General features: G+C 71.1%; 51 protein-coding genes (1 of these 51 running past the window's edge). 27 read left to right on the top strand and 24 right to left on the bottom strand.

Annotated features, from left to right (window positions below; translation table 11 throughout):
* The 4 genes in view from GPA04_RS15120 to GPA04_RS15105 are tightly spaced (at most 22 nt apart) and all read right to left on the bottom strand, a layout consistent with a single transcriptional unit that may run on beyond the window.
* Positions 1-359 carry the start of an alpha/beta fold hydrolase gene (locus GPA04_RS15120; protein WP_156225036.1) on the bottom strand. Its footprint begins 397 nt before the window's first position, so only the first 359 of its 756 coding nucleotides appear in the window; its start codon is at positions 357-359; its stop codon lies beyond the left edge, outside the window.
* Positions 360-381: 22 nt separating this feature from the next.
* Positions 382-1,170 (bottom strand): alpha/beta fold hydrolase, encoded by a 789-nt coding sequence (locus GPA04_RS15115; RefSeq protein ID WP_156225035.1) that lies wholly within the window; start codon positions 1,168-1,170, stop codon positions 382-384.
* Positions 1,167-1,790 carry a dihydrofolate reductase family protein gene (locus GPA04_RS15110; RefSeq protein WP_156225034.1) on the bottom strand — a complete coding sequence of 208 codons (624 nt, stop codon included), beginning with the start codon at positions 1,788-1,790 and terminating at the stop codon, positions 1,167-1,169. Before GPA04_RS15110 ends, GPA04_RS15115 begins: the two co-directional genes overlap by 4 nt.
* A gap of 17 nt (positions 1,791-1,807) precedes the next feature.
* A complete protein-coding gene (locus GPA04_RS15105; RefSeq protein WP_156225033.1) occupies positions 1,808-2,365 on the bottom strand; it encodes a dihydrofolate reductase family protein in 558 nt (185 codons plus the stop codon).
* A gap of 76 nt (positions 2,366-2,441) precedes the next feature.
* Here GPA04_RS15105 and GPA04_RS15100 point away from each other — a divergent pair, with 76 nt between their 5' ends.
* On the top strand, positions 2,442-2,939 hold the full coding sequence (locus GPA04_RS15100) for a winged helix-turn-helix transcriptional regulator (RefSeq protein WP_156225032.1): 498 nt from the start codon (positions 2,442-2,444) through the stop codon (positions 2,937-2,939).
* 132 nt (positions 2,940-3,071) lie between these two features.
* Entirely contained in the window at positions 3,072-3,431 is a 360-nt protein-coding gene (locus GPA04_RS15095; RefSeq protein ID WP_156225031.1) for a VOC family protein, read from the top strand.
* A 7-nt stretch (positions 3,432-3,438) separates the two neighbouring features.
* Here the strand turns inward: GPA04_RS15095 and GPA04_RS15090 are convergent, their stop codons facing one another.
* Together GPA04_RS15090 and GPA04_RS15085 are read right to left on the bottom strand one after the other, a co-directional pair.
* Entirely contained in the window at positions 3,439-4,941 is a 1,503-nt protein-coding gene (locus GPA04_RS15090) for a CoA-acylating methylmalonate-semialdehyde dehydrogenase (protein WP_156225030.1), read from the bottom strand.
* Between the two features lies 1 nt (position 4,942).
* On the bottom strand, positions 4,943-6,277 hold the full coding sequence (locus GPA04_RS15085) for an aspartate aminotransferase family protein (RefSeq protein ID WP_206674242.1): 1,335 nt from the start codon (positions 6,275-6,277) through the stop codon (positions 4,943-4,945).
* A 105-nt stretch (positions 6,278-6,382) separates the two neighbouring features.
* Here GPA04_RS15085 and GPA04_RS15080 point away from each other — a divergent pair, with 105 nt between their 5' ends.
* From GPA04_RS15080 to GPA04_RS15070, 3 genes are all read left to right on the top strand, one after another.
* The gene (locus GPA04_RS15080; protein ID WP_241680832.1) at positions 6,383-7,264 is read left to right on the top strand and encodes an RNA polymerase sigma-70 factor; all 882 of its coding nucleotides are present in this window, start codon (positions 6,383-6,385) and stop codon (positions 7,262-7,264) included.
* Positions 7,245-7,610: a hypothetical protein gene (locus GPA04_RS15075; RefSeq protein WP_156225029.1), complete on the top strand. Its 366-nt coding sequence runs from the start codon at positions 7,245-7,247 to the stop codon at positions 7,608-7,610. The genes GPA04_RS15080 and GPA04_RS15075 overlap by 20 nt, the downstream gene beginning before the upstream one ends.
* 91 nt (positions 7,611-7,701) lie before the next feature.
* The gene (locus GPA04_RS15070; protein ID WP_156225028.1) at positions 7,702-8,457 is read left to right on the top strand and encodes an SDR family oxidoreductase; all 756 of its coding nucleotides are present in this window, start codon (positions 7,702-7,704) and stop codon (positions 8,455-8,457) included.
* Positions 8,458-8,472: 15 nt separating this feature from the next.
* Here GPA04_RS15070 and GPA04_RS15065 read toward each other — a convergent pair whose 3' ends face one another.
* The 14 genes from GPA04_RS15065 to GPA04_RS15000 all read right to left on the bottom strand — a co-directional run bounded on the left by GPA04_RS15065 (position 8,473) and on the right by GPA04_RS15000 (position 22,866).
* Positions 8,473-9,636, bottom strand: a complete 1,164-nt coding sequence (locus GPA04_RS15065; RefSeq protein WP_156225027.1) for an ABC transporter substrate-binding protein — start codon at positions 9,634-9,636, stop codon at positions 8,473-8,475.
* Positions 9,637-9,684: 48 nt separating this feature from the next.
* Entirely contained in the window at positions 9,685-10,491 is an 807-nt protein-coding gene (locus GPA04_RS15060; RefSeq protein ID WP_156225026.1) for an ABC transporter permease, read from the bottom strand.
* Entirely contained in the window at positions 10,491-11,309 is an 819-nt protein-coding gene (locus GPA04_RS15055) for an ABC transporter ATP-binding protein (RefSeq protein WP_156225025.1), read from the bottom strand. Before GPA04_RS15055 ends, GPA04_RS15060 begins: the two co-directional genes overlap by 1 nt.
* Positions 11,306-12,226: an ABC transporter permease gene (locus tag GPA04_RS15050; protein ID WP_241680831.1), complete on the bottom strand. Its 921-nt coding sequence runs from the start codon at positions 12,224-12,226 to the stop codon at positions 11,306-11,308. The genes GPA04_RS15055 and GPA04_RS15050 overlap by 4 nt, the downstream gene beginning before the upstream one ends.
* A gap of 19 nt (positions 12,227-12,245) precedes the next feature.
* On the bottom strand, positions 12,246-13,286 hold the full coding sequence (locus tag GPA04_RS15045) for a TIGR03842 family LLM class F420-dependent oxidoreductase (RefSeq protein WP_156225024.1): 1,041 nt from the start codon (positions 13,284-13,286) through the stop codon (positions 12,246-12,248).
* Positions 13,287-13,367: 81 nt separating this feature from the next.
* The gene (gene hydA / locus GPA04_RS15040) at positions 13,368-14,804 is read right to left on the bottom strand and encodes a dihydropyrimidinase (RefSeq protein WP_156225023.1); all 1,437 of its coding nucleotides are present in this window, start codon (positions 14,802-14,804) and stop codon (positions 13,368-13,370) included.
* A 20-nt stretch (positions 14,805-14,824) separates the two neighbouring features.
* On the bottom strand, positions 14,825-15,673 hold the full coding sequence (locus GPA04_RS15035; RefSeq protein ID WP_156225022.1) for a nitrilase-related carbon-nitrogen hydrolase: 849 nt from the start codon (positions 15,671-15,673) through the stop codon (positions 14,825-14,827).
* A 137-nt stretch (positions 15,674-15,810) separates the two neighbouring features.
* Positions 15,811-16,827: a LacI family DNA-binding transcriptional regulator gene (locus tag GPA04_RS15030; RefSeq protein WP_156225021.1), complete on the bottom strand. Its 1,017-nt coding sequence runs from the start codon at positions 16,825-16,827 to the stop codon at positions 15,811-15,813.
* 9 nt (positions 16,828-16,836) lie between these two features.
* Positions 16,837-18,066, bottom strand: a complete 1,230-nt coding sequence (locus tag GPA04_RS15025) for a glycoside hydrolase family 32 protein (protein WP_162458632.1) — start codon at positions 18,064-18,066, stop codon at positions 16,837-16,839.
* A gap of 11 nt (positions 18,067-18,077) precedes the next feature.
* Complete coding sequence (locus tag GPA04_RS15020; protein ID WP_156225019.1) at positions 18,078-18,944, bottom strand: carbohydrate ABC transporter permease; 867 nt, start codon at positions 18,942-18,944, stop codon at positions 18,078-18,080.
* Between the two features lie 13 nt (positions 18,945-18,957).
* Positions 18,958-19,908, bottom strand: coding sequence for a carbohydrate ABC transporter permease (locus GPA04_RS15015; protein WP_241680830.1), 951 nt, complete (start codon positions 19,906-19,908; stop codon positions 18,958-18,960).
* The gene (locus GPA04_RS15010; protein WP_156225018.1) at positions 19,905-21,287 is read right to left on the bottom strand and encodes an extracellular solute-binding protein; all 1,383 of its coding nucleotides are present in this window, start codon (positions 21,285-21,287) and stop codon (positions 19,905-19,907) included. The genes GPA04_RS15015 and GPA04_RS15010 overlap by 4 nt, the downstream gene beginning before the upstream one ends.
* 253 nt (positions 21,288-21,540) lie before the next feature.
* Positions 21,541-21,936: a nitroreductase family deazaflavin-dependent oxidoreductase gene (locus tag GPA04_RS15005; protein WP_156225017.1), complete on the bottom strand. Its 396-nt coding sequence runs from the start codon at positions 21,934-21,936 to the stop codon at positions 21,541-21,543.
* A gap of 24 nt (positions 21,937-21,960) precedes the next feature.
* Positions 21,961-22,866: an ion transporter gene (locus GPA04_RS15000; RefSeq protein ID WP_156225016.1), complete on the bottom strand. Its 906-nt coding sequence runs from the start codon at positions 22,864-22,866 to the stop codon at positions 21,961-21,963.
* A 258-nt stretch (positions 22,867-23,124) separates the two neighbouring features.
* Between GPA04_RS15000 and GPA04_RS14995 the strand changes: the two genes are divergently transcribed.
* Both GPA04_RS14995 and GPA04_RS14990 read left to right on the top strand, forming a co-directional pair.
* Positions 23,125-23,424: a DUF1540 domain-containing protein gene (locus GPA04_RS14995; protein WP_194238964.1), complete on the top strand. Its 300-nt coding sequence runs from the start codon at positions 23,125-23,127 to the stop codon at positions 23,422-23,424.
* Between the two features lie 75 nt (positions 23,425-23,499).
* Positions 23,500-24,111 carry a hypothetical protein gene (locus GPA04_RS14990; protein WP_156225015.1) on the top strand — a complete coding sequence of 204 codons (612 nt, stop codon included), beginning with the start codon at positions 23,500-23,502 and terminating at the stop codon, positions 24,109-24,111.
* Positions 24,112-24,141: 30 nt separating this feature from the next.
* Here GPA04_RS14990 and GPA04_RS14985 read toward each other — a convergent pair whose 3' ends face one another.
* Positions 24,142-24,507, bottom strand: coding sequence for a DUF952 domain-containing protein (locus tag GPA04_RS14985; protein WP_241680829.1), 366 nt, complete (start codon positions 24,505-24,507; stop codon positions 24,142-24,144).
* A gap of 58 nt (positions 24,508-24,565) precedes the next feature.
* Between GPA04_RS14985 and GPA04_RS14980 the strand changes: the two genes are divergently transcribed.
* The 16 genes from GPA04_RS14980 (at position 24,566) to GPA04_RS14905 (ending at position 44,764) form a co-directional block, all read left to right on the top strand.
* Positions 24,566-25,213 carry a GNAT family N-acetyltransferase gene (locus GPA04_RS14980; protein WP_156225013.1) on the top strand — a complete coding sequence of 216 codons (648 nt, stop codon included), beginning with the start codon at positions 24,566-24,568 and terminating at the stop codon, positions 25,211-25,213.
* Positions 25,214-25,356: 143 nt separating this feature from the next.
* Positions 25,357-26,403 (top strand): LacI family DNA-binding transcriptional regulator, encoded by a 1,047-nt coding sequence (locus tag GPA04_RS14975; protein ID WP_156225012.1) that lies wholly within the window; start codon positions 25,357-25,359, stop codon positions 26,401-26,403.
* Positions 26,400-27,320, top strand: a complete 921-nt coding sequence (locus GPA04_RS14970; protein WP_156225011.1) for a carbohydrate ABC transporter permease — start codon at positions 26,400-26,402, stop codon at positions 27,318-27,320. The genes GPA04_RS14975 and GPA04_RS14970 overlap by 4 nt, the downstream gene beginning before the upstream one ends.
* Positions 27,317-28,153, top strand: a complete 837-nt coding sequence (locus GPA04_RS14965; protein WP_156225010.1) for a carbohydrate ABC transporter permease — start codon at positions 27,317-27,319, stop codon at positions 28,151-28,153. Before GPA04_RS14970 ends, GPA04_RS14965 begins: the two co-directional genes overlap by 4 nt.
* Before the next feature lie 42 nt (positions 28,154-28,195).
* The gene (locus GPA04_RS14960) at positions 28,196-29,509 is read left to right on the top strand and encodes an ABC transporter substrate-binding protein (protein WP_156225009.1); all 1,314 of its coding nucleotides are present in this window, start codon (positions 28,196-28,198) and stop codon (positions 29,507-29,509) included.
* Positions 29,510-29,623: 114 nt separating this feature from the next.
* A complete protein-coding gene (locus GPA04_RS14955) occupies positions 29,624-30,781 on the top strand; it encodes an ADP-ribosylglycohydrolase family protein (protein ID WP_156225231.1) in 1,158 nt (385 codons plus the stop codon).
* Entirely contained in the window at positions 30,778-32,139 is a 1,362-nt protein-coding gene (locus GPA04_RS14950) for an ADP-ribosylglycohydrolase family protein (RefSeq protein WP_156225008.1), read from the top strand. The genes GPA04_RS14955 and GPA04_RS14950 overlap by 4 nt, the downstream gene beginning before the upstream one ends.
* Positions 32,136-33,053 carry a ribokinase gene (locus tag GPA04_RS14945; RefSeq protein ID WP_156225007.1) on the top strand — a complete coding sequence of 306 codons (918 nt, stop codon included), beginning with the start codon at positions 32,136-32,138 and terminating at the stop codon, positions 33,051-33,053. Before GPA04_RS14950 ends, GPA04_RS14945 begins: the two co-directional genes overlap by 4 nt.
* Positions 33,050-34,975: an SUMF1/EgtB/PvdO family nonheme iron enzyme gene (locus GPA04_RS14940; protein WP_156225006.1), complete on the top strand. Its 1,926-nt coding sequence runs from the start codon at positions 33,050-33,052 to the stop codon at positions 34,973-34,975. Before GPA04_RS14945 ends, GPA04_RS14940 begins: the two co-directional genes overlap by 4 nt.
* A gap of 1 nt (position 34,976) precedes the next feature.
* A complete protein-coding gene (locus GPA04_RS14935) occupies positions 34,977-36,185 on the top strand; it encodes a CaiB/BaiF CoA transferase family protein (protein ID WP_156225005.1) in 1,209 nt (402 codons plus the stop codon).
* Between the two features lie 97 nt (positions 36,186-36,282).
* Positions 36,283-37,125: an HpcH/HpaI aldolase/citrate lyase family protein gene (locus tag GPA04_RS14930; protein ID WP_156225004.1), complete on the top strand. Its 843-nt coding sequence runs from the start codon at positions 36,283-36,285 to the stop codon at positions 37,123-37,125.
* Positions 37,126-37,336: 211 nt separating this feature from the next.
* The gene (gene kdpA / locus GPA04_RS14925; RefSeq protein WP_156225003.1) at positions 37,337-38,995 is read left to right on the top strand and encodes a potassium-transporting ATPase subunit KdpA; all 1,659 of its coding nucleotides are present in this window, start codon (positions 37,337-37,339) and stop codon (positions 38,993-38,995) included.
* Positions 38,992-41,007, top strand: coding sequence for a potassium-transporting ATPase subunit KdpB (kdpB, locus tag GPA04_RS14920; RefSeq protein ID WP_156225002.1), 2,016 nt, complete (start codon positions 38,992-38,994; stop codon positions 41,005-41,007). The genes kdpA and kdpB overlap by 4 nt, the downstream gene beginning before the upstream one ends.
* 1 nt (position 41,008) lies before the next feature.
* The gene (kdpC, locus tag GPA04_RS14915; RefSeq protein ID WP_156225001.1) at positions 41,009-41,599 is read left to right on the top strand and encodes a potassium-transporting ATPase subunit KdpC; all 591 of its coding nucleotides are present in this window, start codon (positions 41,009-41,011) and stop codon (positions 41,597-41,599) included.
* 4 nt (positions 41,600-41,603) lie between these two features.
* The gene (locus tag GPA04_RS14910; RefSeq protein ID WP_156225000.1) at positions 41,604-44,093 is read left to right on the top strand and encodes an ATP-binding protein; all 2,490 of its coding nucleotides are present in this window, start codon (positions 41,604-41,606) and stop codon (positions 44,091-44,093) included.
* Positions 44,090-44,764: a response regulator transcription factor gene (locus tag GPA04_RS14905; protein ID WP_156224999.1), complete on the top strand. Its 675-nt coding sequence runs from the start codon at positions 44,090-44,092 to the stop codon at positions 44,762-44,764. Before GPA04_RS14910 ends, GPA04_RS14905 begins: the two co-directional genes overlap by 4 nt.
* A gap of 9 nt (positions 44,765-44,773) precedes the next feature.
* On the opposite strand, the gene GPA04_RS14900 is transcribed toward GPA04_RS14905, so the two are convergent.
* Positions 44,774-49,360 (bottom strand): hypothetical protein, encoded by a 4,587-nt coding sequence (locus tag GPA04_RS14900; protein WP_156224998.1) that lies wholly within the window; start codon positions 49,358-49,360, stop codon positions 44,774-44,776.
* 64 nt (positions 49,361-49,424) lie between these two features.
* A complete protein-coding gene (locus tag GPA04_RS14895) occupies positions 49,425-52,943 on the bottom strand; it encodes a hypothetical protein (RefSeq protein WP_156224997.1) in 3,519 nt (1,172 codons plus the stop codon).
* 206 nt (positions 52,944-53,149) lie between these two features.
* Here GPA04_RS14895 and GPA04_RS14890 point away from each other — a divergent pair, with 206 nt between their 5' ends.
* On the top strand, positions 53,150-53,752 hold the full coding sequence (locus GPA04_RS14890; protein ID WP_156224996.1) for a helix-turn-helix transcriptional regulator: 603 nt from the start codon (positions 53,150-53,152) through the stop codon (positions 53,750-53,752).
* Here GPA04_RS14890 and GPA04_RS14885 read toward each other — a convergent pair whose 3' ends face one another.
* Positions 53,753-54,130, bottom strand: a complete 378-nt coding sequence (locus GPA04_RS14885) for a DUF4190 domain-containing protein (protein ID WP_241680828.1) — start codon at positions 54,128-54,130, stop codon at positions 53,753-53,755.
* A 187-nt stretch (positions 54,131-54,317) separates the two neighbouring features.
* On the opposite strand from GPA04_RS14885, the gene GPA04_RS14880 reads away from it, so the two are divergent.
* From GPA04_RS14880 to GPA04_RS14870, 3 genes are all read left to right on the top strand, one after another.
* Positions 54,318-55,631: an ABC transporter substrate-binding protein gene (locus tag GPA04_RS14880; RefSeq protein WP_162458631.1), complete on the top strand. Its 1,314-nt coding sequence runs from the start codon at positions 54,318-54,320 to the stop codon at positions 55,629-55,631.
* Positions 55,628-56,926 (top strand): sulfatase family protein, encoded by a 1,299-nt coding sequence (locus GPA04_RS14875; RefSeq protein ID WP_156224993.1) that lies wholly within the window; start codon positions 55,628-55,630, stop codon positions 56,924-56,926. Before GPA04_RS14880 ends, GPA04_RS14875 begins: the two co-directional genes overlap by 4 nt.
* Positions 56,923-57,671: carbohydrate ABC transporter permease (locus GPA04_RS14870; protein WP_156224992.1), on the top strand; the 749-nt coding region annotated here is incomplete at its 3' end. The genes GPA04_RS14875 and GPA04_RS14870, both read left to right, overlap by 4 nt.

Genomic DNA, 57,671 nt, shown 5'->3' with positions numbered 1-57,671 from the left:
TCGCGGTGGAAGGGTGCGGCGACCATCGCGAACCGCTCGACGAGGTCGGGCCGCTGGGCGGCGACCCGCAGCCCGACGATCCCGCCGTCGCTGTACCCGAGCAGCCGCACCGGGCCGCCCACGACCTCCTCGAGGAAGGCGATCGTGTCGGCGGCGTCGGTCTCGAAGGACAGCGGCCGAGCGTCGTCGGCGACGTGGCCGTGCCCGCGGCGCTCGGGCAGCAGCAGCCGGAGGTGCGCGCCCAGCGCCTCCAGGTTGGGCGCGAACGCCCGTGCATCGACGCCGCCGGGATGCAGCAGCACCAGTGGGGGAGCCGCGGCGTCGCCCAGATCGGCGTACCAGAGGTCGTACCCGCCCACGCGGACCTGGGTGCCCTCGATCTCAGGTCTCCGGCTGCGTCGCTGCGGTGTGCCACAGCGCGAGCGCGGCACCGACCGCCTCGGGGCGCTCGTGCGGGAGGGCGTGCCCGGCGTCGGCGACGACCACCGAGGTGGCCCGGGGGTAGGCGGCGAGCAGGCCGACGTGCTGCCGGTACCCGACCCAGGCGTCCTGCCGCCCGGTCATCACCAGCACCGGGTGCGCGTACTCGGCCGCGAGATCGAGGGTGTCGTCGGTCATCAGGCGCTCCACCGCCTGGTCGTCCCAGTGCCCGAGCACCGGTGCCACGGCCTCGTGGAACCGCGCGAGCGTAGCCGCCGTCTGGACGACGAAGTAACCGGTGTAGGCCTCGGCGAGCTCGGGCGGCAGCGAGGCGGCGGCGCCGTCGTCGGCGACCACCATGGCCGGTTCCATGTGCTGGTCGGAGGAGACCATCGGGCACAGCAGCGCGAGGCCACGGACCTGGCCGGGTCGTCGGGCGGCCAGGCCCCTGGCCAGGTGCGCTCCGAAGGAGTGGCCGACCAGCGTGAACGGCTCGTCGCCGAAGGCGGCCGCCACGAGCTCGTCGAGAGCGTCGACGGCGTCCTTGGCCGAGGAGATCCCGGTCGCGGTCGAGGAGCCCATGCCCGGCAGGTCGGGGTACACCCGGCGGCAGTGCGCCAGCACGGGATCGAGGAACGCGCGGATCTCCTGGTGCGCCGAGTAGGCACCGTGGAGCGCGAGCACCGGCGGACCGGACCCCACGTCGACGTAGGCCAGCGTGGCTCCGGAGCTCGTCTGGATCGTGGTCACCGGCCCGCCTGCCGCTCGGAGAGGTCCGGATAGCGCACCCGGTACCGCGCGTGCGTCGTCAGTGACGTCCCGCGCACGGCGATCGCCTCGAGGTCGAGGCGACCGACGCCGTCGAGCAGGCGGATCCCCTCACCGAGCACGACGGGGGAGATCTGCAGCGCGAGCTCGTCGACGAGGCCAGCGGCGAGGTAGGCGTTGGTGGTGGTCGGGCCACCGGCGATGTGGATGTCGCGGTCGCCGGCGGCGTCGCGGGCCCGCTCGAGCGCGGCGTGGATGCCGTCGGTGACGAAGTGGAAGGTGGTGCCGCCCTCCATCGCGATCGGCTCGTGCGGGTAGTGGGTGAGCACGAACACCGGCGAGTGGTACGGCGGGTTCGGTCCCCACCAGCCCCGCCAGTCGCGGTCCCACTCGCCGCGGACCGGGCCGAACATGTTGCGGCCCATGACGTAGGCGCCGGCGCCGAGGATGGCGTCGATCTCGGGCTTGTTCTCCTCGGGGGCGTCGAACATCCAGCGGTGCAACGCACCTTCAGGGACGTCCCCGAACGGTCGCTCCTCGGTCTGGTGGTGACCCGTCCCGACGTTGTCGAGCGAGATGGACATGGTGGCGACGACGGTCATGCTGAGCTCCTCGGTGGTCAGTGGCGAACGCGGTAGTGCATGCCGACCGCGCCGCTGCCGAAGCGGTGCTGGTCGATCAGCTCGAGGTCGAGCCGGGTGCCGGCGGCGAACATCGGGGCGCCGCCGCCGATCACGGTGGGGACGAGGAAGGTCCACACCTCGTCGACGAGGCCGGCGCGGAAGGCGACGCCGCCGAGCTCGGCCCCGCCGATCACGATGTCGCTGTCGCTGCTGGCCTTGAGGGCGGCGACGGCATCGGGGTCGAACTCGCGCTCGAGGCGCGTGCGCGGGTGCACGACGCGCTCGAGGGTGCGGGAGTAGACGATCTTGTCGGCGTCCCGCCACTGCCGGGCGAACGCGGCCTGGGCCTCGGGGACCTCGCCGCTCTCGAGATCCATGGTGTCCCAGACGTCCATCAGCTCATAGCTGCGGCGGCCGGAGATGATCGTGCCGGCGCGGCGGAACACCTCGTTGACGAACAGGTGCAGCTCCTCGTCGGGATGGGCGAAGTCGAAGCTGCGGTCCGCCTCGGCGACGTAGCCGTCCAGCGATCCGGTCGCGGAGTAGAAGAGCACGCGATCCTCCTCGAAACTGGTTGCCCTCTGCAACTGGTCACGACGCTAGCAGCACCGGTTGTATGATGCAACCGGTATGACAGAGAAACGCTCCGGGTGCCCGATCAACCTCTCGCTCGAGGTGATCGGTGACAAGTGGTCCCTGCTCGTGATCAGGGACATGACGTTCGGCAACCGGCGCTACTTCCGTGAGCTGCTCACCGGCTCCGAGGAGGGCATCGCCTCGAACATCCTCGCCGACCGGCTGCAGCGCCTGACCGAGGCCGGCATCATCAGCCGCGCACCCGATCCCAGCCACAAGCAGAAGGTCATCTACAGCCTCGCGGAGCCGGGGATCCAGCTGGTGCCGGTGATGGCCGCGCTCGGCAGCTGGGGCAGGCGCCACCTGCCGGTCTCGCGCGAGCTGTCGATCCGCGCCGAGCTCCTCGAGCGCGGCGGACCCGCGATGTGGGAGCGGTTCATGGACGAGCTCCGTGAGCTCCACCTCGGCCAACCACGGCCCGACGGCGCAGGTTCGGTTCTCGCCGAGCTCACCGAGGCCTACCTCGCCGAGATCGCGCGCGCCGAACGGTAGCGGCACCGCACGCGTGCCCCGATGGCCGCGGGCCGGCTCTCACGGGCCAGATCGGGCATCTGGACACGCGTGCGTGTCACCGCGGCGCTCGACAGGCTGCACCAGCACGCCGGCCCGTGGTGAGGTGAGCACATGGACGACAGCACCGCCGTCGAGCTCACGATCGTGCTCGACTCGACCGACCCGTCCCCGCTCGCCGACTTCTGGGCGGCGGCCCTGCACTACCGGCGCGCCGGCGCCGCCGGAGCCTTCGAGGTACTGATGCCCCAGCAGGGCGCCACCGGACCGACGATGCTCCTGCAGCGCGTCACGGAGCCCCAGCAGGGCAAGAACCGGATGCACCTCGACCTGCACGTCGCGAACCTGGACGCCGAGGTCGACCGGCTCGTCGCCCTGGGAGCGAGGAGGCTCGGCGAAGAGACGCTCGGTGAGCTGCGCTGGGTGCGGATGGCCGACCCCGAGGGCAACGAGCTCGACGTCGTGCAGGGGTGATGCACTCCTAGTCGTTCTGCGGGAAGCCGAGGTTGAGCCCGCCGTGGCTGGGGTCGAGCCAGCGGCTGGTGATCGTCTTGTCGCGCGTGAAGAACTCGACGCCGTGCGGTCCGTAGGCCTTGGCGTCACCGAACATCGACGCCTTCCAGCCGCCGAACGAGTGATACGCCACCGGCACCGGGATCGGCACGTTGACACCCACCATCCCGACCTCGACGTCGCGCTGGAACCGGCGGGCGGCGCCGCCGTCGTTGGTGAAGATCGCGGTGCCGTTTCCGTACGGGACCGAGTTGATCAGCTCGACGCCCTCGGCGTAGGAGCCCACGCGCACCACCGAGAGCACCGGGCCGAAGATCTCGTCGGTGTACACGGTCGAGGAGGTGGGCACGTGGTCGACCAGCGAGGGGCCGAGCCAGAACCCGTCGGCTGCACCATCGGCCTCGACCCCGCGGCCGTCGACCACGACGCTGGCGCCATCGCGGCCCGCCACGTCCAGGTAGCCGGCGACCTTGTCACGGTGCTCGCGCGTGATCAGCGGACCCATGTCGGCATCGCCCCGGCCGTCGCCCGTGCGCAGCGTCGCCATCCGCTCGGTGATCTTGCTGACCAGCTCGTCGCCGACCGGGTCGACAGCGACCAGCGCCGAGATCGCCATGCACCGCTCGCCCGCGGACCCGAAGCCGGCGTTGACGGCGGCGTCGGCGGCCAGGTCCAGGTCGGCGTCGGGCAGCACGAGCATGTGGTTCTTCGCGCCGCCGAGCGCCTGCACACGCTTGCCGGCCCTGGTGGCGGTCTCGTACACGTGCCGCGCGATCGGCGTCGAGCCCACGAACGAGATCGCCGAGACATCGGGGTGCACCAGCAGCGCGTCGACCGCCTCCTTGTCGCCGTGCACCACGTTGAGCACGCCGTCGGGAAGTCCGGCCTCCTTCAGCAGCGCCGCCAACCAGCTGGCCGAGGTCGGGTCCTTCTCGCTCGGCTTCAGCACCACGGTGTTGCCCGCCGCGATCGCGATCGGGAAGAACCACAGCGGCACCATCGCCGGGAAGTTGAAGGGACTGATGATGCCGACGACGCCCAGCGGCTCCTTGACCGTGTAGACGTCGACGTCGGTGCTCGCGTTCAGCGAGTACGTCCCCTTGGTCAGGTGCGGCATGCCGCACGCGAACTCGACGACCTCGAGCCCACGCGCGATCTCGCCCGCGGCGTCGGAGAGGACCTTGCCGTGCTCCGCCGTCAGGATCTCGGCGAGCTCGTCGCGCCGGGCGTTGAGCAGCTCCCGGAACGCGAACAGCACCTGCTGCCGCTTCGCGATCGAGGCGCGGCCCCAGCTGGAGAACGCCTCCCGAGCGGCCTGCACCGCCCGGTCCACGTCCGCTGCGGTGCCGAAGCGCACCTGCTTGGCGACGATGCCCTTGGCCGGGTCGTAGACGGGTCCGGTGCGCTCGCCCGAGCCCGCAGCGGGTGCCCCGCCGATCCAGTGGTCGAGAACGTCGGTGGTCTCGGTCATGTCAGAGCCTTCCGTCCAGCAGGGTCAGGACCTCGTCGTAGGCGTCGACCGCCTGCGCGACCTCGTCCGCGGTGACCACGCACGGCGGCACCACGTGGATGCGGTTCTCGGAGGTGAAGGGCATCAGGCCCCGCTCGAGCAGCGCCGACTTGGCGAACCCGACCTCCGAGGACGGCAGCGGTTCCCGGGTGTCGCGGTCGGCCACCAGCTCCAACGCCCAGAACACGCCGAGCCCTCGCGCCTCGCCGATCACCGGGTGCTTGTCGGCCAGGTCGGCCAGCGCCGGGCCCAGCACGTCGGCGCCGATCTGCTTGGCGTTGGCGACGATGCCCTCGTGCTCCATCGCGTCGAGCGCCGCGACGATCGAGGCGGCGGCGAGCGGGTGCCCGGAGTAGGTCAGCCCGCCGGGGAAGACGCGGTCGTCGAACGTCGCCGCGATCTCCTCGGAGATGATGACGCCACCCACCGGCACGTACCCGGAGTTGACGCCCTTCGCGAACGTGATGAGGTCGGGGCGGACGTCGTAGTTGTCGAGCGCGAACCACTCCCCGGTGCGACCGAACCCCGCCATCACCTCGTCGAGGATCAGCACGATGCCGTACTCGTCGGCGAGCGCGCGCACACCCTCGAGATACCCGGGCGGCGGCGGCATGATGCCTGCGGTGCCCGGGATGGTCTCGAGCAGGATCGCGGCCACGTCGTCCGGCCCCTCGACCTGGACCACGCGGCGCAGGTGGTGCAGCGCCCGCTCCGCCTCCTCCTCCGGCGTGGTGGCCCAGAACTCCGTGCGGTACAGGTACGGGCCGAACGCGTGCACGTGCCCGACCGCGTACTCGTTCGGCAGCCGCCGCCAGTCGCCGGTCGCGACCACCGCGCCGCCGGTATTGCCGTGATAGCTGCGGTAGCGCGAGATCACCTTGCGCCGCCCGGTGTGCAGGCGCGCCATCCGCATCGCGTTCTCGACGGCGTCGGCGCCACCGTTGGTGAAGAACACCTTGCTCATGCCCGACGGCGCGTGGGCCAGGATCCTCTTGGCCGCCTCACCGCGGGTGAGGTTCGCGGTCGAGGGACCGATCGTCGCGAGGGTGGCGGCCTGCTCCTGGATGGCGGCCACCACGGCGGGGTGCGCGTAGCCGATGTTGACGTTGACCAGCTGGCTGGAGAAGTCGAGATAACGCCGGCCCGCGTGGTCCCAGACCGTGCTGCCGCGACCACCCGCGATCGAGACCGGGCTGAGCGATGCCTGCGCGGACCAGGAGTGGAACACGTGGGTGCGGTCGAGCTCGAGCGCGCGGGCGTCGAGATCGTCCATCTCGCCCTGCGGAACGTCAGTCATGCCGTCGACTCCTCTTCTCCCCGGTGCGGTTGGCTGGTGCCAGGTCCAGGATGCCTCACCTGCGCGAGGATGTGTCATGGTCACAGATCCCTCGGTCACCCGGTCATGACCGGTATGGACGAGATCGACGGGGCCACCCGGGCGTTCGAGCACGCCCGCCCACGGCTGTTCGGCATCGCGTACCGGATGCTCGGGAGCGTGGCCGACGCCGAGGACATCGTGCAGGACGCCTGGATCCGCTGGCAGACCACCGCGCACGAGGAGGTCCGCGAGCCGACGGCCTTCCTGACCACGGTGACCACGCGGCTGGCGATCAATGCGCTGCAGTCGGCGCGCGTGCGGCGGGAGACGTACATCGGCCCGTGGCTGCCGGAGCCCATCAGTACCGAGGGTGATCCTGCGCTCGGGGCGGAGAGCGCCGCGGCGCTGCAGTACGCGCTGCTGATCCTCCTGGAGCGCCTGACCCCTGCCGAACGTGCGGCGTACGTGCTGCGTGAGGCCTTCGACTACCCCTACGACCTGATCGCCGAGATCCTCGAGAGCACCCCGGTCGCCGCGCGGCAGCTGGTGAGCAGGGCGCGCAAGCATGTGGCGGAGGGCCGTCGTGCGCCTGTGGGTGTGACGGCGCAGCGACGGTTGCTGGAGGCCTTCCTGAGCGCTGCGCAGCGTGGCGACACCGGAGCCCTCGAGCAGCTGTTCGCCGCCGAGGTCGTGAGCCGCACCGATGGCAACGGGGTCAAGCTCGCCGCGCGCACCCCGGTCGTCGGACGCTCGCGCGTCGCGACGTTCATCGCCGCCTTCTCGAGTCACTTCTGGACCGGCAAGCACATCGACTGGGTGGTCATCAACGGTCAGCCCGCGGCCGCCCTTCGCCAGGACGGCGTCGTCACGACGCTCCTCACGCTCACCGCCTCCGAAGCCGGGATCGACCAGCTGTTCTGGGTGATGAGTCCCGACAAGCTCCGCCATGTGGCGCCAGCGCGCTGATGCGGCGATCGCCGAGCGGCTACGGGATGCGTGCGCGCGGCACGACCCGGAGGCGATCGCACGCACGCTCCACAGCGCTGTCGAGGTGACGGTCGACGACGGAGCGAGCGCCGGACCCCCCCGTCACCCCGTGCAGGGTGCCGGCCGCGCAGCCGCTGCCATCGCGCGCATGCTCCAGCCCGGGGCCGAGGTCGCCGTGGCGAGCGTCAACGGCAACCCGGGCCTGACCGTGCGCGTCGATGACCGTGTGGTCGGCGTGCTCACGTTCACGATCCGGCGGCGAGCGATCGAACGGTTGTGGTTCGTCGTCGACCCCAGCAAGCTCGCGACCTTCAACCGGAGCTGAGCGGAGCTCCCTGTCACAGATCGGTTGGCCGCTCGGTCAGATGGATGAGGTCCTCGAACGGGGCCACGAGACCGAGACAAGGGACACAGACATGAAGATCGTCATCATCGGCGGAACCGGGCTGATCGGCTCGAAGGTCGTCGCCCAGCTGCGCGAGCAGGGCCAGGATGCGGTCGCCGCTGCGCCGAACACGGGAGTCGACTCCATCACGGGGGAGGGCCTGGCCGAGGCGCTCGAGGGAGCTGCGGTCGTCGTGGACGTCGCGAACTCGCCGTCGTTCGAACCTGCGGCCGTGCTCGACTTCTTCACCACCTCCACGACGAACCTGCTGGAGGCCGAGCGTGCCGCCGGTGTCGAGCACCACGTCGCCCTGACGATCGTCGGGACCAACCGACCCCAGGACATCCCGTACTTCGCGGGCAAGGTCGCCCAGGAGAAGCTGATCCGAGAGGCGGGCGTGAGCTTCACCCTGGTGCACGCCACCCAGTTCTTCGAGTTCCTCGGGAGCATCGCCGACATCTCGACCGAGGGCACCACCGTGAGGTTGCCGGGTGCGCTCATGCAGCCGATGGCTGCCGAGGACGTCGCGACAGCGGTCGCTCGTGCTGCCGCCGGCTCGCCGCGTGGCGACATCGAGATCGCGGGTCCGGAGCAGCTGGGTCTCGATGAGTTCGTGCGACGCACGTTGGCCTTTCGTGAGGATGCGCGCACGGTCGAGCGCGACGACACCGCGACCTACTACGGCGCGCACGTGGCGGAGCGGACCCTCGTGCCGGTCGAGGGCGCCGAGATCTTCCCGACCACCCTCCAGGAGTGGCTCCCGCTCAACCCGCCGCCTGCGCGCTGACCTGCGGCGGCAGGGCTAGTTGCCGCCCTCCACGAGGGTCACCGTGATGGGCTCGTAGGTGTCGCCGAGGGTGTCGACGTCGGAGCCGAGGTCGCTGATCGCCTGCTCGATGTAGTCGTTCGACCAGGCGGTCTCCGGCGGCTCGGCGGTGATCAGGTGCTGGCCCTGCTCGTTGACCGCCGCGAGCGCGCCGGCCACGGTCTGCTGCCATGCGGCCGTGTCGATGACACCGATGCCGTTGGCGGCGGGCCAGATCAGCTTGTTCGTCTCGTTCGCCATCCACAGCTCGTGGCTGGGACCCCAGTCCGAACCGGCGGCGATCGTGATCTCGGCGGCCGCCTCGACGTTGTCCCGCGCGTACACCCAGCCCCTGATGACCGCCTTGAGGAGGGCGACGGCGGTCGCCTCGTAGTCGGGGTCGTCGGCGAGCCGGCCGGCGTCGGCCCAGATCGAGTCCTGCAGCATCGCGCCGGAGGTGTCCTGGTAGGCGATGACGTTGAACTCCTCGGGCGTGTAGAGAGCACCGGTGTCCGGGTTGGTCGCCTCCAGCACCTGCGCCCACTCGTTGTAGGTCATCGCCTGCGCGGCGTCGATGTCGCCCTGCAGGAAGGCGTTCATGTTGAAGTCCTGCGTGACGATCGAGACCGAGGTGGAGTCCAGACCCTCGGCAGCCATCGCGGCGAAGATCTCCCACTCGTTGCCGAAGCCCCAGGACCCGATGCGCTTGCCCTCGAAGTCGGCCACCGACGTGATGCCTGAGTCCGCGAAGGCCACCTGCAGCGTCCCCGAACGCTGGAAGATCTGCGCGATGTTGGTGAGGTTGGCACCCTGCTCGATCGAGCCGAGCACCTTGGGCACCCAGGCGATGCAGAAGTCGGCGCTTCCGCTGGCCAGCGCGTCCTGGGGCACGATGTCACCACCGGAGGGGATGATCTCGACCTCGAGGCCCTCCTCGGCGAAGTACCCCTGGTCGGCCGCCGCGAAGTACCCCGCGAACTGGGCCTGCGGCAGCCACTGGAGCTGCAGCTTGACCGGGGTGAGGTCGCCGTCGCCGGTACCGCCGCCACCACCGCCGCCACCACCACTGTTCCCGCCGTTGCTGTCGCCGCAGGCAGCGAGGAACGCGGCGAGGGTCATGCCGCCGGCACCCGCGGTGAACGCGCGTCGTGTCATCTTCATGATGGTGATTCCTTTCGGGGGTGGGGTCTCACACGGGTGGGAACGGAGCTAGCGAGCACCGCCGGACAGCAGTCGGCCGATGAGGCGCTCGGCCGCCACGGTGACCAGGTACAGGGCGAGGCCGAGCAGGATCGCGGCGCCCACGTAGGCCCACGCCCGCGCGTACGCGCTGGTGGCGGCCGAGGTCGAGATGAAGGCCCCCAGACCGCCGCGCGGACCACCGAAGTACTCGGCCACCAGCGCCGAGATGACGGCGAGCGAGCTCGCCACCCGGAACCCGGTCAGCACGTATGGTGCCGCGGACGGCAGCGTGAGCACCCGGAAGGTCTGCGACCCGGAGGCGGCGTAGGAGCGCATCAGATCGCGCTGCAGCGGCGTGGTCTGCCGCAGCCCGCGGAGGCTGTTGACGAACACCGGCACGAACGAGGCGATCGCGGCGATCGCACGGCGGCCGAACTCGCTGTCTGCGCCGAACATCGAGTTCAGCACCGGCGCCAGCGCCACGATCGGGACCACAGCGAGCGCGGCGACCACCGGTGCCAGCATCAGGTCGAACCACCGCAGCCGTGAGGCCAGCGCGGCCAGCAGCACACCGACCGCTCCGCCGACCACCAGCCCCAGCACGGCGTTGGAGCCGGTGATCCAGGTGCCGTCGGCGATCGGGCCGACGTTCGCCGACCACTCCGAGGCGATCTCGGCCGGGCTCGGCAGCAGGTAGGCGGACACCCCGACCACCCCGACCAGCAGCTGCCAGAGTGCCAGCCCCGCCAGCCCGACGACGATCGGCGCCACGATCCGGACCAGCCGGTCGTGACCGGGCCGGGCACCGCCGTCGAGCACGGATCGAGCGCTCATCAGCGGCCCTCCCGGGCCGATGAGCCGACGGGCGCACCGTGGAGCGCCTCGCGGACCTCGGTGACCTTCTCGAAGAACCCGGTGGTCTCGCGGAGCTGCTCGTCGCGGACCACGCCCGGCCCGATCCCGGTGCTGATCAGGGTGGTGATCCGGCCGGGGCGCGGCGACATCACGACCACGCGGTCGGACAGGAACACGGCCTCGGGGATCGAGTGCGTCACGAACACCACGGCTGCGCCGGTCTCGGCCACGATCCTCGACAGCTCGGTCTGCATCCGCTCCCGGGTCATCTCGTCCAGGGCGCCGAACGGCTCGTCCATGAGCAGCAGCCGTGGCTGCTCGGCGAGGGAGCGTGCGATCGCGACGCGCTGCTGCATGCCGCCGGAGAGCTGGTCGGGATAGCTGCCGGCGAAGTCGGTCAGCCCGACCAGCTCCGCGAGCTCGGCCACCCGGGCCGCGCGGGCCGAACGATCCATGCGATGGAGCTCGAGCGGCAGCCCGATGTTGTCCGCGACGGTCCGCCACGGCAGCAGGCCCGCCTGCTGGAACGCGATGCCGTAGTCCTGGTCCTGACGCGCCTGCGCGGGCGACTTCCCGAACACCTCGAGCCGGCCCGTGGTCGGGCCGTCGAGGTCGGCGACCAGCCGCATCAGCGTCGACTTGCCGCAGCCGGAGGGACCGATGAGCGAGACGAACTCACCGGCCGCGACCTCGAGGTCGACGTCGGTGAGCGCCTGCACCGGTCCGGCCTTGGTGTCGAAGGTCTTGCCGATGCCGGTCGCCCGCACCGCGGGTGCCGTGGTCTCGTGCTTGCTCACGTCGCCTCTCCACGTCGATAGCTGCGCAGCGCCAGCCCGATCAGCCCGACCAGACCCGCCGCGACCAGGCCGAGCACGACGGCGCCGAAGATCGGCGCCCACGCCTTGGCCGGGTCGCCCGAGGCCTGACCGGCGAACGACACCAGCTGCCGCCCGATGCCGTCCATGAACCCGGTCGAGACCTCCGCCACCACGGTCCCGACGACCGCGCTCGCCACCCCGAGCCGGAGCGCCGGCAGCAGGTAGGGCACGGCGGCGGGCAGGCGGACCTTGACGAGGGTGGCCCATCGGCCGGCGTCGTAGGTGTGCATGAGCTCCAGGTGCGTCCGCGGCGGCGACTGCAGCCCTTTCAACATGCCCACGGCGACCGGGAAGAACGCGAGATAGCTCGCGATCACGGCGACCGAGAGCCACTGCGGCCATCGCCAGTCACCCACCTCGATCTGCGCCCCCCAGTTCTTGAGGACGGGCGCGAACGCGATCAGCGGGACCGTCTGGCTGAGCACCACCCAGGGCAGCAGTCCGTGCTCGGCCACCCGCACCATCTGCATCAGCACGCCGAGCGCGATGCCCACCACGGTGCCGACGACCCACCCGACGGCCGCGATCCCGAGCGAGACCAGCGCCGCCTGGGCGACCGTCAGCCACAGCGGCGCCGCGCCGGCCTGACTGGTGGTGGGCCCCAGCAGCCGCGCCACCATCTCCCAGACGTGCGGCATCGCCAGGTCCGTGGTCCGGGGCAGGATGCGGTGGCCGGCGACGACCACGCCGTCGTCGGGCCCGAAAACCTTGTAGACCTCCCAGATCACGGCGACCGCGACCAGCCCGAGCAGCCCGAGGGCGGTGGCCCGTACACGTGCGGCGGTACCGCGGGCGCGTGGGCGCCCCGCGCGGAGGGAGGTCTGCTCGATCGTCACGCGCGGGCCCGTCCCGCCGTCATGCCTTGGCCGTCACGTGGTCCCGCACCTGCGGGATGATCGACTCCCCGTACACCCGCATGGTCTCCTCCTTGTTGTCGTGCTGGAGGTAGACGGCGAACTGGTCGACGCCGATGGCCCTGAGCTCCTCGAGCCTGGCCACGTGCTGCTCGGGGGTTCCCAGGATGCAGAACCGGTCGACGATCTCGTCGGGCACGAACGCGGCGTGGGTGTTGCCGGCCTGGCCGTGCTGGTTGTAGTCGTAGCCCTCGCGCCCGGCGATGTAGTCGGTGAGCGCCTGCGGTATCGCGGTCCCGCCGGCGTCCTCCCCGTCCTTGCCGTAGCGCGCGACGATGTCGGCCACGTGGTTGCCCACCATGCCGCCGAACCAGCGGCACTGGTCGCGCATGTGCTCCAGCTGGTCCTCGGACCCCACGTACGCGGGCGCCGCCACGCAGAACGTGATGGCGTCGGGGTCGCGGCCCGCCTCCTCGGCCGCTTGGCGCACCGCGCCGATCATCCAGCGGGCGATGTCGACGTCCGCGAGCTGCAGGATGTACCCGTCCCCGACCTCACCGGTGGTCTTGAGCGCGAGCGGCCCGTACGCCGCGACCCACACCTCGAGCTCGGAGGTCCGTGCCCACGGGAACTGCAGCGTCGCACCGTTGACCTCGACGGAGCGGCAGTTGGCGAGCTCCCGGATCACGTGCGTCGCGTCGCGCACGTCCTTGAGCGTGGCCGGCTTGTCGTTGAGCACCCGCACCGCCGAGTCGCCGCGACCGATGCCGCACACGGTCCGGTTGCCGTACATCTCGTTGAGCGTCGCGAACACCGACGCCGTCACGGTCCAGTCCCGCGTCGAGGGGTTGGTGACCATCGGCCCCACGATCACGCGCCGGGTCTCGGCAAGGATCGCGGAGTAGATGACGTACGGCTCCTGCCAGAGCAGGTGCGAGTCGAAGGTCCACACGTAGTCGAAGCCGTGCTCCTCGGCCTGCTTGGCCAGGCCCACGGTGCGCCACGCGGGCGGGTTGGTCTGCAGGACGACACCGAAGTCCATCAGGCGACCTCCGCCGTCGACCGTGCGGGGAGCGCCGATCTCGGCGCACGGGGGGATGTCGAGATGTGTGTCATGGTTTCCTCAGATCAGGTACTGGCTCAGACCGCGCTTGAGGTAGCTGCCGTGACCTGCGCGGCCGTGGTACTCGCCGTCGCTGACCAGCACCTCCCCCCGCGAGATCACGACGTCGACGTGCCCGTCGATCTCGAAGCCCTCCCATGCCGAGTGGTCCATGTTCATGTGATGGGTCTTGCCCACACCGATCGAGGTGTGGCCGTTCGGGTCGTAGACGACGACGTCGGCGTCGGCCCCGGGGGCGATGACGCCCTTGGTGCCGTACAGGCCGAACATGCGGGCCGGCGTCGTGGACGTCAGCTCGACCCACCGCTCGAGGCTGATCTCGCCGGTCACCACGCCCTGGTACATGAGGTCCATGCGGTGCTCGATCGAGCCGATGCCGTTGGGGATGGCCCGGAAGTCGCCCTTCCCGAGCTCCTTCTGGTCCTTCATGCAGAACGGGCAGTGGTCGGTGGAGACCATCTGCAGGTCGTTGGTGCGCAGCCCCTGCCACATCGCGTGCTGGTGGCCCTCCTCGCGGCTGCGCAGCGGCGTCGAGCAGACCCACTTGGCGCCCTCCAAGTCGCCCCACTCCTGGCTGGAGGCACCGAGCTGGTCCTCGAGCGAGAGGTACAGGTACTGCGGGCAGGTCTCACCGAAGACGTTCTTGCCCCGGTCACGGGCGGCGGCGAGCTGCTCGACCGCCTGCTTGGCCGAGACGTGCACCACGTACAGCGGGGCCCCGGTGACGTCGGCCAGCATGATCGCGCGGTGCGTGGCCTCCTCCTCCATCTGCCAGGCGCGTGCGACGCCATGGAAGTAGGGGGTGGTCTTGCCCTGGCGGTACAGCTGCTCGGCGAGCACGTCGATCGCCGGGCCGTTCTCGGCGTGCATCATCGTGAGCAGCCCGAGATCGGCGGCCTTCTGCATGGCCTTGAGGATCTGGGCGTCGTCGGAGTAGAAGACGCCGGGGTAGGCCATGAAGAGCTTGTAGGAGGTGATCCCCTCGTCGGCGAGCAGCTCCATGGACTTGAGCGAGAACTCGTCGACACCACCGATGATCTGATGGAAGCCGTAGTCGATCGCGCAGCTGCCGGCGGCCTTCTCGTGCCAGGCGGCGAGCCCGTCCTCCACACGCTCGCCGGTGCGCTGGACCGCGAAGTCGATGACCGACGTCGTCCCGCCCCAGGCGGCCGCCCGCGTACCGGTCTCGAACGTGTCGGAGGCGTTGGTGCCACCGAACGGCAGCTCGAAGTGGGTGTGCGCGTCGATCCCGCCGGGGATGACGTACTTCCCGGTCGCATCGACGACCCGGTCGACCGAGCCCGTGAGGTCGTGCCCCAGCAGCGTGGAGCCGGGCGCGAGGACGGCGACGACCTTCTCGCCGTCGACCAGCACATCGGCCTCGGTGCGCCCGGTCGCGGAGACGACGGTGCCGCCCGTGATCAGCAAGGTACTCATCGGAGCTCGTCCTTCCGTCGTCAGGCCTGGGCGATCTGGCTGTAGCTGTCAGGGCGGCGGTCTCGGTAGAACTGCCAGTCGTCACGCATCTGCTGGACCATGTCCATGTCGAGGTCGCGCACCAGCAGCTCCTCGTGCTCGCTGGAGCCCCGGTCGCCGACGAAGTTGCCCCGCGGATCGATGACCTGGCTGGTGCCGTAGAAGTTGACGGCCTCTTCGCCGTACTCGTTGTCCTCCAGGCCCACACGGTTCGGCTGCAGCACGAAGTAGCCGTTGGCGACGGCGGCGCACGGTCCCTCGACCTCCCACAGCCGGTTCGACAGCCCCGGCTTGGTCGCGTTGGGGTTGAACACCATGTGCGCGCCGGCCAGGCCCAGCTCGCGCCAGCCCTCGGGGAAGTGGCGGTCGTAGCAGATGTAGACGCCGACCTTGCCGACCGCGGTCTCGAAGACCGGGTAGCCCATGTTGCCCGGGCGGAAGTAGAACTTCTCCCAGAACTTCTCCAGGTGCGGGATGTGGTTCTTGCGGTACTGGCCGACCACCGTACCGTCGGCATCGACCACGACGGCGGTGTTGTAGTAGACGCCGGTCTGCGCCTCCTCGTAGATCGGCAGCACGCTCACGAGCCCCAGCTCCTTGGCGAGCGCGGCGAACCGCTGCACGATCGGGCCATCGGCCTGCTCGGCGTAGCGGTAGTACTTCTGGTCCTGCGTGATCCCGAAGTAGGGACCGTAGAACAGCTCCTGGAACGAGATCACCTGAGCGCCCTGCGCGGCGGCATCGCGGGCGAACTGCTCGTGCTTGTCCAGCATCGAGTCCTTGTCGCCGGTCCAGGTGGTCTGACTGATCGCGGCTCGCACGGTGGCCAAGGTGTACCTCCACGGTTCGGATCGGAGATGTGATCCGCCCATCATGCTGCTGCTTGCAGATTTCCGTCCGGTTTCCGGGGACAGACGTGACCGACTCGTGACCCTTGGCCCTCACGAGGGCGTGGCGCCACGGACGGTCACCGGGGTGGTGCGACCGAGTCCCGGACGACGGGTCCGCAGGGGAGCAGGCGGTCAGCGGTGGGAAGCGGGATGCCGTCCTCGAGGTGGCTCAGCAGCGAGGTCATAGCCATGGCGCCGATCTCCTGGTGCGGCAGCGCGATCGTGGTCAGCGCCGGCAGGAGCTGGGGCGCGACGTTCTCGTCGTCGTCGTAGCCCACGACCGAGACGTCGCCCGGCACGTCGAGCCCGAGGCGGGCCGCAGCCAGCAGCACGCCCACCGCCACACGGTCGTTGGCGCAGAGCAGTCCGGTGGGTCGGTCGGTGCGCGAGAGCACCGCGGTCCCGGCCCGCACGCCATCGCCGATCTCCCAGCCGGTCGGGACCATCTCGGGTGCGGGGTGTCCAGCAGCATCGAACGCGTCGGCGATGCCGGCGCGGCGCCGGACCGTGGCCACGAAGTGGCCCGGACCCTCGAGGGAGACGACCTCCCGGTGCCCGGCCGCCAGCAGCAGCTCGGCGGCTCGCGCGCCACCGGAGACCTCGTCGGCGACGACGCCGGCCACCGCGCCCGTGGGGTCGAAGCAGTTCGCCAGCACGGCGGGCCGATGACGCATGGTCGTGGGCGCGGGATACTCGCGCAACGACAGCGCGGCGAACATCAACGCGTCGACCTCGCGGTGCAGCAGCGCCTCGTACGCCGGCTGCTCTCGCTCGGCATCGCCGTGGATGTCGACCGTGATCAGCAGATAGCCCGCCTCCATGGCGACATCGGTCGCACCGCGGATCAGTCGACCACCGAACGCGGAGGAGGCGATCTGGTCGGTCACCAGCCCGACCGTCTGCGTGCGTTGGTTGCGCAGGCTGCGCCCCACGCTGTGCGGCCGGTAACCGAGCTCCGCGGCGGCGTCGAGGATCCGCTGCCGCTTGTCGGGCGCGACCATTCCGGCATCGCGACCGTTGACCACCATCGACACGGCGCTGCGCGCGACGCGCGCGCGTGCGGCCACGTCCTTGGCGGTCGGCTTCTTGCTCATGGTCGTGGTCTACACCCCGAGGGCGTGGATCTGAACCCCGCTGAGGTCACCGGTGAGCTGCCAGCGCGAGCCGCTCGTCGGGTACGCGCGGGTGGTGAGGGTGGTGCCGTCGTGGAGGAACACCTCGACCAAGCTTCCGTCCACGAAGACGCGGCTCGCTGCGAGACCTTGCGGCCAGCAGGCAGTGCCGTCGAGCGTGAGCGCCACCGTGCCCCCCTCCGGGATCACCACCTCGAACGCGTTCGGCAAGCGGTCCGGGTCGGCGCTGCCGGCCCGCAGACCCGTCAGCTCCGCCGCCGGGTGGCTGACGACCCGGTTCTCGACGACATCCAGCTCGCGCGGGTAGGTCAGCACCCCTTGCCAGGGCGCCGCCGCGAGCCGTTCGCTGCCGTGGTCGGTCTCCCACGACCATCCCCACAGCAGCACGCGCCCGTCGATGGCGAGCGCCTGAGGCGCGTAGAAGGCGTCGCCCGCGTCGAGTCGTCCGGCGGCTCGGGGGGAGAACGACGGCGGGGCGTCACCGTCGCCGGTCAGGTCACCCAGGATCCAGCTCACTCCGTACAGCTGGTGGGTGCCGTCGACGTGCCGCCACAGGCTGACGACGAGCACCCAGTCGTCTCCCACCTGCACCAGGCTCGGGCACTCCCAGATCTCGGCGGCCGCGACGTCGGCGAGGAGGGCGTGGTCGGAGCGCAGCAGCGTACCGATCTCGTGCCAGCTGGTCAGGTCGTCGCAGGAGTAGAGCAGCACCTCACCGACGCCGCCGGGAGCTCCGGCGCCCTGCACGGCCCAGCGGTGGCCTCGGAACGAGAAGACGAACGGGTCGCGCACGTCGGTGATCGCCGGGTCGCGGGGGAGGCCTGCGACCGGGGGCTCGTCGCGCGTGAAGACCCGCGCCTCGCGGTCGGTCCGTGCCAGCACGGTGCTCGGGCGACGGTCGTCGTCGACGCCCGTGTAGACGGCGGTGGGAACGCCGTCGTCGTCGACCAGACACCCCGACCAGCAGCCGCCGGCGTCCGGACCGTCGGGCCGCGGGGCGAGCGCGATCGGCTCCGTGGTCCAGCGGAGCAGGTCCGGCGAGGACATGTGACCCCAGTGGATGTCTGTGTGCACGGGCGCACCGGGGTTGTGCTGGTAGTACACGTGCCAGGTGCCGTCCACCCGTGAGCACCCGTTGGGGTCGTTGATCCATCCAGTGGGTGGCCGACCGTGCAGGGCAGGGAAGGCGGGGTCGGTCACGTGGTCTCCAGTCATTTGTTGCTGCCGGCGGTCAGGCCTTCACGCAGCGGCTTGTTGCCCAGGATGAAGACCACCAGCGCCGGGATCATCGAGAGCACCACGCCCGCGAGGACCGTGGCGACACTACCTGTGCCCAGGTTGCCCTGGAGCGTCACGAGGCCGAGCGGCACCGTGAAGTTCTGCTCACTGATCAGCATGATCAACGGGCGGAAGAACTCGTTCCAGTGGTAGTTGAAGGCGAGGATCCCGACGATCGCGAGTCCGGGTGCTGCGAGGGGTGCGAAGATCGAGAAGAAGGTGCGGAAGGGGCCGGCGCCGTCGAGGGCGGCGGCCTCACCGAGCTCGTGCGGCAGCCCCAGGAAGTACTGGCGCATGAGGAACGTGCCGAACGCCGTCGGGATGGCCGGGATGATGAGCGCCAGCAGCGTGTCCGCCAGCCCCATGCCACGGATCAGCAGGAACACCGGCACGATCGTCACCTGCATCGGCACCATCATGGTGGCCAGCACGAGCCCGAACAGCAGGCCCTTGCCGCGGAACTCCATCTTCGCGAACACGTAGCCGGCCATCGCGGCGGTGATCATCTGGCCGGCCGCGCACAGCCCCGTCACGAGTGCGCTGTTCCACACGAGCAGCCACATGTCGACCTGCACGAAGACGTCCGCGAACGCGCCGAGGCCGAAGCTCCGCTCACCGGTGCCGGCTTCCAGCGGGGTCAGGGCGGTGAAGAGCGTCCAGACGACGGGACCGAGGGTGAGGAAGGCGGCCACCACCATCACGGCCACCTTGGCCGCGCTGCCCAGGGCGCCGCGCTCACGTCGGGTACGGGTGGGCGGCGTGTGAACGCCGGGAAGGGGTCCTGAGAGAGTCGTTGCCATGTCGGTTCCTCGGTCAGCTGTAGAAGACGAAGCGGCGGGACAGGCGGAACTGCAACGCGGTGACGCCGATGATGATCAGCGTGAGCACGATGCCGATGGCCGAGGCGCGGCCGAACTCGAGCTGCTGGAAGGCGGACTCGAAGATCACCATGACGGCGGTGCGGGTGGCATCGCCGGGCCCACCGCGCGTCAGCACGTAGGGCTGGTCGAAGATCTGCAGCGCGGAGATGATCGCCATCACCGACGCCACCAGCACGGTGGGTGACAGCAGCGGAAGCGTGATCGCTCGGAACTGCTTCCAGCCCGTGGCGCCATCGATCGACGACGCCTCGTAGACGTCGCGCGGGATCGATGCCAGGCCCCCCACGAACAGCAGGAACGTGAAGCCGAAGTTCTGCCACACGTAGACGAGGATCACCACCGTGATCGCTCCGGCGTCGGTCGTGAGCCAGCCGACCTCGGGAAGGTTGATCGCCGCCAGCACCTGGTTGACGAGACCGAACTCGGCGTTGAACAGGTACGCCATCACCAACGACACCGAAGCGGCCGACAGGATCAGCGGGAAGAAGAACGCGGACCTGAAGAACGTGCGCAGCCACGCGGGCATCCGGGACTGCACCAGCACCGCCAGGAACAGTGCGACGGCGAGCTGGAGCGTGACTGCGATCACCACGAAGCCGAAGGTGTTGAGGAACGACACTCGCACCGTCGGGTCGGTGGCCAGCTCGGCGAAGTTGGCGAACCCGACGAACTGCGGGTCGCTGATGATGTCCCACCGGAAGAAGGCGAGGAGGATCGAGCCGACGATCGGCACCATCGTGAAGAGGCCGAGACCCAGCAGGGTCGGGGCCAGGAACAGCCACGTGAGCCAGGTGGTGGCACGGCGGTCCGCGCGTGGGACGGCCGTGGGCGCCGACTTCGGGGCCTCGGCCGCAGCGGGCGTGGGGGCGACGACAGCGGTCACGACGACCTCCTCAGAGCCAGGGCGAGATCGCGCTGCAGGGTCCCGAGCGCGGAGCGGACGCCGCCGTCGGAGCCGGCCGTGACGGCGCCGACGACGTTCTTGATGAGCGCGGTCTCGACGGCGGCCTGCTGGGGTGGGGCGGGGATCGGACCGCTGGGGAGGTTGTCGAGCGTGTCGTAGAACACCTGCCAGTGGGCAGGGCCCTTCTCGGAGTAGAACGCGTCGTTGCACATCGAGCGCCGCACCGGGGTGGTGTTGGGCGAGGGAAAGGCGAGCCGCATCCCCTCGCGCGTGGTGCAGAACTTGATCCACTCCCAGGCCTCGTCCTTGCGCTCCGAGGTCGACATCATCGCGTAGCCGGCCGCGCCGAACTGATGGCGCTGACCCTTCCACTGCGGGAAGTAGGTGACGTCGTAGTCGGCGGGCGTCATGCCGCCCTCGGCGAGCCCGTCCACCCAGAAGCCGCCAGCCGGAGTCATGCCGATCTGCCCCTGCGCGAACCGAGCCACCAGCTCGCCGCCGCCGCCCTGGGCCGGGCTGGAACCGAGCCCCTCGGCGACGATGGTGCGCAGGTAGTCGAAGCTCTCGAAGACCTTCGGGTCGTCGGCGTTGGGCTCGAGCCAGCGGTAGCCGCCCGATCGCCCGGTCTCGCCGGGGTAGAAGCTGTCCCAGAGCCACTCGCCACCGGGTGCGGTGGTCTCGGCGAGGAAGCTGGTGTCGTTGATGTACAGCCACGGCACCACGCCGCCCCACAGGCGGTTGGTCCAGAAGAACGGGAGGAAGGAGCCGGTGTTGGCGCGGCCCATCTCGCGGGCATAGCCGAGGAAGTCCTCGTGGGTCCAGCCGTCGGCGGGGCGCTCGAGCCCGGCGACCTCCAGCGCGCTCGTGTTGTAGTAGACGTTCGCCGCGTTGAAGTCGATCGGGAGCTGGTAGAGGCTCCCCTCGTACATGAACGACTCGATCAGCGAGGGGTTGACGTCGTCGAAGTAGTCCTGGAGGTCGGCCGCGTCACGCTTGACGTACTCGTCGAGCGGGTGGGCGAGTCGGTCCGCGAACAGCTGCGCACCCTCGGTGGCCACGACCACGACGTCCGGCGGCGTGCCCGCGGCCACGAGGGTCAGGATCTTCGCGAAGAAGTTGCTCCAGTCCTGACCCTGGATCGGCATGATGCGCACGCCGATGTCGGGGTGAAGCTCGTTGAACGCCGCAACGAGGCCCGCACGGGCCGCAGCGTCCTGGGCGTTCCCGAGAATGGCGACCGTCAGGACGTCGTCGCCGCGCCCCGGGATGTCCGTGGCGAGCAGGCGTGGGACCGAGAGCGCGGTCCCGACCGCCCCCAGGCCCGCGAGCCCGAGCACCGCTCGGCGGCTGAGATCCATCGTTGCTCCTCACATCGTTGTGGGTGGACGGTCGAAGCCGTCCGTCGATCCGACTGGCAGACACGTGTCAGGCCGAACGGAAAACAGGATGACAGCCCATCAGACACGTGTCAAGAGGTCCGCCGACGGGTGATTGTCGGCTGTCCTGCCCATCCCGTGGGCTGCGCCCGCGATCCTGCGATCCCGGCGCTGGGGACAGGTAGTCACCTGGCCGGTGCGGGACGTCGAGCCGCAGCCGGGGGTGGGCGAGGCGTCAGCGCCGGCGGTGCGTGCCGATCACCGGCAGCTCGACGAACTCCTCGACACCGACCCGAGGCAGGATCATCCGAGCGAGACCCGGCATCCGGGCCATGCCCACCGCCGTCGGGAGGTCGCTGGGGGCGCTCAGGTCGAGAAGGGTGCGACCGACTCTCAGCCGGCCGCGGCCCGCGGCACGGAGGTTCTTGAGCCAGTCGACGTCCGAGCCGTACGTCAGCGCGAGCGTCACCACGTCACCGTCGCGGAACGCGAGCAGCGTGGTCCGGTGGGTGCGGCCCGACCTGCGGCCCACGTGCTCGAGCTCGGCCAGGGGGCCGATGCCCACCAGATGGCGCAGGACCCGGTTGGTCAGGCGCTTGTTGATCCGGGCCAGCCGCTGCGGGAGCACCATCGTGCGATGGTGTCATGCGGGATCTCAGGACCGGGCGCGAACCAGCTCGGTCAGCTCGGCGATCTGCTGACGCAGCGCCACGATCTCGTCATGGGTGCTCGACGGCGGAGCGTCCTCGGCAGGATCGGTCGCCCCGGTCGGGAGGGCCTCGACCGGCTGCTCACCGTCGTCGCGGAGGTGCTGCATCGCGTCGACGATCACGGCGATGAACAGGTTGAGCACGGTGAACGCGCTCAGCAGGATGTAGGGCACGAAGAACACCGGCGCCCAGGGGTGGACCTCGATCATCCTGCGGGTCAGGTCGCTCCAGCTGTCGAGCGTCATGACCTGGAACAGGCTGAACAACGAGGCGGACAGGCTGCCGAATTCCGCCGGGAACGTGTCCTTGAAGAGCATGGTCGCCATCACGGCGCTCACGTAGAACAGCAGCAGGAGCAGCGCCCCGATCGACAGGATGCCCGGCACGGCCTTGACGAGCGCCTCGACCACGCGGCGCAGCTGCGGCACCATCGAGATCAGCCGCAGCACCCGCAGCACCCGCAGCGAGCGCAGCACCCCGAAAGCCCCTGAGCCCGGGACCAGCGCGATACCCACGACGAGCAGGTCGAACACGTTCCAGCTCGTCTTGAAGAACGCCAGCCGGAACGCGTACAGCTTCATCACGAGCTCGGCGACGAAGATCGCCAGGCACACGTGGTCGATCGTGTGGAGCACGTCGGCCCAGCGCGCCATCACGGCGTCGGAGGTCTCGACCCCCAGCGTCGCGGCGTTGATGACGATGACCACGATGATGACGTTCTGCACCGCGCTCGACTCGATCCACCGGCCGATCGCCGTACGGCTGTACCAGCGCTGCGGCCGGGGCGGGTGGGGCTCGGATCGTTCCGCCTGCTCGGGCGTCGCAAGGAGGTCGGTGCTCGTGGAGGTCATGTGCGTCCGCAGGTCGAGGGGCAGGCCGTAGGAAGGATCGCGGGCCGTCGCCCGCTCGACAAGCGGCAGATCTGCCCGGTCCCGCAGGGTTGCCCGGACGCCGGGGAAGACGCGTTTCGGCAATTGAATGACAGAGCTATTTCGAAATACGCGCTGCACGCATTTCTTGCTACGCCAGGTAAGCCTTTCCTTGCTATCTTTTCTCGCGGTGCGAATCTATTCTCGGAGGGAATTGTTCGTCCCGACTGGAGGTCCATCATGGCTACCCTCGCCGAGCTGCCCCACGTGTCGGAGTGCACCGTTTCCGGCTGCTCCTACAACGACCACTCGAACTGTCACGCAGGTGCCGTCACGATCGCCGGTGTGGGCGGTGACGCCCAGTGCGCCACCTTCATCCCCCTCAACGTCAAGGGCGGGCTCGACACCGTGCTCGCCAGCGTCGGCGCGTGCCAGCGTGCGAACTGCGTGCACAACGAGAACCTCAGCTGCACGGCGACCGCCGTGCGCATCGGCGCGGGCAACGACCTCGCCGACTGCCTCACCTTCACACCCCGCTGACCTCGCCTCGGACCAGCACGGATCGTGACGCGACCGTGCTGGTCGGAGTGGTTGGCGACGTGCCACCGTGGGTGCGTGCACATGCCCATGCGGATGGTGGCCCTGCTCGGAGCCCTGACCTGCGTGCTCGGCGTCGCGCTGACCGTTGCGGATCCCGCCCCGCAGGTCGCGTTCGCCAGCTGTGAGGCGCGGCCGATCGAGCAGATGCGCGACGAGGCCGATGCCACCGCGATCGGCACGATCGTCGAGATCGGACCGGTCGCAAGCCGGTCGGGCGGGCAGTCCTCGAGCGACCTGCAGACGTACTGGCTCGATGTCTCCCAGGTCTTCGACGGATCGGTGCAGGAGCTCATCCAAGTCCAGGGGCCCCAGGGTCAGGGGCTCGACGGCGCAGCCCAGGGGCGCAGCTACCTGCTCTTCCTGCGTGGCGAGACGCCGACCTTCACCAGCGATGCGTGCTCGAGCATCCCGTTGCCGATCCAGGTCTCGGAGGCCGCCGAGACGGTCGCCGGCTGGGAATGGACGGCTCCCGAGCCCGGTGGGGCCGAGCCGGGCGGCGTCGAGCACCCGCGCGCTGGGATCCCCTGGGTGGCGATCAGCCTCGGCGGCGTCATCGCGGCCATGATGCTGCTGCTCGTGCGTGACGTGCAGGCTCGGAGGCGGCGGGCGGCCGCCTCGCGCAGCTGAGGCCACGAGCGAGCAATCGACGTGTCGCGGTCAGCCGCGGTGGCCCTCGGCTGACTCCTCCGTCGCCTGCGACGGCCGCTCGTACCGGGTCGCGCTGATGACCGCCTCGACCGGGATCGGGCCGTAGATGTGCGGGAAGCGCTCGCTGTCGGGAACGGCCGGATCGCCTGGTTCCAGCACGACCGGCGCCTCCAGCCTGCCGGGGTCGACGTCCAGCACCACGAGCGGCTCGGTGACGTCCGCGTAGAAGCGGCGGGCGACGCCGTCGAGCTGGTGCGGGAACGAGGCGTGGATGAATCCTTCCTCGGCCAACGTCCGGCCCCGGGTGGAGATCTCATAGCGGCCGGCGCGCTGCGCTGCCTCCCAGTCGGCGGCGAACGCGAGGTGGCGGTACACCTCTCGCACCCTAGCCAAAGCGTTTGCGGTGCCGGTGCGGTGCTGTCAGTCTCGCTCGATGAGCGCGATCGCCGACGTGTACCCCGAGCTCGGACTCCGCATCACCGAGGGCTCTCTCGAGCTGCGCGGCCTCACCGACGATGACCTGGCCGCCCTCGGCGCACTCGCGCAGCGCGGCGTCCACCCGCCGGAGGAGATGCCGTTCTACCACCCGTGGACCGACGCCCCGACCGAGCAGATCCCGCTCGGGATGGCGCAGTACCACTGGGGTCGGCGCGCCGGCTTCTCGCCGGCCGCGTGGTCCCTGGACCTGGGTGTCTGGGTCGACGGCGAGCTGGTCGGCAGCCAGGGCTTCGGCACCACCGACTACCTGGTGATGCGCACCGGTGAGACCGGGTCGTGGCTCGGGATCGAGCACCAGGGCCGGGGCATCGGCACCCGGATGCGCCGCGCGATGTGCGCGTTCCTGTTCGACCACCTCGACGCCGTCGAGATCACCTCGGGTGCCTTCTGCGACAACCCCGCATCGATCGCCGTCAGCCACAAGGTCGGCTACGTCGACAACGGGATCACCCGCAAGAAGCGTCGCGAGAACGAGGTCGCCGAGCACCTCTCGCTGCGCCTGACGCCGGACGCCTTGGTGCGGGGCGACCCGATCGAGGTCACCGGGCTGGAGCCTCTGCGCCGGGTGATCGGGCTGGACTGACCCCTCCCGCACGAGCGGCAGGTCACGATTCGGAAACGATTACACCCAGATGTTGCGTACCTGGAAACGTTTACGGCTACGGTTCACCAGCGGCATCGTTCCGGGCCGCCACGGATGACTCACAGTCGAGGGCGAGGTGGCACATGGCACAGCGAGCGACGATCACGCAGGTCGCACAACGGGCGGGGGTCTCGATCGCCTCCGCCTCGCGCGCCCTCAACGGGTTGACGAGCGCGACCGCCACGGTGGAAGCCGTGCGGGCGGCCGCCCGGGAGCTCGGCTACATCCCGGACGCGACCGCGCGCTCGCTCAAGCTCGGCCGCACGCTCCAGCTCGCCTACGCCGTCGCCGACATCGGCAACCCGGTCTACGTCGAGATGATGGCCGCTATCCAGGAGGTCGTGTCCGGTGCGGGGTACCGGCTGCTCGTGACCAACACCGGTGACGCGGCCGGCACGGTCGACCTGGTCACCAGCCTGCAACGTGGTTACGCCGACGGCATGGTGCTCTCGCCGCTGCGCGTCACCGACGAGCTGGTGGCCGCCGTCGCGCAGTCCCCGGTGCCGGTGGTCGTGCTCGGCCGGATGCCGGAGTCGGCGGGCGTCGACACCGTGGCTCCGGACTCCGCCGGCGGCATCGCGCTCGCGGTCGCGCACCTGCACGCGATCGGCGCACGACGGATCGCTTTCGTCAACGGTCCCGCCGACACCATCCCCGGTCGGGTGCGAGGTGGCGCGTTCGTGGCGGCCGCCGGACCCGACGCCCCCGTGGTCAGCGCCGCGGACTTCACGGCCGCCGCCGGTCACGCGGTCGCGCACGCCCTGCTCAGCGGTCCGGACCGACCCGACGCCGTGCTCGCGGCCAACGACCTGCTCGCGATCGGCGTGCTGCACGCCGCCGATCAGCTCGGCCTCAGCACGCCCGACCAGCTCGCCGTCGTCGGCGTCGACGACACCGAGCTGGGCAAGCTCTTCCGCCCGGCGCTCACGAGCGTCGATCTCGGTGCGTCCGAACGTGGTCGCCGTGCCGCCGAGCTGCTGCTGGAGCGACTGAACGACCCGCACAAGAAGCCGCAGCAGGTCGTCGTGCCCGCTGCGCTCAGCGTGCGCCGATCCAGCGACGTGAAAGGGGAGCCGATGGCCGACGACGCCCGCGCGCCACATCAGCAGGACCAGGAGGGTGAACGATGACCGCCGTCGCGACCCGGCCCGTCACCCGCCGCGGCGTGAGCTCGCGTGCGCAGCGGCGGGAGGCGATCGCCCTCGTCGTCCCCGCGATGGCGCCGATCATCGTCTTCTCCGTGATCCCGCTCATGGCCGGCGTCTACCTGGGCTTCACCGACGCCACGCTGCGCCGCAACGACGTGGCCGACTTCATCGGCCTCGACAACTTCATCCGGCTGATGGGGGACAGGTTCTTCTGGGAGTCGTTCCGGATCGGCCTGGTCTGGGCGGTCGCCTGCTCCGTGCTCACGCTGCTCTGCGCGATGGGGCTGGCGCTGCTGCTCAACACCGACCTGCGGCTGAAGTCGCTGACCCGGGTGCTCGCGCTCATCCCGTGGGCGATGCCTCCGGTCGTCGTCGCGATCATGTGGCGGATGATCTACTCGCCCACGGCGGGTCCGCTCAACGCCGCGCTGGAGTGGGTCGGGGTGGCCCCGGTCAACTGGCTGGGTGACTTCTCGACGGCGTTGCCCGCGGTGATCGTGGTGGCTGTCTGGTCCGGCATGCCGCAGACCACCGTGCTGCTGCTCGCGGGCATGCAGCAGGTCCCCGCCGAGCAGCTCGAGGCAGCGGCTGTCGACGGCGCGAGCGCGGCCCGCCGGTTCTGGCACGTCACGCTGCCGGCGCTGCGGCCCGTGGTGCTCGCCTCGACGGCGCTCGACTTCATCTGGTCGTTCAACTCCTTCGGTCTCGTCTACGTGATGACCGAGGGCGGACCTGGTGGCCGCACGATGCTGCCGATGCTGTTCACCTATCTCGAGGCGTTCAAGAACCGCAACATCGGCTACGCCTCGGCGATGGGTGACGTGCTGGTGATCGCCGTGCTCCTGGTGCTCTCGATCTATCTGATCCAGCAGTTCCGCAAGGGAAAGGCGGAAGGATGAATCAGCGCGCGTGGTACGTCCGGCCGCTGCAGTACGTGGCGCTGGTCGGATACCTGTTCTTCCTCGGCTTCCCGCTCCTGTGGCTGGTCTCGGCCTCGTTCAAGTCCTCACGCGAGCTGTACTCGGTCACCGTGACGCTGCTGCCGGTCGAGTGGACGTTCACCAACTTCGCGGATGCGCTCGCGCGGCAGAACCTCATCGGCTCGGCGGGCAACTCGTTCATGGTGGCGATCACCACGATGGTGCTCACCGTGCTGATCTCGATGCCGGCCGCGTACGCGCTCGCACGGTTCCGGGGCAAGATGCGCGCCGTCGGGACCGGGTGGATCCTCCTCAGCCAGGTCTTCCCGACGATCCTGCTGATCCTGCCGCTGTTCCTCATCCTGCGGACGCTGCAGCTCAACGACACGCTCTTCGGGCTGATCCTCGTCTACGTCACCTTCACGATGCCGTTCTCGCTGTGGATGCTGCAGGGCTACGTCTCAGCCATCCCGCGGGACCTCGAGGAGGCCGGCTCGATGGATGGCGCCACCCGGCTCACGGTGCTGCGCGTGATCGTGTTCCCGCTGCTGCTGCCGGGCATCATCGCGACCGCGATGTTCACGTTCGTCGCAGCCTGGAACGAGTTCTTCCTCGCGCTCGTGCTCATCCAGTCGCCGGAGCTGTCCACGCTCCCGTTGACGCTGCGCAACTTCATCGGGGTCGCCGGCGTGGTCGACCTCGGTCCCCTCGCTGCCGGGTCGGTGCTCGCCACGATCCCCTCGCTCGTGGTGTTCGCGATCCTGCAGAAGAAGCTCACCGGTGGGCTCCTCGCCGGCGCCGTCAAGGGCTGACGGCTCACCCCCAACCACGGTTCACATCGAAAGGAACACATCATGAAGAAGCGGCACGTACTCGCGGTGGCAATGGCTGCCACCGCGGCGCTCGCGCTCACGGCCTGCCAGCAGGGCAGTGCCACCGGAGGCGACGACGGCGACACCGGCGGTGGCGAGGGCGGCGGCGAGGAGGTCGTCAACCTCGAGTTCCAGTCGCTGTCCGACCAGCCCTTGGCCATGGAGGCCGTGCAGGGCATCGTCGATGACTGGAACGCCGAGAACCCGAACATCCAGGTCGAGCTCGTGCAGGCCGGCTGGGACGGCATCTACGACAAGCTGATCACGCAGTTCAACGGTGGCACGGCGCCCGACATCATCCACTACGAGGCGGCCAGCATCGCCCCGTTCGCGGTGGACGGATACCTCGCCGACCTCACCGACCTCATCGACCCGGCGTTCGCCTCCGACGTCACCGAGGGCATCTGGGAGTCCGTGACGGTCAACGAGGAGATCATCGCCTACCCCACGACGCTGCAGTCCTACATGGTGTTCGCCAACGTCGACCTCCTGGAGGCGGCGGGCGTCGAGATCCCCAGCGGCCCGACCATGACGTGGGACGAGCTGCGCGAGATCGCGCAGGCCACCACCACCGACGGCCAGTTCGGCCTGGGCTGGGGTCTGTCGAACCCGACCGCCACGTTCATGAGCCTGGGGCTCGGCTTCGACGGCGGCTACTTCGAGGGCAGCGGCAGCGACGTCACGATCGACGTCGGCGAGGGTGAGCTGGCTGTTCCCGAGGCGATCCACCAGATGACCTACGAGGACGCCTCCCTGGACCCGGTCTCGCTCACGCAGTCCGGCTCCGAGGTGCTGCCGGCGTGGTACGCCGGCCAGACCGCGATGACGGTGCAGGGCTCGTTCCGGGTCGCCAGCATCGGCACCGATGCCCCCGAGGGCTTCAACTGGGCCGTGCTGCCGCCTCTCGAGGGCTCGGTGAGCGCCGACCAGGCTGCGAACCCGCAGACCTACTCGGTGAACATCGACTCCGAGCACGTGGAGGAGTCGGCGCAGTTCCTCGACTTCTTCACCTCGACGGAGAACCTCGCGGCCCTCGCCTACGCCGACGCGCTCGTGCCGGCCTCGACCTCCGCACGTGACGCGCTCGCCGAGCAGACCGCCGACGAGACCGGGTGGGCCGAGGTGCTCGCCTCGGGCGACTCGCTGGTGGCGCCGCCGTTCCTGACGGTGGACGCGTACACGCAGTGGAAGGACACGGTCGCCACGCCTGCCTTCCAGCGCTTCCTGGCCGACGAGATCGACAGCGCGCAGCTGCAGGCCGACCTCACCGACGGCTGGGAGCAGGTCAACCGGTAGGACCGAGACCACGACGGCGTCCCGGTCGGGCCGCTCCGGCCTGGCCGGGACCCGTCGTCGGTGGTTGGCTGAGGCAGGTGTGCGAGGAGAGGATGCGACGAGGGCATGGGTGAGATGAGTAGCGCGACCGGGTTGGCCGATGCGGTGTACGGGGTGCTGGCGGGGGCCGCTGTCGGCGACGCGCTCGGTGGTGCGACGGAGGGCTGGACCCCCGAGCAGATCACCGAGCGGTGGGGCGGTCGCGTCACCGGTGTGGTGCCGCCGTACTACGAGAACTGGCGCACCGCGCGGCCGATCGCGCCCTATCACAAGGGCGACGGGCACGTCACCGACGACACCTTGATGACGCACGCGCTCATCGAGGTCTACGCCGAGCGGCGCGACCACCTCGACGCCTTCCACGTGGCCTCCGACCTGGTGCCGAAGATGATCGGCGAGCTGCGCTGGGTCCCCGAGCTCGAGGCGGAGGCGCTCATCCTGCAGCGGGTGTTCCTCGCCGAGAAGTGGATGGTCGCGAAGCTGCACTACGGTCACGTCGACCCGCGCGAGGCGGGCGTCGGCAACATCGTCAACTGCGGCGCCACGATGTACATGGCGCCGGTCGGGCTGGTCAACGCGGGCGACCCGGTGGGCGCGTACCGCGAGGCGATCGACATGGCCGGAGCGCACCAGTCCTCCTACGGGCGTGAGGCGGCCGGGGTCTTCGCGGCCGCGGTGGCGGCGTCGGTGACACCCGGCGCGACCGTGGGCTCGGTCATGGACGCGGTGCGCTCGCTCGCGCACGACGGGACCGCGGCGGCGATCGAGGCGGTGCTCACCGCCGTCGAGGAGACCGCCTCGGAGGACCTCGACGACGCCGCGATCGGCGAGGTGATCCGCGCCGCCGTCGCTCCCTACGACACGGTGGGGGAGACCTACAGGGCGCCCGCGATGGACGCGCGGCTCCCCTCACGCACCAAGTCGATCGAGGAGCTCCCTGCAGCGCTGGGCTTCGTGCTCGCCTACGACGGCGACCTCCGCGCCGCCGTGCTCGGTGCGGTCAACTACGGCCGCGACTCGGACTCGATCGCGACCATGGCCGGAGCGATCTGCGGTGGCCTGCACGGCGCCGCCGCGGTGCCGCGGGAGTGGACCGAGACGATCGAGACCGCGAGCAGGCTCGACCTCGGTGCCGTGGCCGAGACGATGACGACGGTGGTGCAGGACGTCCTCGCCGCTGACGCCGAGCGTGCACGCGCGCGGGCGAGCGTCATCGACGCCCTTCAGGCATGAGGCTGACCTGGGCCCAGCCGGAGGACCTCGTCGCCGCCGAGCTGGTAGCGCTGACCGAGCAGGGCGCGGACGCCGAGGCGCTTGCGGCGGTCCGGCAGCGATGGGTCGAGGCCGGCGGCTCGCCGGTGCTGCAGCCCTCCGGCGCCAGCGCGGAGCCCGCGCCGGCGTCGTTGCGTGCGTTGGCCCGCGACCTCCTCGACGAGCTGGCCACCCTGCAGCCGACCGATCCGGCCGAGCCCGACGGCTGGGACGAGATCGCGGCGCTGCTGCCGCCCGCACCGGTGCTGCCGCAGCGCACCTCGCTCGACCGCGTCAGCGGTGCCTGGACCGGGCGCGCAGCAGGCTGCCTGCTCGGCAAGCCGGTCGAGAAGATCCCGCGACAGGGCATCGAGGAGATCCTGCGGGCGACCGGTCGGTGGCCGCTCGACGACTGGTTCACCGCGGTGGGGCTCCCCGACGACGTCGCCGCGCGCTGGCCGTGGAACCGGCGCAGCGCGCCGACCTCGCTCGCGGAGAACATCGACGGCATGCCCGAGGACGACGACCTCAACTTCCCCATGCTCGCCCTCGACCTGCTGGAGCAGCACGGTGAGGCCCTGACCACGGACGACATCGCCCAGGGCTGGCTCGGCGCGCTGCCGGCCGGCCGGGTGTTCACCGCCGAGCGGGCGGCCTACCGCAACCTGCTCGACGCGCGGCCGGTCCCCGAGACCGCGACCCATCACAACCCGTTCCGGGAGTGGATCGGCGCGCTGATCCGCGCCGATGTTCTCGGTTGGGCGCACCCCGGTGACGTCCGGGCCGCGGCTCGGCTCGCGTGGGTCGACGCACGCCTGTCGCACACCCGCAACGGCATCTACGGCGAGCTGTGGGCGGCCGCGCTGTGCGCCGCCTCGCTGGTCGCCGACGACGTCACGCAGGTTCTCGACGCCGGTTCCGCCGTGGTGCCGCCCGGCTCCCGGCTCGCGGCGGCGATCGCGCTCGGACGCGAGCTCGGGGCCTCGGGCCGCGAGCAGGCCGACGCGCTCGACGTGCTGCACGCCGAGCTCGGCCACCTGCACTGGGTCCACACGCTGAACAACGCCGCCCTCATCGCCTACGCGCTGGAGTCCGGCCAGGGCGAGCTGGGCCCGTCGGTGGCGACCGCCGTCGTCGGCGGCTGGGACACCGACTCCGCCGGCGCCACGGTCGGCGCCGTGGTCGGTGGCCTGCGCGGGTCCGCGGCTCTGCCCGCCCGCTGGACAGAGCCGTTGCGCGGCGTGATCGCGACCTCGCTCCCGGGCCCTGCTGAGCGCGAGATCGCCGATCTCGCCGGACGCACCCTGGCGCTGAGCGGCGGCCGGGAGGGGCAGCGATGAGCGAGGAGCGGTCCGTCGTCGTCGTCGTCGGGAGCGCGAACGTCGACGTCGTCGCACGGGTGCCGCGGATACCGGGGCCGGGCGAGACGCTGCTGGCGACCTCGGTCGCGCGTGGCGCCGGCGGCAAGGGTGCCAACCAGGCCGTGGGGGCCGCCCGGGCCGGCGGTGCCCCCACCTGGTTCGTCGGTCGCCTCGGCGACGACGGCGACGCCGCCCTGCTGCGCGCCTCCCTCCTCGGCGCCGGCGTGGAGCTCGACGCGGTCGAGATCTCGTCCGAGCCCACCGGCACCGCCCTGATCTCGGTCTCCGACGACGGCGAGAACGCCATCGTGGTGGTCGGCGGTGCCAACGCCGATCTCACCTCGCTCTCGCCCACCCAGCTCGAGCGGATCGCCACGGCCGGCGTGGTGGTGGCCCAGCTCGAGGTGCCGCTGCCGACCGTGCTCGCCGCCGCGCAGGCACGCCGCCCCGGTGCGTCGTTCGTCCTCAACGCCGCCCCGTCGGCACCGCTCCCGGACGAGCTGCTGCGCGAGGTCGACGTGCTCGTCGTCAACGAGCACGAGCTCGCCGACCTCGTGCCGGGGCTCGAGCCGGAGGCGGCCGCGCAGCGGGTGCTGGGCCGGGTGGGCGCCGTCGTGGTGACGCTCGGCTCGCGTGGCTGCCTCGTGGTCGAGCAGGAGCGCACCACGCAGGTGGCGGCGCTCCCGGTCGCCGTGGTCGACACCACCGGCGCCGGTGACACGTTCTGCGGTGTCCTCGCCGCCCGGCTCGCTGCCGGCGACGACCTGGTGGAGGCAGCCCGATGGGGCTCGGTGGCGGGTGCGCTCGCCGTCGAGCGCCCCGGTGCCCAGGACGCTGTGCCGACCGCGGCCGAGGTCCGCGAGGCCCGCAACGTCCAGGGGGAGCCCTCATGACCGACCCCGCCGCCGCCTCGCCCCCGGTCGCCAGCTTCGACCCGCTGGTGCCGCGCCCGATCGACCTCCCGACGGCGGTGCCCGCCTCAGGCGATCTCGCCGCCCTGGACGAGGCCAAGATCTTCTCCGGACCCGCCTCGCCCGCGGACCGGCCGGCCTGGCGCGCCCGGCTGGCCGATTGGCGCGAGGAAGCCCGCCGCCGTCTCGACTACCGCGGCGAGGCGTACGAGGAGCCCGGCGCCGCGTGGGCGCAGCGATGCTTCACGGTGGCGCAGGTGTGGCTGTGGGACGAGCTGTTCTTCGACTTCGAGGAGCAGCGGTTCACGCCCGAGCGGTTCCTCGAGGACGCGCGCACGCGCTTCGGCGGCCTCGACGGGCTGGTGCTCTGGCACGCCTACCCGGTCATCGGGATCGACGACCGCAACCAGTGGGACTTCTACCGCGACGTGCCGGGCCTGACCGCCGTGGTGCAGACGCTGCACGAGCACGGCGTCGCGGTGTTCGTCGACTACAACCCGTGGGACGTCGGGACCCGTCGCGGCCGCGAGGACCGCGTGGAGCTGGCCGAGCTGGTGCGCGACCTCGGCGCCGACGGCGTCTTCCTCGACACGCTCAAGAAGGCCGACCCCGAGCTGGTCGCCGCGCTGCAGGAGGCACGCCCCGGGTTCGTGCTCGAGGGCGAGTCGAAGCTCGCGCTCGAGCGGATCTCCGACCACGCGGCCTCGTGGGCGCAGTGGTTCGCCGACTCCGAGGTGCCCGGTGTGCTCCGCGCCCACTGGTTCGAGCGCCGCCACATGCAGCACCACATCCGGCGCTGGCACCGGGACCACTCCGAGGAGCTGGCCTCGGCCTGGCTCAACGGGGTCGGGATCATGGTGTGGGAGGTCGTGTTCGGGGTCTGGGTCGGCTGGTCGGCCCGCGACGCCGCGACACTGCGCCGCATGCTGCCGGTGCAGCGCGGGTTCTCCGAGGCCCTGGTGCAGGGTGAGTGGACGCCGCTCGCCGACATCGGTGCCGCGGCCGAGGAAGCCCGGGTCTACGGGTCACTGTTCTCCCACGACGGGCTCGACCTGCTGCTCCTCGCCAACCGGTCCGACGTCGACGTCGCCGGGCCGCTGCCCGGCGACTGGACGCCGCTGCACACCGGCGGGGTTCCCGCGCGCGGGGTCGCCGCGTACGTGTCGATGCCCGACGGCGAAGACTCGCGCTGGCGGGAGGTCGTCGACCAGGTCCGTGGCGAGCTGAGCGACGTCGCGCACGAGCCCGACGCTGCCTTCCCGCACCGCCGCGCGCGGCGGTTGCCTGCGCCGGCGCCGACAGGGGCGAGGCGGGAGGACCTGGCGACGGCCGCCGTCGTGGTCCCCGCCGGTGAGCACGTGCTCACGGTGAGGTACCGGGCGCGGGAGACCGGGATGTACGAGGGCGCGCCGTACGTGGACGAGTGGAAGCCGCTGCCGCCGCGGCTGCACGACCAGCGCACGCTGGAGCGCGCGGTCACGCTGGCGCACGACGTGCGGGTGGCCACGCGCGAGGTGACGGTCAGCGAGATGGCGGAATTCCTCGGGACCGGCGAGCGTGGTGACGGCCCCGCGACCGGGGTCACGCTGGCGCAGGCGCGCGCCTACGCGGCGTCGGTGGGTGGGCGGCTGCCGACCGAGGACGAGTGGCAGCTGGCGGCTGGGCTGCCGGGGTTCGAGCGGCTGACGCCGGCGGTGTGGAGCTGGACCGAGTCCGAGCACAGCGACGGGCGTACCCGGTTCGTCATGCTCAAGGGCGGTTCCGAGCACCGCAGCGAGGGGTCCGACTGGTACACCGACGGCGGCGTCCGTGCCCCGGAGTTCAGCCTGAAGTTCCTGCTGCCGGGCCTGGGCGGGGACGCGTCGCCCTCGATCGGGTTCCGGGTCTGCTGGGAGGAGAGCTGAGATGACCGAGCACGACGAGGTGGCCCAGCCCGCGCTGGCCGGGCTCCGGGTGATCGACGCCTCGACGTTGTTCGCCGGGCCGCTCGCCGCGATGCACCTCGGTGACATGGGCGCCGAGGTGATCAAGGTCGAGCACCCGCGGCGGCCGGACCCTTCGCGCGGCCACGGGCCGAGCAAGGACGGCCAGAACCTGTGGTGGAAGACGCTGGGGCGCAACAAGCGTGCGGTCACGCTCGACCTGTCGAGCGCGGGTGGGCGCGAGGCGTTCCTGCGGCTGGTGGAGACGGCCGACGTGGTGGTCGAGAACTTCCGGCCGGACACGTTGGAACGGTGGGGCCTCGGGTATGAGGACCTCAGCGCGGTGAACCCCGGGCTGGTGCTCGCTCGGGTGACCGGGTTCGGGCAGGTGGGGCCCTACCGCCGGCGACCGGGGTTCGGCACGCTCGCCGAGGCGATGAGCGGCTTCGCCGCCATGACCGGTGAGGCCGACGGCCCGCCCACGCTGCCGCCGTTCGGGCTCGCCGACGGCATCGCCTCGCTCGCGACTGCCTACGCGGTGATGGTGGCGCTGCACGCTCGGGAACGGACCGGGCGGGGGCAGGTGGTGGACCTGGCGATCGTCGAGCCGATGATGGCGATGCTGGGCCCGCAGATCACCCGCTGGGACCAGCTGCGCACGGTGCAGCCGCGGCTGGGCAACCGGTCGTCGAACAACGCGCCGCGGAACACGTACCGGACGGCGGACGACCGCTGGGTGGCGGTCTCCACGAGTGCGCAGAGCATCGCCGAGCGGGTGCTGCGGCTGGTCGGGCGGCCGGAGCTGATCGACGAGGAGTGGTTCGCGACCGGCTCGGGTCGTGCCGCGCACGCCGACGAGCTCGACGAGGCGGTGGGCAGCTGGATCGCGGCACGCACGCGTGACGAGGTGGTCGCGGCCTTCGAGGAGGCGCAGGCCGCGGTGGCGCCGATCTACACGGCCGAGGACATCGCCGTCGACCCGCAGCTGCAGGCGCTGGGGACCATCCGGCGGATGGAGGACCCGGACCTCGGCGAGATCGCCGTGCAGGGTCCGCTGTTCCGGCTCTCCGAGGCGGACCCGGTGCTCGCGTTCACGGGGCGGGCGCACGGCGCCGACACCGACGAGGTGCTCGCCGAGCTCGGCTACGACGAGGCCGAGATCGCCCGGCTCCGCGAGGAGGGTGCGGCATGAATGCACCGACGTCGTCTCCAGATGCTCATGGCAACGTTCACATCGGCCGATTCGGCGATCTGGCGACGGCTTTGTTGCACCGGCCGAAGGTGACGCCATGAACGGCACGGCGCCGACACCGGTGCTGACGCTGCTCTACGTGCCGGCCGACCGGCCCGACCGGGTGGTGAAGGCGCTGGCCTCGGCGGCCGATGTGGTGGTGGTCGACCTCGAGGACGCCGTCGCTGCCGGGCACAAGGACGCGGCGCGGGCCTCGCTGGCCGAGGTGCTGGTGGGCGCGACGCGGCCGGTGCAGGTGCGGGTGAACGCCGTCGGGTCGCCCTGGTTCACGGCTGACGTGCAGGCGGTGCGCACGCTGGGCAGCAGCATCGGGATCCGCGTGCCGAAGGTGTCCGACCCGGACGGGGTGCGTGCGCTCTCGGCGATCCGCCGGCCGCTGCACCTGCTGCTGGAGTCGGCGCTCGGTCTCGAGCGGGCCTACGAGCTCGCGACGGCGAGCCCCGCCGTCAGCTCGATCGGGCTCGGCGAGGCGGACCTGCGCTCCGACCTGGGGATCGTGGGCGAGCCCGGGATGACGTGGGCGCGGTCGCGGCTGGTCGTCGCGGCCCGCGCCGCCGGGCTGCCCGCGCCCGCGATGAGCGTGTACCCGAACGTCCGCGACCTCGAGGGCCTCGCCGAGTCCTGCGCGCTGGGCCGCTCGCTCGGCATGCTGGGGCGGGCCGCGATCCACCCCGCCCAGCTGCCGGTGATCGAGAAGGCGTTCCTGCCGTCGCGGGAGCAGCTCGCGCGCGCCCGGGAGGTCGTGGAGCGCGTGGGCGAGGCGACCGCCGACGGCGCCGGCACCGTGGTGCTCGACGACGGCACCTTCCTCGACGTCGCGATGGTCGACGCCGCCCGCCGCACCCTGGCCCTCGCCGATCGGGCCGAGTCCGCCGGTTGAGCCCCGACCCAGGTCTCACCGCACTGTCGACCGCCACCCGGGGTTCACTCAGCCCCGGCGCCCGTTGAAGCACCTGAGCGCCGCGGAGCGCGCGCGCTAAGAACGCGTGAGGACGCGCTAGCGCGGCGTCAACGCCACACCGCCTGCACCGTCGCCGGCCGTTGGCTGGGGGCATGCCATACGTCAAGCACGGCCCGCCCGGAGGCCGATGATGTCGGACACGCTCGCCGGGCTGCTGACCATCGGTGCGGTGGTGCTGGTTCTCGCTGCCGTCTACGTCCCGCTGGGCGACTACATGGCCCGGGTGTTCGAGCGCACGAGCCACTCGCGTCTCGAGCGCGCCCTGTACCGCGTGGGAGGTGTCGATCCCGACGCCGAGCAGAGCCCGCGTCAGTATGCGGTCGCCGTGCTGGCGTTCTCCGGGGTCTGTGTGGTCGCGCTCATGGCACTGCTCATGGGCCAGGCCGCGCTGCCGATGTCGCGCGAGCTGCCCGGCGTGGGCTGGGACACGGCGCTGAACACGGCCGTCTCGTTCGTGACGAACACCAACTGGCAGTCCTACGCGGGCGAGAGCACGCTGGGCTTCACAGCACAGATGGCCGGGCTCGCCGTGCAGAACTTCCTGTCCGCGGCCGTCGGCCTCACGGTGGCCGTCGCGCTGGTGCGCGGCTTCACCCGCAGCCACGCCGGCACCATCGGCAACTTCTGGGTCGACCTCGTCCGCGGTACGTTGCGGCTCCTGCTCCCGATCGCCGTGCTCGGTGCGCTCGCGCTGATGGCGGGCGGCGTCGTCCAGAACCTCGCCGACACCACCGCGACCGGTGTCACGGGTGCGCCGGTGGTGGTCCCGGGCGGTCCGGTCGCGAGCCAAGAGTCGATCAAGCTGCTCGGCACCAACGGTGGCGGCTTCTTCAACGCCAACTCGGCACACCCGCTCGAGAACCCCACCGCGCTCACCAACCTGCTGCAGGTGCTGCTCATCCTCGTGATCCCGATCAGCCTCACGCGCACGCTCGGCACGCTGTTGGACAACCGTCGCCAGGCGCGCACCATCCTCGGCGTCATGCTCGGGCTGCTCGTCGGTGCGCTCGCGCTGACCACCTGGGCCGAGGTCACCGCCCAGTCGGACGCGGCGCGCGCGGCCGGGGCCGCCATGGAGGGCAAGGAGAGCAGGTTCGGGGTGTGGGCGAGCGCGTTGTTCGCGGTCGTGACCACCGGGACCTCGACCGGTGCCGTCAACGCCTCGCACGACTCGATGACCCCGCTCGGCGGTGGCGTCGTGCTGCTCAACATGCTGATCGGCGAGGTCAGCCCCGGCGGTGTCGGCAGCGGCCTCTACGGCATGCTCATGGTCTCGATCCTGACCGTCTTCCTGTGCGGCCTGATGGTGGGTCGTACGCCCGAGCTGCTCGGCAAGCGGATCGGCAAGCCTGAGATGACGTGCGTCGCGCTCTACACGCTCACCTCGCCGGTGCTCGTGCTGCTCGGCACCGGAGTGGCCATGGCGCTGCCACCGACCCTCGACGCGATGGGCAACCCCGGGCAGCACGGCTTCACCGAGGTGCTGTACGCCTACGCCTCGGCGGCGAACAACAACGGCTCGGCGTTCGGCGGCCTCACGGTCACCTCGACCTTCTTCCAGGTCACGCTCGCGATCGCGACGCTGCTGGGGCGGCTCGTGCCGATCGTGCTCGTGCTGATGCTCGCGGGCCGGCTGGCGCGCCAGGGCCTCGCGCCACGCACGTCCGGCACGCTGCCGACCGACGGCCCGCTGTTCGCCGGGGTGACGACGGCGGTCGTGCTGGTCGTAGGCGCCCTCACCTTCTTCCCTGCTCTGGTTCTCGGCCCTGTCGCGGAGGCGCTGTCATGACCACCCGTGAGTTCGCGCGCATGATGCTCGGCCAGCTGCCGGCCGCGCTCCGCAAGGTCGACCCGCGCACGCTCTGGCGCAACCCCGTGATGTTCGTGGTCTGGTGCGGATCGGTCGCGACGTCGGTCGCTGCGGCGCTCGACCCCGGGGTGTCCACGATCGCGCTGGCCGTGTGGCTGTGGTTGACCGTGATCTTCGGCAACCTCGCCGAGGCGGTCGCCGAGCGACGCGGAAAGGCACAGGCCGACTCGCTGCGCGCCACGCGCGCCGACACCACGGCACGCCGCCGGGCGCAGGACGGCACTCTCGAGCCGGTCGCGGCGACCGGGCTGGAGGTCGGCGACGTCGTGGTGGTCGAGGCGGGCGAGGTGATCCCCGGTGACGGTGACGTGATCGAGGGCATCGCCTCGGTCGACGAGAGCGCGATCACCGGTGAGTCCGCACCGGTCATCCGGGAGGCGGGCGGTGATCGCAGCGGCGTCACGGGCGGGACCACCGTGCTCTCGGACCGGATCGTGGTACGGATCACGACGGCGGCCGGCCAGACCTTCCTCGACCGCATGATCGCCCTGGTCGAGGGGACCAGCCGCCGCAAGACCCCCAACGAGGTCGCGCTCGAGATCCTCCTGCTGAGCCTGACCGCCGTGTTCGGCACGGTCGTGCTCACGCTGCCTCCGATGGCCTCCTACGCGGGTGCGTCGACGCCGCTGGTCGTGCTCGTCGCGCTGCTGGTGTGCCTGATCCCGACGACGATCGGCGCGCTGCTCTCCGCCATCGGCATCGCGGGCATGGACCGCATGGTGCAGGTCAACGTGCTGGCGATGTCCGGGCGGGCCGTCGAGGCAGCCGGTGACGTCAGCACGCTGCTGCTCGACAAGACCGGCACGATCACCATCGGCAACCGCGAGGCCGTGGACTTCCTGCCGCTCACCGGTGTGGGCGCCGACGAGCTCCGGGAGGCTGCACGGCTGGCGAGCCTCGCGGACCAGACCGCTGAAGGACGGTCGATCGTCCGGCTCGCCGATCGGCTGGCACCCGACGCCGCCGTCGTCGCCCTGCCCGCGGACGCACGGTTCGTCGAGTTCAGCGCCACGACCCGGATGTCCGGCGTCGACCTTCCCGGCGACGTCGAGATCCGCAAGGGCGCCGCGAGCGCCGTGCAGGCCTGGCTCGGCGCGACCGCGACGCACGAGCTGGAGGGCATCGTCGAGCGGATCGCCACCGACGGCGGCACGCCGCTCGTCGTCGGGCGCGCAGGGCCGCAGGGGCGCGTCGCGCTCGGCGTCGTCCATCTCAAGGACATCGTCAAGAGCGGTATGCGGGAGCGGTTCGAGCAGCTGCGACGCATGGGCATCCGCACCGTGATGGTCACCGGCGACAACCGGCTGACCGCCGAGGCGATCGCCAGGGAGGCCGGTGTGGACGATGTGCTGGCCGAGGCCACACCGCCCGACAAGCTCGACCTGATCCGGCGCGAGCAGGCGGGTGGTCGGCTGGTCGCCATGACCGGCGACGGCACCAACGACGCGCCCGCGCTCGCGGCGGCCGACGTCGGCGTCGCGATGAACAGCGGCACCTCCGCCGCCAAGGAGGCCGGCAACATGGTCGACCTCGACTCCGACCCGACCAAGCTGATCGACATCGTCGCCATCGGCAAGCAGATGCTGATCACGCGAGGCGCACTGACGACGTTCTCGATCGCGAACGACGTCGCGAAGTACTTCGCGATCCTGCCGGCCATGTTCATGGCCGCCTATCCCGCGCTGGCAGGTCTCAACCTCATGAGGCTGTCGACGCCGGAGTCGGCGATCCTGTCGGCCGTGGTGTTCAACGCCCTCGTGATCCTCGCGCTCATCCCGCTGGCGCTGCGCGGCGTGCGGTTCCGGCCCGGCACGGCCGAGTCCGTGCTGCGGCGCAACCTCCTGGTCTATGGGCTGGGAGGCCTCGTGGTCCCGTTCGTCGGGATCAAGCTCATCGACATGATCGTCTCGCTGCTACCTGGGATCGGCTGACATGCTCACCCACCTGTCTCGTCAGGGCGCTGTCGCGCTGCGGCTGCTGCTCGCGCTCACCGTGCTGCTCGGGGTCGGCTACCCGCTGACGCTGGTCGGTGCCGGTGCCCTCATGGGCGATCGAGCCGACGGGATGCCCGTGCGGGATGCGCACGGTCAGGTCGTCGGGTCGTCGTTGCTGGCGCAGCGCTTCGAGGGTGACCAGTGGTTGCAGCCGCGGCCCTCGGCGAGCGACTGGGACGCCCTGGCGTCCGCGCCGAGCAACCTCGGCCCCTCGAACGCCGAGCTGCTCGCGCTGATCGAGGAGCGCCGCACCGAGGTCGCCGAGCGGGAGGGGGTCGAACCCTCGCGGGTCCCGCCCGACGCCGTGACCGCATCCGGCTCGGGTCTCGACCCGCACATCTCGCCCGAGTACGCGGCGATCCAGGTGGCTCGCATCGCCCGGGCGACCGGTCTGACCGAGGCGCAGGTGGCGGCGCTCGTGGCCGCGCACACGCACGACCGGTTCCTCGGATTCCTCGGGCAACCCGTGGTCGAGGTCGTCGCCGTCAACGTGGCGCTCGCGGATCTGGTCGCCGCCAGGGAAGACTGAGCCGATGACTCGCGGACGGCTTCGCGTCTACCTCGGCGCCGCGCCCGGGGTCGGCAAGACGTTCGCGATGCTCGGCGAGGGCCGGCGGCGCCGGGAACGCGGGACCGACGTCGTCATCGGCCTGGTCGAGACCCACGACCGCCCGGAGACCGCGGCCGCGATCGGCGACCTGGAGATCGTGCCGCGCCGGGTGGTCGGCTACCGCGGCACCGAGCACTCCGAGCTCGACCTGGACGCGCTGCTGGCGCGGGCGCCGGAGGTGGCGCTGGTCGACGAGCTCGCCCACACCAACGTCCCGGGCAGCCGCAACGCCAAGCGCTGGCAGGACGTCGACGAGCTCCTGGATGCCGGCATCGACGTCATCACCACGGTCAACATCCAGCACCTCGAGTCGATCAACGACGTCGCGGCCGCCGTCACGGGTGTTCGGCAGCGGGAGACGGTGCCCGACACGGTGGTGCGGGCTGCCGACACGGTCGACCTGGTCGACATGAGTCCTCAGGCGTTGCGGCGCCGCATGGCGCACGGCAACGTCTACCGGCCCGAGCAGGTCGACGCCGCGCTGTCGCGATTCTTCCGCGAGGGCAACCTCGCGGCGCTGCGCGAGCTCGCGCTGCTGTGGCTGGCCGACCGGGTCGACGAGGGCATGGAGCGCTACCGCGGTCAGCACGGGATCTCCGAGATCTGGGCCACCCGGGAACGGATCGTGGTCGCGGTCACCGGCGGACCCGAGTCGGCGTCGCTGCTGCGCCGCGCGGCCCGCGTGGCCAGCCGCGGCTCGGGGGCCGAGTGGATGGCCCTCGTGGTCGCCGAGCGGGACGGGCTCACCGGCCTCAGCCCCGATCGGCTCGACGAGCTGCGGACCCTGACCGAGGAGCTGGGCGGCACCTGGCACGCGGTCGTGGGCGAGGACGCGGCAGGCGCGATCCTGTCGTTCGCGCGCGCCGAGGACGCCACGCTCGTGATCGTCGGTGCGACCAGACGCAGCCCGCTGGCGATCGCGCTGCGGCCGGGCGTCGGCGAACGTGTGATCTCGGGCGCGGGCGACATCGACGTGCTGGTCGTGACCCACGCGCTCGCCGGCGGCGCGGTGCGCCGCCGGCGTGACCGCCGAGGGCTCTCACGCCGGCGACAGCTGCTCGGCCACGTCTTCGCTGTGCTCGCGCCGGCCTCGACCGCCTGGCTGCTCGACCGAGCCCTCGCGGCGCACGCACTCTCGGTCGACGCCCTGGTGATGATGGCGGTGGTGGTGTCGGCCGCGCTTCTGGGTGGTGTGCTGCCGGCTGTCGTCGCCGCGGCGTCGAGCGCGATCCTGCTCAACCTGATGTTCACCGAGCCGCTGGGCACGCTGCGGGTCTCCGACCCGCAGCACGTGTTCACGCTCGTGCTGTTCGTCCTGGTGGGCGTCGCGGTCGCCTCGGTCGTCGACCGGGCCGCGCGGCTGGCCGCCCAGGCGCGCACCGCGCGTGCCGAGGCCGATGGTCTCGCCGTCGTCGCGCACGGGCTGCTGCACGCGGGCGCCGACGTCGACCGACTGCTGGCCGCCGCGGCCGAGCTCGTCGGCGCCACGGGGGTTGCGCTGGTCGAGACCGGAACTGGCGGACCGGTCGTGCGCTCCAGCACCGGCGATCCGCCCGAGAGTCCCGACGCCGCCGATCTCGCGGTCGAGATCGATGCGACCCGCACGTTGTGCGTGCGCGGCTCGAGTGGGGGCGTGGCCGACAGGCGCCTGCTCCAGGCCTACGCCGGCGGGATGCGCGTCGCGCTGGAGCGCCAGCGCGCGGCGCGCGCCGAGGCCGAGCACGCCGAGCTCGTCGAGGGCGAGCGGGTGCGGACGGCGCTGCTGGCTGCCGTCTCGCACGACCTGCGTTCTCCGCTGGCCGCGGTCAAGGCGGCGATCGCCAGCCTGCGCAACGAGGACATCGACTGGTCCGAGCAGGACCGTCACGAGCTGCTGCGCAGCGTCGCCGACTCGGCCGACCGGCTCGACGCGCTCGTGGTGAACCTGCTGGACATGAGCAGGATCTCGACGGGCTCGGTCGCCGCGCACCTGCTCGACGTCGACCTGACCGAGGTGGTCACGCGCGCGATCCGGCAGCTCGAGGGCAACGAACGCGTGCAGATCGATGTCGAGGACGTGGCCGTGCATGCCGACCCTGCGCTGCTGGAGCGCGTGCTGGCGAACCTCGTGGAGAACGCGCTGACGTACACGCCGCCGGCGACCCCGGTCGTGGTCGATGCCGCAGCGGCCGATGGCGTGGCTGTGGTGCGGGTCGTCGATCGCGGGCCCGGGGTGCCGGACGCCGACCGGGCGCGCTTGTTCGCACCCTTCCAGCGCCTCGGCGACGTCCCGGCAGGCGCGGGGGTCGGGCTCGGGCTCGCCGTCGCGCAGGGTCTGGCGCTCGCCATGGGCGGCACGCTGGGTGTCGAGGACACGCCAGGCGGCGGCCTCACCTTCCTCGTCGAGCTGCCGACCGCCCAGGAGGTGCCATGACCAGGGTGCTGACCGTCGACGACGACCCCGCGATCCTGCGGACGCTCGGGATCAACCTGCGCGCACGCGGCTACGAGGTCCTGGTCGCCTCCGACGGCAGGAGCGCGCTGCAGGCGGTGCGTGAGGATACCCCCGACGTCGTGCTGCTCGATCTCGGGCTCCCCGACGTCGACGGCGTGACCGTGCTGCGCACGGTGCGAGAGAACTCGGACGTGCCGGTGCTCGTCGTCTCGGCGCGGGCGGGCTCGGAGGACAAGGTCGAGGCGCTCGACCTGGGCGCCAACGACTACGTCACCAAGCCGTTCGACCTCGAGGAGCTGTTCGCCCGGCTGCGGGCCGCGACGCGGCACCTCGGAGCAGCCGGTCCGGTGATCGAGGTGGACGGGCTGCGGCTGGACGTCGGCGACCGCACGGCCTCGCGCGAGGGCCAGGCGATCCACCTGACCCCGATCGAGTGGGCGATCGTCGAGGTGCTGACGAGCAGACCGGGGCGGCTGGTGCGGCAGCGTGAGCTGTTGCAGAGCGTGTGGGGCCCGCAGTACTCGCACGAGACCAACTACCTGCGGGTCCACATGACCGCGATCCGCAAGAAGCTCGAGGCGGACCCCAAGCGGCCGTCGCTCTTCCGTACCGAACCCGGGCTCGGGTACCGCTACGTGGGTGGGCAGTGACGACCGGGATCAGAGGGTGAAGGTGTCGGCGTAGACGACGCGGGTCGTGAGGCGGGTGCGGAGGCGTTGCCGCGTCGCCGGGTCGGGGTCGTGGTCGGCGGCCATCACCTCGAGCTCCTCGATGAGCACGCGGTACTCGCCGGTGCCGAGGTCGGGCGTGACGAGGGGGATCGGGACGGGCAGCTCGAGGCGCTGGGACCAGGTCACCTGCCACACGTCACTGGGATCCTGCCCGACGGCGGGCAGCCGCACCGTGGCGTGGTCGAGCCACTCCAGGTCGGACTCGCCGCGCTGCTGCACGGTCGCCACCAGCACGCGCGAGCCGAGCAGCAGCTTGTCGAGCGGCGAGATCGAGCGGTCGACGGTCGGGTCGCCCCGGTCCCACTCGTAGCCCTCGTCCGGCTCGTCGCGGTCGAGCGTCCGGTACAGGGCGGCAGCGCCGGTGACCGTGACGTGCACGTGCGTCGCGTCGGGGCGGCTCACGGTGGCGGTGCGCTCCGGCAACGGCTGCACCCAGTCGGTCATGACGACCGGTGACAGCTCGCAGCCCGCGAGCGAGTCCGGCTGGAACCGGGCCACCGCGAGCCGCACGAACGGCCACAGCTGATCGCGGGGGGTCATCGCCACGTCCACGAACCACTGGTTGCGGTCGGGGTGGAACTCCGCCTCGTAACCGAGCAGCGCGGCCTGCGGCTGCCGCGTCACGTCCACCAACGGGCGTGGTCGCCCGGACAGCACCGGCCCACCGGGGCGGCGCGGCAGGTCGGCGTCGGTCCCGGGCTCGGCGACCAGGTCGGAGACCGCGAACAGCAGATCGGTCGCGGTCAGCAGCGGCGGCAGCGCCGCGTCGGGCACGGGCGCCGTCGTCGAGAGCCCCGGATCGCTGCCCCACCGGCTCGCCACGGTGGGCGGCAGGTCCTCGCCCAGCACGAGGGCGAGCAGCTCGCCGTCGCCCGAGGAGTACCAGGGGCGGTTCATCCAGATGCGGGCGCCGCTGCGGCGCACGTGCCGGCGCGCGAACGGATGCTCGGGCTCGGTCGCCACGTCCCACAGGAGCAGCGGCACCGTCTCGGTGACCACCGGGGCCGCGGGTCGGGCCGAGGACTGCACCGTGAGCCCGACCGGGTCGGAGCGCGACTCGGGGTCGTCCTCGCCCGCGAGCTCGTCGGGTGCGAAGAACTCGGCGTACCGGGTGGACCCGATCAACGTGTAGGTCACGCGGCGGTGGTGCGTGTCGGGGAAGTTCTGGATCGCCCGGTGCATCGGCACCCCGGTCGCAGGGTTGGCGTCGTCCCACGGGTACAGCAGGCCGTAGCGCTCGCCCTCGCCCACCTGGGACCGCACGGGCACGTCGCTGCGCTCGACCTGCACCGGTCCGGGAGTGGTGACGTCGTCCACCCACTCCGACCACGTCGCAGCCAGCGCCATCGTTGCGGTGCTCGCGCCGTGCATCTCGGTGATGGCGAACAGCGCTGCCACGGTGGCACCCTCCGGTCGCGCGAGCACCGCGAGGTCGTGCAGGGCGGGGCGGCGCGCAGGTCGCGGTGTGGCGTGCACCAGCCGCATCTCCTCGCTGGGCGTCAGCCACCAGGTCCAGCCCGAGACCGCGGCCCGGCGCAGCAGCGCGAGCAGCTCGTGCGCCTCGACCGCCTCCAGCAGCGCCGCGGTGCTGCGCCACAGCCCCAGCACCTGCAGGTCCTCCTCACGCAGCGACGAGGAGATCGCCACCCGCACCTGCTCGCCCGCGGGCAGGGTCACCCGGACGAGGTTCGCCGCCTCGTCGACGCTCGCGCCCAGCTCCGTGCCCGGTTCCAGCACCAGCTGCAGCGGCTCGACCCGCGGCCACTCGCCCCGGAACGGCACGACCACCGCGGAGAGCACCCGCGGCTCGGGCAACGTGTGGGGCGCGCCGGCGTCGACGAACACCAAGGCCATGCCGGCTGCGAGCGGGTCCGGTAGGTACGGCAGCACGAGCTGGTCGACGTCGTGCACCACGTACTGACCCTCGCCCAGCGGGGTGTCGCGCGTGTCGGTGATCTGCTGCAGCGTGACCGCCGCCTCCGGGTTCGCGCCCGGTCGTGACGCCAGCGCGATCCCGGGCTGCTGGATCACCTCCCCGGGGTTGTCGAGGTCCGGCACCCACTCGTCGAGCAGCGTGCCGCGCTCGCGGAGCGCCCACCCGAAGACGGTGCGCTGCACGTCGGGGTCGCTCGAGCCGATCGCGGCGTCGAACATGCCGTGCTGCTCGGCCTCCAGCTGCGAGGTCTTCGCCGGCGCCACGTGCCGCTCGCTCGTCTCACCCTCCCGGATCACGAGCCGCCCCAGCGACTCGCCCAGGGTGAGCTCGCGCCGCGGGACCAGCACCGGGGCTGGCACAGGCGACCACCGCAGGAACGGCACCGGCAGCGTGTCGGTCGGCGCGTAGGTCTGGGTGGGTGGCAGCACGTCGGGGAACAGGTCGGGCCGCACGTGCAGGTCCGAGAGCATCGGGATCGTGCGCTCGACGGCGTCCCGCAACCGGTCGAGATCGCTCACCCCGCGCCGTTGTCGGGCGTCCTTGCTCACCAGGTCGGCGAGCCGACGTTCGGCCTTCGTGATCTGGCTCGCCGGCATCACGAGCGAGTCGCCCGCGATCTCCCGTGCCGCCTCGGCGAGCCGAGGCCGGAACGCCGGTGCCGCCTTGGCGGTCGCGTCGTCGAACGGCGAGGTCGGCCTGACCCTGGTGCGCTTCGGCACGCTCGCAGCCAGCGTCCTGCGCAACGGGTCGCCGAGCGAGGTGGCGCGGTGCGTGGTCAGCGCGGCGCGCAGCGTGCTGATCGGGACCGGGTCGGGCTCGCCCTCCTGCACCTCGTTGCCTGCCAGGTCCACGCCCTGCACCCGGAACGAGTAGCTGGTGCCGTACCGCAGCCGCGGCAGCGTGCCCGGCTCCACCCGGCTCCGGATGCGCGCGAGGGGCTCGCCATCGGCCGGCACCGGCGGCTCGTCGAGGAGCTGCTCCTCGCCGTCCTCGCCGTGCACCACGACCTTGCCCGGGCGCGGTGCGGACAGGCTCCAGCCGTCCCACCCGGCGAACACCTCGTGCAGGTAGTACGGGTCGGGGTCGGCGGTACCGGACCGGCTGAGCGAGGTGAGCGGCAGGAACCCGGCGTCGGGGACGCCCTCGAGCACCGTGGTGCGGTCCGGTGTCAGCACGTCGACGAGCCGGCGGTGGACCGAGCGCCACGGACCCTGGGCGCCCTCCCGCACCTGGAGCCGCACGCCACGCACGATCTGGTCGTACGTCAGCGACAACGGTGTGCTGGCGGCGGACAGCCCCTCGGCCGTCTGCACCCGGTCGCGCGAGGCGTCGACCCGGTCGAGCCGTGCGAGCGAGAACCCGGTCGAGCGCAGCGAGGTCGGCGCACCGTTGGCCTTGTCGCCGTTGAGCTCGGAGGCGATCTCGCCGATCGCGTTGCGCAGGTTCTGCTCGGTGGCCAGGCCGGTGGCGTCGGGGTCCAGGGACAGCACCTGGTAGCGGTCGGGGTCGCCCAGCTTGAGGCGGCCGCCGCTCCACTCGGCGCTCGCCACCGCCTGCCAGCTTCCCTCGACCACGTGGACCTGCGTCCGCGGCGGCTCCACCTTCTCGAACGCGCCCTCGTCCTGCGCGCCGGGCACGAACGTCACGCTCACCCACGTCGCCGTCGCCAGCGCCGGCAGGTGCTCGGCCACGACCGTCAGGTCGACCGCGAGCCCCAGCGCCCGCAGCAGCGCCGGCGTGCTCCCGGCCCCGGCCGCGAGCTGGTGGAAGTCGGGCTCGGGGTTCTCGACCGGTGGGGTGGTGGCCCCCTCGATCGGGCGCGGCTCGTACTCGACCTGCGCCTCGGGCCGCTGGTAGTAGCGGCGGGCCGCGTGCAGGTCGACCATCGTGCCGAGCATCCCGGTCGGTCGATCCCCTCGCGCCACGTAGTCGTCGAGCCAGTCGGTCAGCCGGCGCTCGTCCTCGGCGCGCGTCTCCAGCAGCGCCTCGATCGCGTTGACGCGCGGCACGTCGGTGCCGTCGCGGTCGATCCGACGCCCGGTCAACGTGGCCATGGCGTCGACCTGTGCCTTGGTGTACCGGGGCTGCTCAGGCTTCGCGTCCAGCATCTGCAGGATCCTGCGGGCGCCGCCGTGCACCTCGGTCATCACGCGCAGCACCATCCGATTGACCGCGTTGTCGGCACGCGGCCGCGACGCCGGCGAGGTGAGCATGGCCGCCAGGTGGAGGTAGGTGGCCGTCTCGTCCATGGCGTTGGCCGGGTACGACTTCCACTTCGCGCCGCTCACCACCGGCTTCGGGAAGGAGCGCACCAGCGTGGTCGGCGGCAGCAGCGCCGACCACACCGCCTGGTCCGGCTCCGACACCGGCGTCGCCGGCACCGGCTCGGCCAGCGTCGAGGCGCTGACCAGCCAGCTGCCGCGCGCCAGGGTCTTGACCCACGTCTCGACCGCAGGGAAGTCACCCAGGGTCGCGTCGGCGTCGGGCTCGAGCTTGTGGGTGACGAACGCGCTCAGGTGGAACGCGGCATCCTCACCCAGGTCGTACGGCAGCGCTGTCGTCGTGATCGTGGCAGTCATTTGGGGTCCCCGCAGACTTGTGTGGAGGAGCGCAGCGGGGGAGCAGAAGTCTGTGGGGTGTACTTCATGCTGGGACCCCCGCGAAGGCGGCGCAGTACTCCGACCACGCCGGGCTGGAACCATCCGCCTCGGGCGGCATGATGTCGTGGAGCGTCGGGTCGCCCTGGGAGCCGGCGAGCTTGCGCTCGCAGCTGACCTCGACCGAGGCCGAGAAGAACAGCACCTCGACCTCGACGATGACGCTCGCCCGCCCGATCAGCTTGCCGGTCGGGAAGTCGTAGGTGAGCGACAGCTCGAGCGTGATCGACGCCGAGATCAGGCCGAGCACGTCGACCTCGCCGCGGATCCGGAAGTACGCGGTCAGCGACCCGGCGTCACCCTCCAGCCGCAGGTAGACACCCACGGTGATCGAGACCGACCCGGACGCGACGCCGAGGTTGATCGACAGCGACGCCCCAGCCTCCAGACCCATCTCGAGCTCGACCAGGCCCTTCGGCGAGGCGCGCAGCCCGACCCAGCCGCCGCCGCCGATGGCCATCACGGTGAGCCGGAACGGGGCGTCCTTGCGGCAGAAGTAGAAGCCGACCGTGACGGCGTCGCCGAGGAACGGCACCCGCGCGTCCGCGCCGAGGCTGATGTTCTCGAGCGAGAACACCCCGACCGAGACGTTCGGCAGCGCCAGGTCGAAGCCGGCGGTGACGCCCTCGGTCGAGACGTCCACGTAGGGCGGGTCCGCGAAGCCGTCGAACGGGATGATCTCGCGCAGCCGGTCGATGAAACCGAGGACCCCGAGGAACTCCATGCCGTCGAAGACCACGTCGACCTCGGGCTTGGTGCCCGTGCCCACCCGGAACCCGATGCGCGAGAAGTTCATCCGCATCATCGGCTCGCCCGGCATCAGCTGCAGCGCGAACTGGCGCAGCTCGGCACTGATGTCGGCGCTGGGCGCGCCCGAGGCGCTCGCGCGCACCTCGACGCCGAGGCTGAGGCCGCGCTTGTCGTCGGCGATGAAGACCGGGTCGCTCGTGCCGGGGAAGGCCCAGTCGGCGATCGCCGGTCGCCACTCGTAGCGGGCCGTCACCGAGCCTGACGGCGAGAGGACGTTGTCCGCGAAGTCGGCGATGGTCGTGAGCAGGTCGGTCTGGGCCAGGATCGGCTGCAGCGCGAGCGCCGGCTTCTGGATCGCCGCCCGCACCGAGGTGGGCAGCATGGGGTGCTGCACCGCCGTCAGCACCGTGGTGATGCCGGTGCCGACGGCGATCGCCTTGGCGAGCACGTCGGCTGCGCTCTCGGGGTGGCCGAGCATGTCCGCGAGGGCGTCGAGGAGCTCGGTGACCGCCGTGACGACCGGCGCTGCTGCGGCCTCGAGCTGGTCGATCGCAGCCTGCACCTGAGCGCGCGCACCCTCGTGCGCGGCCGTGGCGAGGTCCTCCGCGAGCCGCGTCAGACCGCCGTCGAGCGCAGCCCGCAGCCGGGCCACCTCCGAGGCGATCGAGGTGACGACGTCGAGCGCCTCGGTCACGAACTCGGGTGCGTTCTCGAGGTCGAGGCCGAGCGCGTCGAGGATCTCGACGAGGGAGAACAGCCCGAACAGCTTCGGCAGCGCGCCGTCGAGGAAGGTGGCCGGGTCGAACTCGCCCTGGCTCAGGCCTTGCGGTGCGGTGCCGTCATCACCGACGGCACCGAGCGTCCGGGAGAGCCCGCGCACGGCGAAGCTCGGCTCGATGAAGCCGCCGGCGCGGTCGCTGCCGTCGCTGAAGCTGACCGGGGCAGCGCCCGCGAGCTTGAGGAACAGCTGGGCCGGGTTGCCGGCCCCGAAGCCGTCGTCGAGATAGGCCTGCGTGTAGGACAGGTCGACGTGAGGGGAGGCCGGTGCCAGGTGCCGCATGGCGGGCACCACCGCCTCGGCGGTGGTCAGGAACGGACGTGAGCGGACGTCGTCGCGATCGATCTCGGCGTCGAACCTCAGGGTGGCGACCTCGAACGCGGTGTCACCCTGCGCGGACGGCTCCGCGAGCGCGATGCTCGCGCCCTCGGCGGGGATGTCGGCGACCGGCTGGTAGGTGGTGCGGATCGTCTGATCGGTGACGCCCGCGTCGAGCGCGTTGCTCGGGACGAACAGCAACGGGGCGCTCAGCGAGACAGGGTCGTCGGCGGCGTCGTCGGCGTCGATGTCCCACCGGAAGGGGGTGCCGTCGCGCGTGGGCACGAACACGGTCGAGACCGTCACGGCGTCGGCGGGGATCCCGGCCGGGCGGTCGAGGTCCGGTGTCGTGGTGGGGGAGAGCGTCACGCGGCGCAGCGGCGTGTCGCGGCCGCCGTAGGTGCGGGTGCGCTCGCGCAGCACGATGAAGTACCGCTGCCGCAGGTAGGCGGTCGCAGGTCCACCCGGCATGATCTTGCGCTCGGTGACGGTCACCCACACGGCGCGGTGGCCGAACGGGAACAGGAACCCTGGCTGCGTGACGCGCACGTAGGTGTCCCGGCCCATCGCCGCCTGGTGCGTGTAGGACTCGAGGTCCATGAACCAACCCGGCTCCGGATCGTAGTCGTTCCAGGTCTCGGCCCACGAGCCCCGCCAGTCGATCCACGCCCCCAACGACGACAGCGAGAGCCGGTTCACCTGCAGCGGCAGCGGCGTGACCCCCTCGGCGCTCGAACCCGACTGCCGCACGACCGTGCGGCGGATCATAGGGTCGATCGAGCTGAGGAAGCCCTCGCCCGGCAGGTGCTCGTTGAGGTCGCGTGCCCACACGGCGCGCACGACGCGCTGCCCCGGGGCCTCGTCGTGACCGAGGAAGTCGCCGTCGTCGTCGGTCACGCGCGTGGTGAGGTCGGTGTGCCAGAGCTGGGTCCGGGCAGGGTCCGACGGCGCGGTGACCGGCTGGGAGGGGTGGCGGAACGCTCCGTACCGGGCGCTGGGGGAGACGATCAGCCGATACGGCGCCTCGATCGCGGTCTCCGTGGCGCCCGGGACCCGTGGCTGCCCCTTGCGGAGCAGACCGGGGTTGACGATGACCTGGTCACCGGGTTCGAAGGGCCTGACGACGACACCCCTCAGGCGTGCCGCGAGCCGCACCCGGCGGGCCGCCCGCGCCGCGCGCAGCACGGTCGTGACACCGCTCGCCCGGTGGGACGCGATCACGTCGGTGGCGCCGATCAGGTCCTCGATCGGGATCGCCCATCCGGGAGCGGGCGCGGCCGCCGGCTTGGCGAGCGCCGTGGTCCGCAGCGACAGGCTCGGGATCAGGTCCAGCAGCCCCTCGATGCTCAGCGGCAGGTCGGTCTTGGGCGGCAGGTCGAACGCGAGCCGGCTCGGTTCCGCGATCCGCAGCTCGGCGACCGGCGGCGGGCTCGGCAGCGGTGCCGACTCGGGGTAGGCCTCCTCCTGGATGTGCTGCGGGGGCAGGGTGAGGACGAGGATGCCGCCGTCGGCGCCGGTGCGCAGGCGCCGCACGCGGTCGACCGTCTCGAGGCTCGCCCCGTGGAGCGTGACCGAGAGGTCGACGAAGTCCTCGGTGCGCAGCAGCCGGAGCCGGGTGCGGGGGGCGGGGTCGGTGGGATCACGCCGCTTGGTGGGCACAGCGGCTCCTTGTCGTTGGTGTCGGGCCAGACAGACGCGATCAACGTAGGGCGAGCGTCGCCGTCCGGGCATCGGGGGAAACCCTGCAAAACGGCCCCGGCCGCCCGTCGGCTCTCTACCGTTGTGCTGTGCCGGTGACGGCGTATCACGCCACCCCGAACCGGCTCCTCCTCGGTGACACCGGTGTCTCGCGGAAGGGTGCGCGCATGCGTGTGCTCGTGATGGGTCGTTCTCCGTTCCTCGTGCGCGGTCTGAGCGCTGAGCTGGTCGATCGCGGCGTCGCGGTGGTGGCCACGGTGCGTACGCTCGGCGAGCTCGGTGCGACGCTCGCCACGGCGACCGTCGACGCGGTGCTGGCGTGCCTGTCCGGCGGTGCGATCTCGGACGCGCGCGGGGGCGCCGTGGCGATCACCTCGGTGCTCTCCGAGCACCCGACGACGGCGCTGCTCGCGCTCACGCCGCTGCCGCCGCGGTCCCGGCTATGGCAGGACGCGAATCCTGCCTGGGGCGCCATCGCCCTCGAGAGCGCCGACACCGATGCCTTGATGGCCGCACTCGACCGGCTGACCTCCGCTCCCGCGGCGCGCCGAATCGCTCGCGCCGATCTCACGCTCACGGGGAGCGAGCAGCGGGTGCTCGACCTGCTCGCCGTCGGGCTCTCGAACGACGCGATCGCCCAGCAGCTCTGCCTCAGCCCGAAGACCGTGGAGGCCCACATCTCACGAGCGTTCAGCAAGCTCGGGCTGGTCAACGACGACCACAGGACCAACCGCCGCGTGCTCGCCGCGTTGCGCTGGACCGGAGGCTGATCAGCTCTGCGAGCCTGCCCAGGCGAGGAATCCGAGGCTGGCGATGATCAGCACGGTGTAGAACGCGATCTCGAGGTAGCCGAGGATCAGACCGGCGATCGCCAGGCCGGCCCCGCGCTGGCCGGTGCGCTTGATCTGCGACAGCGCGACGTGACCGGCGATCACCGCCAGGATGGCGGTGGCGCACAGGCCGAGCACGAGCGAGGCGATCGCCCAAGGGTTGTAGGACTCGGTCGGGTTCAGACCGTGATACTGCGCGTCGGGTGTCCCGTAGGACTGGGCCGGAGAGCTGAGGTACGGGCTCGTGGGCTCGGGCTGCCCGTACGGCTGGGTGGGGGCGTCGCTCGTGCCGTACGGGGTGTTCGGTGGCTGGCTCATCATCACTCCTCGACGTCTGCTGTCCCCATGGTCCCACCGGCGGCGGCCTCGGGCACGGCCACAGGTCGGGCCACGGGAACTGCGGGATGGAACACACAAATCAAGGGCGTATTAATAATGCGCCCTTGACAAATAACAAAGCGTCCTGCCAGGCTCTGCCGGTCAGTCATCGGAGAAGGAGCTGGAAGTGGCCGAAACAAGGACAGGGACGTTCTCCCGTCGGCAGCTGCTCGCGCTGAGCGGCGTGATCGCCGTCGCCGGCACGGCGTGCAGCCGGGGTGGGAGCGGGGACGCAAGCTCGGGGGAATCGGAAGAGACCGGTGCGATCTCGTTCGCATGGTGGGGCAACGACGCCCGCGCGGACGTGACCCGGCAGGCCATCGAGGCCTTCGAGGCCTCCCGTCCCGGCACCAGCGTGGCCGGCGAGTACGGCGGCTTCGACGGCTACTTCGACAAGCTCGCCACCCAGACCTCGGGCGGGAGCGCACCCGACGTGTTCCAGATGAACGAGTGGAATCTGCGCGAGTACGCGGACCGGGGTGCGCTCGCCGACCTGAACGAGTACGGGATGAGCTTCGACGCCTGGAGCGAGGGCGCGAACGCCGGCGCAGAGGTCGACGGGAGGGCCTGGGGTGCGACCGCGGGGATCAACCTCCAGGCGGTCGTCGTCGATCCGGTGTTCTTCGAGGACGTCGGGGTGGACATCCCGGATGACAGGACCTGGACGTGGGAGCACTTCCACGAGCTGGCGGCCGAGCTCACGGCGAAGTCGGCCGATGGCGCGTTCGGTGCCGGCTACCACGGCAGCGACCAGATCACTGCGGCCTACTTCTTCCACCAGGTCGGCTCGGAGCTGTTCGGGGCCTCGGGCGTCGCCGTCGATCCCGACGCCGTTGCGCAGTGGTACCAGCTCTGGTTGGACATGATCCTCGACGGGACCTCACCATCGGCCTCGATGGTGCTGGAGAACGGTGCCGCTGAGCCGGCGCAGTCGCTCTTCGGTCAGGGCAGGCTGGCGATGAGCCTCACCCCCGCCAACCTCCTCGTCGACAACGAGAACCTGCTCGGCCGGGAGCTGCGGCTGCTGCGCATCCCGACGATGACCGGCCAGGCGGCGGACCTCGGCATGTGGTACCGACCGAGCCTGCTCTTCTGCGTCGCCGCGACCTCGAAGGACCCGGAGACCGCGACGGCGCTGGTGGACTTCCTTCTCAACAGCAAGGAGGCCGGGCGCATCATGCTGGCCGAACGAGGAGTGCCGCCGAACACGGAGGTGCTGGCGGACATCACACCCGAGCTGAGCAGCCCGAACCAGCGGGTGGTGGAGTACATGGAGTCCTGTGCGCCCGACCTGACGACCCCACCGCTGTCGCCACCAGCAGGCGCCGGTAGCTACCCGGGCCTCCTCGGCCGATACGGCGAGGACGTGATCTTCGAGAAGACGACACCCGCACAGGCGGCTGAGGACTTCGTGAACGAGCTCAGCGGGATGGTGCAGTGACGTCCGGTTCTCCGCGTCGCCCCAACATCGTCGTCGTGCACTGGCACGACCTCGGCACGCACCTGCCGGTGTACGGCTACGAGGTCGAGGCTCCGCACGCAGACCGCCTCGCGGCACAGTCGACGGTCTTCACCCGCTGCTTCAGTGCGAGCCCGCTGTGCAGCCCTGCACGTGGTGCGCTCTGGACGGGGCGGTATCCCCACAGCAACGGGTTGCAAGGGCTGACCCATCGAGGTTGGGAGTACAACGCCGGTGAGCGGACGCTCGCGATGCATCTGGGCGATGCTGGCTATCGCACGGCGTTGATCGGCCTGCAGCACGAGTCGCGCGAGCCGAGCAGACTGGGTTTCGACGAGATCGTGGACTGTGGTCGCAATCATGCGCCTGATGTCGCCGGTGCCGCCGCCACGTGGTTGGAAGGTCGCGCCACCCAGGAGGAGCCGTTCCTGCTGGTGTGCGGGATGGTGGAGGTTCACCGCGACTGGCCGGTCGAGCGCTACCCCCGCCCGGACGCGGGGACGTCCGACGTGCCCGGGTACCTCCCGGACAACGAGCACACGCGTGAGGACCTCGCCGGCTTCGATGCCGCGATCACCGCCGCGGACGACGGCCTCGGCACCATCCTCAGGGCGCTCGACCAGCACGAGCTCGCCGAGGACACCATCGTGATCTTCACGACGGATCACGGCGCGCCCTTCCCTCGTGCCAAGAGCACGCTGTACGACCCCGGCGTGCAGGTCGCACTGATGGTGCGGCTGCCATCAGCGCTCGGGCGTGACATGCCACGCCGGGAGTCGGGGCTGGTGAGTCATGTCGACCTCGTGCCGACGCTCCTCGACCTGCTCGGCATCGAGATCCCGGACGACCTCCAGGGAACGAGCATCGCGGCCACCGTGGTCGAGGGTGCACCGACCACCCGCGACGAGGTCTACCTCGAGAAGACCTACCACGCCGACTACGACCCGATCCGAGCGATTCGAACCGACTCCTACAAGTACATCCGCAACTTCGAACGTCGCCCCTTGCTCTCGTTGCCGCCTGACCTCGAGGCCTCGCCGACGCGGCGCGGCATGGGCGACGCCCACCTCGCGCCACGGCCCGAGGAGGAGCTGTACGACCTCGCAGCCGATCCCGGCGAGACGACGAACCTCATCGGAGCACCCGAGCTCGCGGACGTCGCCGAGGATCTTCGCTCGCGCCTGCACGCGTTCATGACATCGACCCACGACGCCGTGCTCCACGGACCGGTCCTCCCACCGGCAGCCGGCGCGCACGCCGCGGGAGCCGACCGATGAGCGCGATCTCTGAGCTGTCCAAGCTCAAGTCGGGCAAGGCCCGTTCTCCGCAGGAGCGTGCGGCGGCGCGGAAGGAGGCCGGCCGGGACAAGAAGGCGGGATATCTGTTCCTGCTGCCGTGGTTGGTGGGGTTGTTCGCGTTCACGTTGGGTCCGATGCTGGCGTCGTTGTATCTGTCGTTGACCGATTACAACTTGATCCAGTCGCCGAACTTCATCGGGTTGGAGAACTATGCGCGGATGCTGGAGGATTCGCGGCTGCATCAGTCGTTGAGGGTGACGTTCACCTATGTGGTGGTGGGTGTGCCGTTGCAGCTGATCCTGGCGTTGGCGATCGCGCTGCTGCTGGACAAGGGGATGCGGGGGTTGCCGATCTACCGGTCGGTGTTCTATCTGCCCTCGATGCTGGGTGGTTCGGTCGCGATCGCGTTGTTGTGGCGGCAGATCTTCGGCACCACGGGTCTGGTGAACCAGGTGCTGCAGGCCTTCGGCATCAATGCCACCACCGGGTATGTCTCGGACCCGGAGTATGCGTTGTGGACGCTGATCCTGCTGCACGTGTGGACGTTCGGCTCGCCGATGGTGATCTTCCTGGCGGGGTTGCGACAGATCCCGACGATGTACTACGAGGCGGCGTCCCTGGATGGTGCTGGCCGGGTGGGGAAGTTCGTCAAGATCACGATGCCGTTGCTGTCCCCGATCATCTTCTTCAACCTGGTGCTGCAGATCATCGGGGCGTTCCAGTC

Source organism: Pseudactinotalea suaedae (genome assembly GCF_009733815.1).
GTDB lineage: Bacteria > Actinomycetota > Actinomycetes > Actinomycetales > Beutenbergiaceae > Pseudactinotalea > Pseudactinotalea suaedae.
The sequence above is the reverse complement of the archived record's forward strand: the minus strand, read 5'-3'. Positions and strand labels throughout refer to the sequence as shown.

Coding starts and splice junctions, on each gene's coding strand:
- GPA04_RS14930 (WP_156225004.1), top strand. CDS start 36,283: ATGAACGGCACGGCGCCGACACCGGTGCTGACGCTGCTCTACGTGCCG.
- GPA04_RS15060 (WP_156225026.1), bottom strand. CDS start 10,491: ATGAGCGCTCGATCCGTGCTCGACGGCGGTGCCCGGCCCGGTCACGAC.
- GPA04_RS15095 (WP_156225031.1), top strand. CDS start 3,072: ATGGACGACAGCACCGCCGTCGAGCTCACGATCGTGCTCGACTCGACC.
- GPA04_RS14975 (WP_156225012.1), top strand. CDS start 25,357: ATGGCACAGCGAGCGACGATCACGCAGGTCGCACAACGGGCGGGGGTC.
- GPA04_RS15085 (WP_206674242.1), bottom strand. CDS start 6,277: ATGACTGACGTTCCGCAGGGCGAGATGGACGATCTCGACGCCCGCGCG.
- GPA04_RS14955 (WP_156225231.1), top strand. CDS start 29,624: ATGAGTAGCGCGACCGGGTTGGCCGATGCGGTGTACGGGGTGCTGGCG.
- GPA04_RS14910 (WP_156225000.1), top strand. CDS start 41,604: ATGACTCGCGGACGGCTTCGCGTCTACCTCGGCGCCGCGCCCGGGGTC.
- GPA04_RS15000 (WP_156225016.1), bottom strand. CDS start 22,866: ATGACCTCCACGAGCACCGACCTCCTTGCGACGCCCGAGCAGGCGGAA.
- GPA04_RS14980 (WP_156225013.1), top strand. CDS start 24,566: ATGAGCGCGATCGCCGACGTGTACCCCGAGCTCGGACTCCGCATCACC.
- GPA04_RS15075 (WP_156225029.1), top strand. CDS start 7,245: ATGTGGCGCCAGCGCGCTGATGCGGCGATCGCCGAGCGGCTACGGGAT.
- GPA04_RS14940 (WP_156225006.1), top strand. CDS start 33,050: ATGACCGACCCCGCCGCCGCCTCGCCCCCGGTCGCCAGCTTCGACCCG.
- kdpA (WP_156225003.1), top strand. CDS start 37,337: ATGTCGGACACGCTCGCCGGGCTGCTGACCATCGGTGCGGTGGTGCTG.
- GPA04_RS14950 (WP_156225008.1), top strand. CDS start 30,778: ATGAGGCTGACCTGGGCCCAGCCGGAGGACCTCGTCGCCGCCGAGCTG.
- GPA04_RS15080 (WP_241680832.1), top strand. CDS start 6,383: ATGACCGGTATGGACGAGATCGACGGGGCCACCCGGGCGTTCGAGCAC.
- GPA04_RS15065 (WP_156225027.1), bottom strand. CDS start 9,636: ATGAAGATGACACGACGCGCGTTCACCGCGGGTGCCGGCGGCATGACC.
- GPA04_RS14935 (WP_156225005.1), top strand. CDS start 34,977: ATGACCGAGCACGACGAGGTGGCCCAGCCCGCGCTGGCCGGGCTCCGG.
- GPA04_RS14885 (WP_241680828.1), bottom strand. CDS start 54,130: ATGAGCCAGCCACCGAACACCCCGTACGGCACGAGCGACGCCCCCACC.
- GPA04_RS15030 (WP_156225021.1), bottom strand. CDS start 16,827: ATGAGCAAGAAGCCGACCGCCAAGGACGTGGCCGCACGCGCGCGCGTC.
- GPA04_RS14905 (WP_156224999.1), top strand. CDS start 44,090: ATGACCAGGGTGCTGACCGTCGACGACGACCCCGCGATCCTGCGGACG.
- GPA04_RS14960 (WP_156225009.1), top strand. CDS start 28,196: ATGAAGAAGCGGCACGTACTCGCGGTGGCAATGGCTGCCACCGCGGCG.
- GPA04_RS15045 (WP_156225024.1), bottom strand. CDS start 13,286: ATGGACTTCGGTGTCGTCCTGCAGACCAACCCGCCCGCGTGGCGCACC.
- GPA04_RS15100 (WP_156225032.1), top strand. CDS start 2,442: ATGACAGAGAAACGCTCCGGGTGCCCGATCAACCTCTCGCTCGAGGTG.
- GPA04_RS15090 (WP_156225030.1), bottom strand. CDS start 4,941: ATGACCGAGACCACCGACGTTCTCGACCACTGGATCGGCGGGGCACCC.
- GPA04_RS15005 (WP_156225017.1), bottom strand. CDS start 21,936: ATGGTGCTCCCGCAGCGGCTGGCCCGGATCAACAAGCGCCTGACCAAC.
- kdpB (WP_156225002.1), top strand. CDS start 38,992: ATGACCACCCGTGAGTTCGCGCGCATGATGCTCGGCCAGCTGCCGGCC.
- GPA04_RS14995 (WP_194238964.1), top strand. CDS start 23,125: ATGGCTACCCTCGCCGAGCTGCCCCACGTGTCGGAGTGCACCGTTTCC.
- GPA04_RS14945 (WP_156225007.1), top strand. CDS start 32,136: ATGAGCGAGGAGCGGTCCGTCGTCGTCGTCGTCGGGAGCGCGAACGTC.
- GPA04_RS15110 (WP_156225034.1), bottom strand. CDS start 1,790: ATGACCGTCGTCGCCACCATGTCCATCTCGCTCGACAACGTCGGGACG.
- hydA (WP_156225023.1), bottom strand. CDS start 14,804: ATGAGTACCTTGCTGATCACGGGCGGCACCGTCGTCTCCGCGACCGGG.
- GPA04_RS15020 (WP_156225019.1), bottom strand. CDS start 18,944: ATGGCAACGACTCTCTCAGGACCCCTTCCCGGCGTTCACACGCCGCCC.
- kdpC (WP_156225001.1), top strand. CDS start 41,009: ATGCTCACCCACCTGTCTCGTCAGGGCGCTGTCGCGCTGCGGCTGCTG.
- GPA04_RS14965 (WP_156225010.1), top strand. CDS start 27,317: ATGAATCAGCGCGCGTGGTACGTCCGGCCGCTGCAGTACGTGGCGCTG.
- GPA04_RS14900 (WP_156224998.1), bottom strand. CDS start 49,360: ATGACTGCCACGATCACGACGACAGCGCTGCCGTACGACCTGGGTGAG.
- GPA04_RS15010 (WP_156225018.1), bottom strand. CDS start 21,287: ATGGATCTCAGCCGCCGAGCGGTGCTCGGGCTCGCGGGCCTGGGGGCG.
- GPA04_RS14890 (WP_156224996.1), top strand. CDS start 53,150: ATGCGTGTGCTCGTGATGGGTCGTTCTCCGTTCCTCGTGCGCGGTCTG.
- GPA04_RS14970 (WP_156225011.1), top strand. CDS start 26,400: ATGACCGCCGTCGCGACCCGGCCCGTCACCCGCCGCGGCGTGAGCTCG.
- GPA04_RS15070 (WP_156225028.1), top strand. CDS start 7,702: ATGAAGATCGTCATCATCGGCGGAACCGGGCTGATCGGCTCGAAGGTC.